The sequence below is a fragment of the Nonomuraea sp. NPDC047529 genome (genome assembly GCF_040642995.1).
Taxonomy (GTDB): domain Bacteria; phylum Actinomycetota; class Actinomycetes; order Streptosporangiales; family Streptosporangiaceae; genus Nonomuraea.
The window spans coordinates 1-49,693 of record NZ_JBEYTJ010000059.1; the positions used below are offsets into that span (position 1 = coordinate 1).

Here is a 49,693-nt window from a genome sequence, read left to right on the forward strand (position 1 = left end):
TTGTAAACCAAAAACCCCCCAAAAATAAAGCACAACAATTTGGGCAGAGAACAAACCCTAAAACCCCCCCCCACCCCCCCCCCCCACACCCCCCCCCCCCCCCCCCCCCGCGCCCCCCCCCCCCCCCCCCGCCCGGTTGACCTCAACCGCGGTTGAGAATGCACGATGTCCTGGACCCCCATGATTTCCCGACCTGGGCAGGACGTTCATGAAGCTTGAGATCTACGCCGATGTGCTGTGTCCCTGGTGCTACATCGGCAAAAGACGCCTGTCCCGCGCGCTGGCCGGGCACCCCGCCCGCGACGGCGTCGAGGTGATCTGGCGCGGCCACGAACTCGCGCCCGAGGAAGGCCGGACCCCGGGCCCGACCGCCGCCGAGGCCATGGCGGGCTGGTGGGGCGAGCAGGCCCCCGCCCGCGTCGCCCACATCCGGGCGCTGGGCGCGGCGGAGGGCCTGGAGCTGAACCTGCACCTGGCCCGCCCGGTGAACACCTTCGACGCCCACCGGCTGGTCAAGCTGGCCGCCGACCACGGCCGGGCCGACGAGGTGATGGAGGCTCTGCTGTACGCCTACCACACCGAAGGGCTCAACGTGGCCGACGAGCAGGTCCTGCGACGCCTGGGCGGCGCGGCCGGCCTGGACGACGACGAGGTGTCCGCCGTCCTGGCCGGTGACGTGTACGCCGACCAGGTGCGCGCCGACCGCCGCCGCGGGGCCGAGCACGGCGTCACCGGCGTGCCCAGCCTGGTGATCGACGGGCGCCCGCCGGTCTCCGGGGTCCAGCCGGTCGCCGACCTGCGACGACTGCTCGACTCGACCGGCTGACGCCGTCCCTGCCCTCAGCGACTGGGTTCCATGGCCGGTTCGTTCTCCTTGTGGCGATTCGCCCAGAGGAAGACCAGCGCGCCGGCGAACAGCACGATCGAGGTCCACTGGTTGATCCGCAGGCCGAGCAGGGTCACCGCGTGGTCCACCCCGCCGACCGGGTCGATCCGCAGGCCCTCGATCCAGAACCGTCCCGTGGTGTAACCGGCGACGTAGAGGGCGAACAGCCGTCCGTGGGTCAGCTTCAGCCGCCGGCCGGCCAGGATCAGGGCGAAGCCCAGAGCCACGTCCCACAGGGATTCGTACAGGAACGTCGGGTGGTAGAGCATGCCGGGCTGCCCGCCGTGCGCCTGGTCGATCTCCAGGCCCCACGGCAGGGTGGTCGGGCTGCCGTACAGCTCCTGGTTGAACCAGTTGCCCCAGCGGGCGATGGCCTGCCCGAACGCGATGCCAGGCGCGATCGTGTCGGCCACGGCGCCGAGGGGCAGCCCCCGCCGGCGGCAGGCCAGCCACACGCCGACGCCGCCCAGGGCGACCGCGCCCCAAATGCCGAGCCCGCCCTCCCAGACGAACAACGCCTGGTACGGCTCCTTGATCGCACGCGGGCCGAAGTAGGTCTGCCAGTCGACGGCGACGTGGTAAAGGCGGCCGCCGATCAGCCCGAAGATCACCGCGGGCATCGCGATGTCGCCGATCGCGCCCCGCTCGCCGCCCCGGGCGCGCCAGCGGCGCTCGCTCAGCCAGATGCCGAACCCGATGGCGACGATGAAGCACAACGCGTAGGCCCGGATCGGGACGAATCCGAGATACCAGACTCCTTGGGAAGGGCTGGGAATCGAGGCGAGGGGCATGGCGGTGAGGCTAGCCAACGCAAAGCCGCCCGGCGGGCATCGTGACCTGATCGCGAGACTCCGGCCGAATTCGTGATCCGATCGCCTCGACGTCCGCGGCGGCCAGAACCATCTGCCTCGTCGGACCGTGAGGCCGGCGCCAGGGTGTGGCGAAGAATTCGTGTCACGATTAAGCCTGTTCGCCTGGCTGGCCTCGCTCACCGCCGCCGCGTATCCCACCTGGGACATGCACCAGGCCGAGGGCGGGGCCTCCGCCGTTCTCGGCTGTATCGGCATGCCCCTCTGGTTCCGCTTCGAGCTCATCGACCTGGTCTCGCCTCCGCTCCCACCCGTTCGGCCCTCCAATGGGGGGTGCCCGCGATCATCGTCCTCACCGGGCTGCTCGCGTCGGTCGGGACCGGCAACGGGGGCGTGATCGGCCGCCGCGTGGCCGGGCTGCTCACCCTGCTCGCGGTCGCGGGGCCGCTCACCCCGTTGTACATGTCCGACGACGGATGCTCGATGATCCCCGTCCTCAGCAACAGATGGTTCGCGAGCGTGCTGAACGCCTACGGACCGTACGAATCGGCCCTTCCGCTCTCCGCGCTGCTGGTCCTGCTGGCCACCAGGACCGGTGGGCATCCCGCTCCCGGCGGGTTCACCGGTCGCCGGGCGGCGGCCTTCGCGATCGACTACCTGTTCCTCGTGACCTTCCTGGCCGCCTTCGAGCCCGGGCTGAGCCGCCTGGACTTCGGGCTGCTGAACTGGCTCCGCCTCGACGAGCCGACACCCCTGCTCGCCGTCGTGGTCATGTTCCTGTACGTCCTGCCCGGGCGGACGTTCGGTAAGCAGTTGATGCGCCTCCGCGTCGTCTCCGACGTCACGGGGCACTGGCCGGGCGGCCGCGGGGCCGCCGTCCGGGCACTCGTGTTCCCCGTGCTCGTCTGTCTGCCGGAGTTCGGGCTGATCGTCCTGCTGGTGGACGGTCTGTGGGCGGTGTGCGATCCGGCCGCCCGCACCCTGCGCGACCGCCTGGCGGGCACCAGGGTCGCCCTCGATCTCGTCCGAATGAATGAATCTACACTGTAAAGGCGTCGGGTCGTATCAAGCACCGTCCGGCGCGTCTCCAGGACAGGGCAGGGCACCCGAGCAGGGTGCGGGCACCAGGAGGAGAAGCCCCATGCCGATCGACTACACGTTCGTGAGACTGCAGGGACTGCGACTGCCGCAGCCCCTGAACGCCGACGTCGCCGCGTCCATGGTCAAGACGAGCGGCCTCGCCTCGACGGACGTCACCTTCCCGGACGGCGCCCTGACCGAACCGGAACGGCACGCCCTGACGTGGCTGCTCGCCGCGTACGCCCCACAGCCGTACAGCAAGCAGACCAATCACCAGATCATGCCCCTCACGGCCACCACCGTCGGACAGGTGATCCTCACCTACGGCGACAACGGCCACGCGACCGCGACCCTGGCCGGGCGCGGCATGCCGGCCGGTGTCGAGCCGCCGAGCCGCGATCCGGCCCAGTTGAAGCAGTCGCTCAAGGACACCTACGGCCTCGCCGCGATCACCGGCGTCTGGACCGCCGAACAGCTGGTCAGGCTGCACGACGCGCTGCGGCTCGTCCCCGTCGCCGACCGTCCGGCGCTGCAGGGCGTCGAGATCCAGCGAGTGGGGACGCTCACGGGCCCGGACGGTCACAACAAGGGCAGGTTCTCCTACGAAAGAGGCCCGTGGACCGGGTCGCTCGGCACGCTCAAGCTGGCGGACGCGATCTTCCAGGAGGACGAGATCGGCTTCTACGGCGGTGTCACCTCGCGCGCCTGCCCGCCGAGCGTGCGCGACATCCTGCACGAGGTCGGTCACGCCGTGGAGAGCGCCCCGTGCCGGACCGACTCCCGGAACAACGCGGCCTGGGCCGTCGAGAGCACCGGCGGGCAGCGGTACCGCTCGCCCGAACGCGTCCCGCAGGATTTGGTGACGGAGGCCGTCCAGCTCCGCACGGACAACGACGCGCTGAACCGGCTCGGCACCCAGCTCCCGAACTCCGCCGCCACGGCCGAGTACAACGCCCTGTGCGATGCGATCGAGAAGGTCCAGGAGTGGATCGTGGACGGTGAGAAGGGGACGTACCAGCAGGAGGACGCGCTCGTCCGGTTCAAGAACGACGTGACGAGCAAGGTGACCCAGGCGACCTGGCGGAGCTTCCGGGAGGAGGTCGTCCGGTGGTGCGACGCGCAGATCCTGGAGGTCCGCTGGCGGGCGAAGTACAAGACGCCGCAGGGGCGCGACATCACGCCGTGCCTGCGGAACTTCGTCACGTTCGTGAGCAAGGAGAACGTGGGCACGGACCTCACCCCGTACTCGCGGACGTCGTACGGGGAGCTGTTCGCGGAGGCGTACGCGTTCTGGATCGTCGATCCGGGTGCCGTGGAGAAGCACGATCCGCGGCTTCGTGCCTTCTTCGACGATTCCCGATACCGCCGCGGAGACTGACTCCGCCCGCCGCCGGCCTCCTTCCTCGACCTGGGACGACCCGGCGGACTCGCAGCCGCCGGCCGCGCCGATGCCTGTCTGCCCGTGACGTTTACCCGTGGCAAGGGCGCCGCCGAGCGACCAGCGGCGGGCGACCGAGATCCTCACCCGACAAGGACGCTCACCGTCGAGCAACGCGCGGTCTTCTCGAAGGGGGCGGCACCAGCCCCCTTCGAAAAGACCGCGTAGCCATGGAGGGGCGCCGCGCCGGCAGGGACACTTCCTCCACCCGCGGTTCGTCGTGTCGCGCCAGGTGCCGCGTTCGCGGCGGACCTTCGCGAGGGACGCGCATGGGGACACTGACATCATGGGGATCATTTCCCGAAATATCACCCACTCGGAGACAAAAGCTGTGCGTATCGCGCTCGCCGGGCTCGCCACCAGCCATCCGTACACCGACGCCCGCACCCTGACCCGCCACGCCGAGCTGGCCGTCTGGGAGCCGGACCCCGATCGGTTGCGCCGCTTCACCGACGAGCACCCCGACGCGAAGGTGGCGAACGACCTCGACGAGCTCCTGGCGGCCGAGCCCGACGGAGTCGTGCTGACAGTGCCCAACCCGCAGGTGCCCGCCGTCCTCGAACGCGTGCTGGAGACCGGCGCGCCCTGTTTCGTCAACAAGCCCGCCGCCGCGACGAGGGAGCAGCTCGACGCCCTGCGCCGATTGCCGGTGCACGAGCGGGTGATGTCGGGTTCCGTACTGCGCTTCGCACCCGCCTTCGCCGCGCTCCGCCCCGACACGCAGGACGTGCTGTCGGTACGCGCGACGATCCGGCACGACGTGGGCCAGTGGGCCGACGGCTACAACGCCTGGCAGGACACGCCCGGCGAGGGCGGCGGCACGATGGTGACCATAGGCATCCACGGCGTGGAGTTGCTGGTCGCCCTGCTGGGCCCGGACGTCCGCCTGGTGGGTGCCGCCGGAACCAGAAGGCACTACCGGACGTTGCGCTCGGAGGACACCGGCGTGCTGGCGCTGCAGTGGGCGAACGGGATCGTCGGCACGGTCGAGATCCTGGGAGTGTCGGAGGACGACGCGTACACGGTGACGCTGCACAGGCGGCACGGCAGCGAGTCAGTGGTGATCCAAGGCGGCCCCGACCCGGCCCAGACCCTCGGGTACACCGGCACGATCGAGGCATTCCTCAACATGGTGCACGGCGGCCCCAACCCAGTGCCATGGGCCCAAACCCTGGCAATCCTGGAAATCCTGGTCTCCGCGCGCGAACACACCACCACCAACTGACCCCCGCCCAACAGCCCCGCCCCAGAGCGACGCGACAGCCAAGGCCACACCCCCGGCTGAGAACGGGTGCGGTGGCTGTAGCAAGGCCATCCGGCTCAAGGCGATGCGACAGCCGAGGTAACGCCACCGGCTGGGAGCTGCGCGGCCAGCCGAGGCGACGTCGGCGCGGCGTACGTCACCGCCGCAGCGGCTCCGCGCCGCCGCCCCTACACAAGCCGCGAGGACGGACGGCGGGAGAGGCGGTGGTGTGTCACCCACGCCGAGGAGCGCCCGCACCCCACCCGCATCTCCACCACCGCCATCACCTAGCCCCCCGAGCAGGTCAGGCCACCGGAGCAGGATCAGCCAGCCTCCCGGACGGCCGCCGCAGCCGGCTTCCCGGACAGCCGTCCGAGCAGCCTCCCCAGCAGAATCAAACCGCCATCCCGACAACCGCCCCCAGCGGGTTCAAGCTGCCATCCCGACAGATACCCCAGCGGGTTCAGGCCGCCATCCAAACAGCCGCCAGCGGGTTCAGGCCGCCTCCCGACAGCCGCCCGGCCGGGTTCAGGGCGCCACCCAGCAGACCCCTGGGCCAGTCGAGGCGGCCACTCGGCACGAATCCGCCAGCACCGCCACGACCGCTTCCCTCCACCATCGGCTCCAGGTATCAGCAGTCCCGGAACGTCGGTACCGACACCCCCAAGACGTGGCTCTGTCGTGGTTTGTCGGCGAACACCCACCGGTTGGTGGCCAAGGCGTCGTCCGGTTCGGGGAGGGGGCCTCGGCCGTGCCGGCGGGCGAAGTCGTAGGGAGTGTGCACGGTGGCGGACCACCCCCGTGCCCTCAGCAGCCCGATGGAGTCAGGCCGCGGATTCCCGTCGAACAACGCGAGCAGATCCACGCCGATCTGCGCCTTGGCCGCCGCATAGATCGGGCCGACGCGCACCGCCGGTGTCCCCAGCCCGAGCTTGGCCTCGAAGGCCAGGACGCTGCCTTCGGCGCTCAGGACGTCGATGGTCCGCAGGAGCCGCCGTTCGACCTCCGGGTGCAGGTAGAGCAGAAGCCCCTCGGCCAGCCAGGCGGCCGGGACGGTCGGGTCGAAGCCCGCGGCCACCAGCGACCTGGCCCAGTCGTCGCCCACGTCGGCCGCGACCACCCGGCGCCGGGCCGCCGGGACGACCGGAACCGGGGGAGACGGCTCCATGGCGAGGCAGGTGAGCACGTCCTCCTTGAACGCCAGGACGCCCGCCCGGTCGATCTCGTGCACGACCTGTCCCGGCGGCCACCCGAGCCGGAAGGCCCGCGTGTCGAGCCCCGCGCCGAGCAGGACCACCTGCCGGATGCCCGCCTTGGCCGCGCGCGACAGGAAGTCGTCGAGCACCCGGGTACGCAGACCGAAGTAGCGCCCCAGCCTTCCCCAAAGGGGGTTGGCGTCACCATCGGGCACGTCCTGCGGACGGGTCGGCCAGGCGGCCGACGACGCGGCGGCGCGTACGAAGTGCTCGGCGTAGGGATCGGCGGCCAGGGAGTCGGGACGATGGGTCTCGATCGCGCGCGCGGCGGCGACCATGAGAGCGGTCAGGCCGACGCCGTGCTCGATTTCGAGCTGTCGGTTGTCCGGCACGTGCTCTCCTCTCGGGCCGTTCGACCGGCGGCTGGCACCGCGGCGGTCTCCTGTTCCGGGATCCACGAGCCGGGGGCGTCGTGGGAGGTGAGGTGGGCGCCGTAGAGGGCCGCCATGAAGCGCAGGATCTCCGCGTCGGGTAGGTAGCGGCCGGTGGTGCAGTCGGTCAGCACCGTGATGTGGAAGCCCTTCTGGAAGGCGGTGCGGGCGGTGGTGTCCACGCAGACGTCGGTGTAGAGACCGGCGAACACCAGGCGGGCGATGCCGCGCCCGCGCAGGTGCCGTTCGAAGCCCTCGCTGAGGAAGGCGTCGAAGCAGGCCCACTTGGTGAAGACCGGCTCCCCGGGCGCGGGCGCGACCTTGTGGAACTGCGCGCCCCAGGTGCCCTCCAGGCATTTGAGGGCCTTGCCCTGCTCAAGGTCGCGCCGCCGCCAGCTCGGCCCCTGATGCTCGACGTCACCGACGAACCGGACGAAGACCACGTCCATGCCGCAGGCTCGGGCCGATTCGAGGGCTTTGGCGGTGTTCGTCACGGCGGCTTCCAGGGTCGCCAGGTCACCGGCGTACCGGGCGCGGGCGGTCGGGCCGGTGCAGAAGTCGTTCTGCAGGTCGACGACGACCAGGGCCGCGCGCTCGGGGGCGCCGCGGTGCTCGTCGGCCACCGGGGCGGGTAGATGCTCGTCGGCCACCGGGGTGGGCCGGTGCTGCCCGACGGTCATGAGTCCGCCATCAGGACCGGCCGGGCCACCGGCTCCAGCGCGTCGAGCAGGGCGTCGACCACGGCGGTGGTGGAGTGTCGTCCACCGGCGTCGGGGGTGGCGATGCCGTGGTGGTCGAGCGTCGTCAGGCCGCGTTCGACCATCCGGACCGCTCCGGCGCACCCCGCGTGCCGCTCGGCGATGGCCGCCGCGGCACGGATGGTGGCCGTCGGGTTGACCCTGCCGGTGCCCGCCAGGTCGTCGGCGGAGCCGTGCACGGTCTGGTACTCGACCAGGCCGCACGCGTCGGGATGCAGGTAGACGTTCTCGGTGCAGCGGTTCTCCTGCCGCTCGGAGCCGAAGCGGTCGAGCAGCACCACGTGCATGATGTCGGCCCACTCGTTGCCCGCGATGATCACCGTGCGGGGGCGGGGGCCGCGTTCGATGAGGTTGCGGTTGACCGTGTCCGGCTGGAACAGGCCGATCTGCACGCCGTGCCGCGCGGCGCTCTCGGCCACCCACTCGTCGAGCGCCCCGTCGAGCAGGTGGAACTTGTAGGCCATGACGATCTCGTCGATGTGGCCGTCGGGCCACTCCTGCCGCGCCCGCCGCACGGCCAGGGCGATGACCTTCTCGGTGATCTCCTTGCTGAAGGTCATCGTACGGACGAGCGCGCCGGGAAGATGCACGTTCTCGCCCGTGTAGAAGCCCTGGGCCTGGTCCCTGACCATCAGCAGCGACGCCCCGGGCGCGGTGATGGCGTCGATCTTCACGGCCTGGAGGCGCTGGCGGACCAGGTAGAGCGACTGGGCGTTGATCGCCGTGCGGAAGACGGCGCGGACGCCGGAGGCCGCCATTGTGCGGCAGAACTGCGTGTAGTGGTCGGCGTCCTCGCGCGTGCTCTCGCGGATCCTCTCGGCCTCGGCACCGGCCTTCAGGGACACGTAGGAGTGATAGATCCGCTCCGAGCGCGTGAGGGCGACCTTCGCCCCGCAGACGTCGGCGATGCCGCCCAGCACCCGCTCGAAGACGTCTGCGAGCTCGGGGCCCGTTCCCAGGCCGATGGCAAGTCCGATGACTGGTTCCACTACTGCTCCCTTTTCGTCGTCGAAGGCCGGACGCATCGGCTCGTGTCGGTCGTCAGCTCGACTCGCCGAGCAGGAGGTCGCCCGCGATGTCCGCCTTCTCGGGGCTGTAGTACTCCTTGATGCCCTCGGCCCAGACCGGGACCTTGACCTGGTCGTCCTGTGACGGGCCGAACGCGTCGAAGAGGGTGTCGACGTTGCGCCGCTTGAAGCCGATGGCGGTCATGAGCGCCATGAAGTCGGTGCGGTGGATGAGGCCGTCGCCGTCGGGGTCACCCAGCTCGGCCAGCGCGTCGGCGAAGTCGGTCAGCGCGTCGTCGAAACGCTCGGGGGACAGCACGCACGCGCAGTACTCCTCGAAACTGATGCGCCCGTCCTTGTCCTGGTCCAGCTCCTCGACAAGGGTCGTCCAGTAACGGCGGAAAGCATCACTGATTGCGCTTTTGGCGGCTTCGGTGGAACGTGGGGAAGCCGCCAATACGCGGTTGGCCATACGATCGAAGTCTTCGACCTCAAGGTAACCGGTGCCGTCGGCGTCGAACAGGGTGAAGATCAGTTTTACTCGGTCGAGGGCCGCGTCTTGCATGCCTGTCACCTTTCTTCCGGGGGTACGGGTGCAGACTCTATAACGGAACCTGACCGGCGAGTGACCAGGTCCTGGGCGACCAGAGAAACGCAAAAACCATCATCTGGAATAAGTCGCCGGAAAGCCTCGTTGGGCGACAAAGGCGGAGAAGTCAGGTGATTTCTACGCCCGTCGCCCTCGAAGAGTGTCGGTAAGTTGGGGATATTTCCGGTTATGTGGGGATTTGTGACTCCCGATTCGGGGGCGCCAGCTTTTCCTATCTCGGCGGCTACTTTTTCATTGCTTGGCGTGATGGCGGGGGGAGGAGCGTCCCGATTGGGGGTAACCTTTGCGCCTTTGTGATCGTCAGGCGCCGGGACGTCGTCGTCAGCGTCGCGTCGAGGGGTTGGCACGTTCCCGCTCAGCGGACATCGTCGAGCGACCGCTTCTCGCCGAGCGGGGCCCGACGGCTCGTCCCGGGCCTCCGCGGTGGCCTCGCACGTGGTCCAGGACGAAGTCCGCGGTGCGCAGGCCGCCCGGCGCCTCGACGGGACGGGCGGCGACGTGCCGCCTCAGCCGGCTCCGAACAGCTTGGCCGCCTCCCGCCCGTGCCGCTGGTTGGCGGTGACGTACGGACGGACCTGGCGCTCGTAGGCGGCGAAGGCGGCGGCGTGGTCGCCGTCCGACTCGGCCAGCCGCGGGGCGAGCGTGCGGGCGCCGATGAGGGCCTGGGAGGTGCCCATGCCGGCGTCGGCGCGGCGCAGTGGCCGGCGTCGCCGACCAGCACGACGCGGCCCGCGGACCAGTGGTCCATCTCGACCTGGCAGGACGACGAGAACAGCGGGTCCGGCGCGGCCGACATCTTCTACGGGCGTCGCCCGGCGGCGGCACCGAGGAGGGGCCGGTCGAGGCCGAGCGACGGGCGCGGCGGGCTCTGACGGATGCCCAGGTGGTACGGCTGGTGCGGTTGGGTCGCCGGATCGAGGCGCACCGCACGCCCCTCAAGGCCGTCCCGTGCCTCGCGGCCCGCGTGAAGGAGGGGCCGACCCCTGAAGAGAACGTTCGCCGGGGGACCCCCTCAGTTTCACTTTATATCTGATCCGCGCGCCTCATGAGACCTCGGAAAGTCCTTCATACTGCCCGGTGCGAACCAACTCCGACGAAGGATGGAGCGACGGAAATTGGGCTACGTCATGGGCTTCGGGCAGATCGACTCGACGAATCTCGCGGACGTCGGCGGCAAGGGGGTGGCTCTGGGCGAGCTCGCGCGGATCGACGGCGTCCGCGTCCCGGACGGCTTCTGCGTCACGACGGACGCCTTCCAGCGGGTCGTGTCCGCGGCGCCGTCGTTCGACGCCGAACTCGACCTGCTGTCCCGGGTGGACCCGGACGACCACGCGGCGGTCCGTGCGCTGAGCGCGGACATCCGTGCCGTCATCGAGGGCGCGGCGGTGCCCGACGAACTGGTGGCGGCGATCGGGGAGGCGCTGGGCCGGCTCGGGGAGCAGGCTGCCTGCGCGGTGCGGTCCAGCGCGACGGCCGAGGACCTGCCGACCGCGTCCTTCGCCGGTCAGCAGGACTCGTACCTGAACGTCGTGGGCCTGGCGGAGGTGGTCAGGCATGTGCGGCGGTGCTGGGCCTCGCTGTTCACCGAGCGGGCGGTGGTCTACCGGCGCCGTAACGGGTTCGATCACCGCAGGGTGCGCATGGCCGTGGTCGTGCAGCGGATGGTGTTCCCGGACGCGGCGGGGATCCTGTTCACGGCCGATCCGGTGACGTCGAACCGGAAGCTCGCCGCCGTGGAGGCGGGCTGGGGGCTGGGGGAGGCGCTGGTCTCGGGCGTGGTGTCGGGGGACGTCTACACGGTCCGTGACGACCAGGTCGTGAGCGTGTCGGTGGGGTCCAAGGCGCGGTGGGTACGGGCGTCGCCCGGCGGCGGCACGGAGGAGGGGCCGGTCGAGGTCGAGCGGCGGGCGCGGCGGGCTCTGACGGATGCCCAGGTGGTTCGGCTGGTGCGGTTGGGCCGCCGGATCGAGGCGCATTTCGGCCGGCCGCAGGACATCGAGTGGTGTCTGACGGGCGAGGACTTCCACATCGTCCAGAGCCGGCCGATCACCACGCTGTTCCCGGTTCCGGTGGCCGGCGACGAGGAGAACCACGTCTACGTCTCCGTCGGCCATCAGCAGATGATGACGGACGCGATGAAGCCGCTGGGACTGTCCATGTGGCAGTTGACGACGCCGCGGCCGATGGCGGAGGCGGGCGGGCGGTTGTTCGTGGACGTGGCTCCGGTCCTGGCGACGTCGGCCGGCCGGGCGAACCTCATCGGGACCCTGGGGAAGTCCGATCCGCTCATCCGGGACGCGCTGCAGACGGTGGTGGACCGCGGTGACTTCCTGCGCCTAGTTCCGGAGGAGGAGTCCGGTGTCGCGCCCGCCGGCGCCGCGCGGGTGCCGATCGAGACCGATCCGGAGGTGGTCGCCGAGCTCGTCCGGGACGGTCAGGCGTCCGTGGCCACTCTGCGGCGCACGATCGAGGGTTTGTCCGGGCCCGCGTTGTTCGAGTTCATTCTCGCCGACATCGAGGAGCTGAGGCGGCTGCTGTTCGGTCCGCGCAGCTTCCAGGCGATCATGGCGGGGATGGAGGCGGCCTGGTGGCTGAACGATCACCTGGAGACGTGGCTGGGGGAGAAGAACGCGGCCGACGTGCTCACGCAGTCCGTCCCGGACAATGTCACGTCGGAGATGGGGCTGGCGCTCCTGGACGTGGCCGACGCGATCCGTCCGCACGCGGAGGTGGTGGCGTTCCTGCGCCGGGTGGCGGAGGAGGGCCGCGAGGGCGACGGCTTCCTGGAGGAGCTGGGCGAGCTGCCCGGCGGGCGGGAGGCGGGCGAGGCCGTCCGGGGCTACCTCGATCGGTACGGCATGCGTTGCGCGGGGGAGATCGACATCACCAGGACGCGGTGGAGCGAGCGGCCCGCCATGCTCGTGCCCGCCATTCTCGGAAATGTCAGAAACTTCGAGCCGGGGGCCGGTGAGCGGCGCTTCGAGCAGGGGCGTCAGGAGTCGCTGCGCAAGGAGCGGGAGCTGCTGACGCGCCTGCGTGCCCTGCCCGACGGGGAGAGCAAGGCCGAGGAGACCCGGCGGATGATCGAGCGGGTGCGGACTTTCGCGGGATATCGGGAGTATCCCAAGTACGGCATGGTCTGCCGCTATTTCGCGTACAAGCAGGCGTTGTTGCGGGAGGCCGACCGGCTCGTCAGGTCGGGCACGTTGCGGGACAGGGAGGACGTCTTCTTCCTGCGGTTCGAGGAGCTGCGGGAGGTCGTGCGCACGGGCGAGGCGGACGGCGAGCTCGTTCTACGAAGACGGGAGGCTTTCCGGACTTATGAGACGCTCACGCCGCCGCGGGTGCTGACGTCGGACGGCGAGGTGCTCGCCGGCCAGTACCGGAACGCGGACGCGCCGCCCGGCGCGCTGGCCGGTCTGGCGGTCTCGGCCGGGACGGTCGAGGGCCGTGCCCGGGTGGTGACGGACATGGCGCGGGCCGACCTGGAGGCGGGAGACGTCCTGGTCACGGCTTACACGGACCCGAGCTGGACCCCCTTGTTCGTGGGCATCGCCGGACTGGTGACGGAGGTGGGCGGCCTGATGACGCACGGAGCGGTGATCGCGCGTGAGTACGGGCTGCCGGCGGTGGTGGGGGTGGAGGGGGCCACCCGGCTGATCCGGGACGGGCAGCGGATCCGCGTTCACGGGACCGACGGGTACGTGGAGATCCTCGGCTGAACGACCGGCCGTCCGACCTCGACGCGGCCTCGGCGCTCCGGGGTCAGAGTGCCGGTACGCTCTCGGGCTGCCGTACGCCCCCGGCCTGTTCGGCGGGAACCTGGATGCGGGGCGGCGGTGCGGGGGCGGGGCAGCGGCCCTGGCAGTAGCCGTTGACGACGACGAGGCGGCCGCGGGCGGCCGTGTAGTCGCTGCGCTGCCGTCCGGGGAGGACCCCCTTGCAGGTGGGGCAGCAGATGGGCTGGTCGGCTGTCATCAGGGCCTTCCGACGTCGTGGATGTCGTGGCGCTGGTGCTCCGGGCCGATGGCGGTGCCGGAGCATCAGGCCGGCGCGGGTGCCGGGTGAATCTTCATCTCTTCACCGCGCGCCTCCTGCAGTATGGCGAGCGTGCGTGGCGAGCGGTGCACCGGGGCGGCGGGACGGGCTGAGGATCGTTCCTCGCGGGGTTGTTTCCTTCATCCTGCTTGGAAGGGGGTTCGCCCGTGGCGTAGGTGTTCACGCGGTCGGCTCTCCGCAGACGGTGGACGAGAGAGGCAGCAATGGAACAAGGCACCCGTGGCGAGCTCATCAGCCGGCTGGCCGAGGCGGTCAGGTCCGTCACGATCGCGCACCCGCTGCGGGTCGCCATCGACGGGCCGCCGGCCGCCGGCAAGACCACCCTGGCCGACGAGCTCGCCGTCGTCCTGCGTGCGCAGGACCGCGACGTCGTCCGCGCGTGCATCGACGACTTCCTCTTCCCCAGTGCACAGCGTTACCGGCGCGGCCGGTACTCGGCCGAAGCCTGCTACTTCGACGCCCATGACAACGCCGCGCTGTGCCGGGTCCTGCTCGATCCGCTGGGCCCGGGCGGAGACCGGAGGTTCCGGCACGCGGTCTACGACAGGGACAGCGACACTCAGTCGCTACCGCCGGCCATGACCGCCGCCGCGGACGCCGTACTGCTCTTCGACGGCGTCTTCCTCCTGCGTCCGGAACTCGTCGACCGGTGGGACCTGCGCATCTTCGTGTCCGTCCCCTTCGAGCAGACGGTGGATCGTGCCCGGGACCGAGCCGCGGCGCTGACCGGCTCCTCCGCCGACACCGCCGAGATCGAACGGTCCTGGCACAACCGGTACATCCCCTCCCAGCAGCTCTACTTCGCCACAGCCCGCCCGACCGACCACGCCGACATCATCGTGTACAACGATCAGATCCAACGGCCGGCCTGGGACGTCCGACCACACTGAGATCGGCCTGGAGGGCGCTGCGATGGCGTCCTGAGAGCCTACGATCAGCGCCCTGGGTCCGGCGTGCCTTGGACGGCCTGATGTGATGTCGAGCGGCGGTGTGTGATCCGCTCATGACCGTCCTGGCCGTGTCCGTGTGCCAGGAGGCTTCAGGTCGTCGGGGTCACGGGGATGCATACGGCGTACACCGTGTAGGTGCCCGCGGTGCTCGCCGAGTTGTTGAAGGACACCGTCCACGTGTTCTCGGCGGAGGGGAAGGACTCGTACACCTGGACGGTGAGGTTGTTGCCGCCGAGGGGCGTCACCAGTCCGCCGCCTGTGATGACGGTTCCCGCCGGGCAGGTCGAGGTGCCGGTGTTGAGGCCGGACGTCAGCGTGTGCGGGGTCCGGATGATCTGGGTCGGCTCGGTCGGTCCGGGAGGTCCGGGCGGTCCGGGAGGGCCGGGGCGTCCCGGTGGGCAGGCGTGCGGGCAGGGGCCCTTTCCGCCGCCGTCGCCGTCACCGCCGGTCGCCGCCTGGGCCGCCGAAGCGGCTCCCATCAGCAGTGCCGTGGCCAGCATCGGTATGGCGGCACCTCGTAGAAGGGCTGCGCGTCTCATGGTGTCCTCCGTGAACTGTTCGCCTCCTGGCGCCTGCTGCACGTCAAAGGCCAGGAAGGGTGCGGCAGCGTCGACCGCAAAGACTTGAACATGGCGAATCGCTCAAGGGCTGGGATGGCTCGGCGGACGGCGCTTCGCGAAGCACCGTCCAGCGAAAGTGGCCCGATCGGCTGATCCATACCGTATGGCGCAGACTGCACGATTGTCACGGAGAGTAATGAATTGTTTACGCATGTGACGTGGTGCAGGTCGGCGAATCCGATGGCATCGCCGCCGGCGGTCGGATGATCACGAGTCGTGACTTATTGTGAGATCTTTCATAACTACCGCATAACAGAGATCATTTCTGACTAGGGTGATCTTGTGATTCTGACTAGATCAACAAGTCGTCCGAGGCGAGTCCTGTCCGGGCTCGCCGCCACAGCCGTGCTCCTGGGCGGCCTTGTCGTGTCGAACCCTGCGAATGCGGAGGAGGACAACAGCTCAGGAAGCGTGCTGGCGCACTTCCTGCAACAGGCGCTCGGCCGTCAGCAGTTCGAGCAGGTCCTGGATACCAGCCCGCCGACGAGTGCGACGGACCTGAACACGCTGCGGCGGGAGGGTGCCGCCAAGGAGGCGAAGCAGGTCCCGCAGAAGGCGGACCTGCGCGCGGCCGCCGCGGCCGCCGCGCCGATCACGCAGCAGCCGCAGATCGACCTGACCGTCATCGAGCTGGACAGGCTCGGCCGCCCCCTGTCCTCCGGCACCGTGCTGATGAGCCCGCAGTACCCGGACGGCAAGATCGTCCCGATGGACGACAAGTTGCGTACTTCGGCGGTCCGCTGGAGGCAGTGGGACGACGCCGGCTGGTACACCAACCGCGGCCAAGGCAGCATCGACATCGTGCCGGGCCGCGAGAACGCCGCCATCGACTTCATGAGCCCCTACCCAGCCTCCGTCCTGAAGCTGATGGTGGGCTTCGGGGTGCTGCGACTGGTGGACGCGGGCCAGATCTCGCTCGACGACACCTACGCCTACCAGCCGGTCACGGTCAGCTCGTTGTGCGGCCCCGCCCGCAGCGACACGGTCCGTAACTTCCTGGACGCCGCGCTCACCTGGTCGTCCAACGCCTCCGCCTGCGCCATGGTCAAGCTGCTGCACGACAAGGGCGCGGTGAACGGCCTCAACCAGACCTTCCAGGACCTCGGCCTGGAGACGCTCCAGCTCAAGAACACCAACCCCGACAACGGCGCGCGATGGGGCAACCCCGTCACCATGACGTCGCTCGACACGGCGAAGCTGCTGACGCTGGTCAACGGCGGGGCGGGCACCTTGTGGAAGACCCCGGGCGGCACCGCGGTCACGGCCGACGTCCTGAGCGACGCCTCCCGCACGTTCTTCAGGAGCAGGCTGGCCGAGCAGGGCATGAACGTCACCCTCTCCACCACGAACTGGTGCGGCGCGGACTATCCCGCCCCCGGCATCCCGCAGCTCACGCCCTCGCGGTGGCTCGGCGCCGACGGCACCGTGACGATTCCCGGCCAGGGCATCTCCTACGGCCGCGACGTGCGACCGTGCGACCAGAAGGCCGAGGTGACCTACGCCCACAAGAACGGCTGGGTGAACAACTCCGGCGCCGACGCGGGGATCGTCAAGGCCCTGCCCGGCAAGGGCGGCCGCACGTACGTCGTCGCCCTGTTCTCCAACCTCGGCTACCAGTACGTCGACCCGAACCGTCCCGCGACAGGCGCGGAGAACGTCTGGTTCACTGAGCGCCTGGCGAAGCTGGGCAAGGCCATCGACGAGTACGAGAAGCGCCGCTTCGGCTGACCCCGCCGTCAAGCCGAGCCGGTCAGGGCGCCGTGGTGCCCGGCAGCCTGACCGGCGACGACCTCTGATCACACGCCCGTCCCGGCCGGGCCCCCGCGCGGCGGCTGTCAGCTCGCCGCCCACCGCCCGCTTCGCAGAGCGGCCGCGACCGAGCGCTCATGTTCGTCGGTCCATTCCACCTCGGGGTCGGCTTCCAGCAGGCCGAGCACCACGGACGTGATCGCCAGCGCGGGCTCCGACCATTCGGCGGGCTCGGGCGCCCCGAACGGATTGGCCTGGAACCGCCGGGTGACGATCTCCGGATTGCCGGGGGCCATCAGGATCAGCCCGCGCAATGTGGCGACGGCCAGGCGGGCCACCGTCTCGAACGTGACGCCGGCACACGGACGCAGGCCGATCAGTCTCGCCCCCCAGGAGTAGGCGGTCGCTACGCCTGCGACCATCGAGCGTTCCGACTCGGTGAGGGCCTGCTGGACCTCGGCGCGCAGGTCACCGTCCGGCAGGCTGCGGAAGGTGGCCTGCAACGCGAGATAGGTACGCCAGGCCGATGACCGGTGGAAGATCCCGAACTCGCCGAGCGCGCCCTCCCGCAGCACCTCCGCGGCCAGCGCGCGGCGCAGACCCGGCGTGCGGGCCCAGCCGAGATGGGCGAGCGCGGTGCGGGCCGCCGCCTGCGACGCGCCGGGGTTGGCCTCGGTGATGGCCGGGCTGGCGCCTTTGGCCAGCTCGCGCAGCAGGTCGCTGAAGAACAGATCCTTGTACGGCCAGCGGCGGTAGACGGCGCTGCGGGCGACGCCGGCGTCCCGGATGATCTCTTCGAAGCTGATGTGCTCCAGGCTCACCGTCAGCCCGGCCTCTTCGACCGTGGCGGTCGCGGCGTCGAGCATCCGCCGTGCGGTCTCTTCGTCGGACAGTCGCTTGCGGCGTCGCACCAGGCCGCTCTCCGGGGTCTCTCGTGTCACCATCGTAGTCTATGGTACTTGGGATATCGTGTCTCAACTTGTGATGGTGAATCCATGAGAATGTCGGCGACCAGCAGTCCACCGCGCGACCGGACCGGACACCCGGTGCGGTTCTTCGTCCTCGTCACCGTGTTGTCGGTGCCGTTCTACGTCCTGGGGGCGGTGTCGCCCGCCGTCCGCATCGGAGCCCTCGACCTGCCCGCGAGCGCGACCATGTTCGTGCTGCCGGTGCTGGCCGCCGCGATCCTGGCCCGCCGTGACGGCGGCCGGGGCGCCGTCACGGCGCTGCTGGCCCGCGTCGTCGACCGGCCCGCGGGACGAACCCGCTGGTATGCCGCCGCGGCATCGCTGCCCGCCGCGATCGGCGCCCTCTCGTGGATCTTCGGGTGGCTCGGCGGCCAAGCGGGCTCGACCCTTCCTACGTCGCCGGCGGCCTTGCCGCTGCTGCTCGCCGCGGCGCTGGCGGCGGCCGCGTGCGAGGAGCTGGGCTGGACCGGTTACGCCTCCGACCCGCTGCAACGCCGGTTCGGCACGGCCGGAGCCGGGCTGCTCCTCGGGCTCTTCTGCGGTGCGTGGCACGTGATCCCGCTTGTGCAGGCCGGTCATGGTGCGGCTTGGATCGGAGGCTGGTTCCTCGGTACGGTCGCGGGCCGCGTGGTCATCCTCGGCCTGCGCAACGCCTCCGGAGGTGTGTCGGCGGCGATCCTGGCGCACGCGATGGTCAATGTCACCGCCGCCTACGTCCCCGACTACGACGACCCCGTCGTCTCGACGGCGTCCGGCCTGCTCACCGCCGCGGCCGCCGCGGGCATCCTGTTCATCGCATCATGCCGGGCCACCGCGACTCAGCCCGAGGGCCGGCGAGGTTGAGCCTCACGTACGCGACGCACCGTCGTCGAGCGGCTCGCTCCGGGAACAGGCCGTTCACGAGAAGGCCCTTCGGCCGGAACCCTCAAGGCGGTCGGCCGCGACGTGCCCGAGCGCGTCTGCCGGACCCGGCTCGTCCAGGACCGGGGCCGCTCCGTCCGAGGGACGCCGCAGGGTACGGACCCGGGCGTCCCGTCCGCGCCGTCGAGCAACCGGCTCACGGCGTGCCGGAGCAGCGCGGGACACGTTCGGCTTGGATCTACGGACCTGCGGCCTGGTCGGGACGCTGAGCCGCCGCCCGTTCACCAGCGGTCGCCAAGTCGGGCGCGAGTGGGTGTTAAGAGCGGCCCAAGTGGTGGCCTGTTTCATCAGCGGCATGAGAAACCTTTTCGCGGCCCGGGGCATGCGCCGGGCGATGGCCCTGGTCCTGCTGTCCGTCTCCACCGTGTTCACGATCAGCATGACGAGCACTCCCGCCTACGCGTGGAATCCTGCGAACGACGGCTGGTACAAGTGCTACATCGAAGGCAAGTGGATGTGGTGCAAGGACCTGTAGACCAAGCAGAAAGCCGCCCCCTCTGTGCGAGGAGGGCGGCTTCATCGTGTGGCTGTGATCGTCACGAGTGGAGGAGGGGGGCGGTGAGGGTGGAGGCGAGCCATTCTTCGTATTCGGTCTCGGTCCACTCACAGACCTCGGTCAGCTTCTCGAAGTTCTCCGTCGAGGTGAGGACGTAGATCTGGTCGGCCGCTCTGGCCGGAGTGAGGTCCGGACGCAGGGCCCTGAGCGCGTGCAGGCGGTGGGCCGGCCCGTGGCTGCCCTTCGGCCTTTCACGTTCGATGTCGGCCAGAACCTCCTGGAGCCCCGCGTCGGTCGGAGAGGCGGCGGCCGCGCGCAGGACGCGGTGCACGGGCCGGGCGTCGCCGGCCGCCTCGGCCTGCTCCTGGCGGAGAACGCTGGAGTAGGGGCGGCGCCAGATGCTGCTCGCCGGAGGAGGTGCGGTGTCCTCGGCGCCTCCAGGATGGTCGCGACGCTGCTGATCGGCCTGTACGCCGGTGGCGTCGCCTTCGTGGTGCTCGCCCCGTCCGTGGCTCGCCTGCCGGGCCCCGCGTACGTCCGCTACTGGCGGGCGCTCAACGTCGACCACGGCCGCGCCATGCCTCCGCTGCTGCCGGCCGGGATCGCGGCTCTGATCGTCGTGACCGCCCTGTCGTGGCGCCGCGGCTGGTTCGCCTTCGGCGCCGGCGCGGTCGCCCTGATCCTGGTGATCCTCACCGTCGTCCTCACGCTGGCGGGCCTGGGGCCCCTCAACCGGATGGCGGACGCCTGGGATCCCGACCTCCTGCCCGCCGACTGGCAGGAGATCCGTGGTCGATGGCAGAACCTGCACCTGGTCCGGACCGGGCTCGCGCTCGCGGCGTTCGTCTGCCTGCTCACCGTCCAGACCTTCGACCGCGTCTGAACCACGGCCGTTCGGGAGCGGCCCGATTCCTTTGCGCGGTGGCCGGGGTCTACATGAGAGATCGGCCCGTACGCCGGGCCGGTCTCTCATGTACGCCGACGAAGAAGAGCCGATCGCCAATGAGCATCCCCGCGACCATGCGCGCGCTGCAGCAGACCTCACTCAACGGACCGCAGGACATGCGCCTGATCACCGACGCGCCGGTGCCGAGCCCTGGCCAGGGCGAGGTCCTGGTCCGTGTCGCCGCCGCCGGGGTCAACTTCGCCGACGTCTCCAAGGCGCACGGCACGTTCGCGGGCGGCCCCCGACCGCCGTACCTGGCGGGTTTCGAGGCCGCCGGTGAGGTCGTCGCGGTGGGCGAGGGGGTGACCGACCGCCGGCCGGGAGACCGGGTCGTCGGCATCGGGGACGGCGCTTTCGCCGAGTACATGGTGCTGCCTGCCGCTGCCGCGGCGCCGGTGCCTTCGGGCTGGACGGAGCGGCAGGCGCTGGGGCTGGTCGTGAACTGGCCCACCGCGCTGGCCGCGCTCAGGCCTCTGGGTGGCGTAGCCGTCGGGCACGTCGTGCTGATCCAGGCCGCGGCGGGTGCGACCGGCCAGGCCGCGGTGAGGATGGCCAAGCACTACGGCGCGACGGTCATCGCCACCGCATCGCCGGGCAAGCACGAGACGGTGCTGGCACTGGGAGCCGACCACGTCCTGGACTCCCGCGGCGGGAACCTCGCCGCCGAGGTGCTGCGGCTGACCAGTGGTTCCGGCGCCGACCTCGTGCTGGAGTCGGCCGGCGGCGCCGCCTTCGAGGACGGCCTGGCCGCGGCCAAGCGGGTCACCGGCCGGGTCGTCGTCTACGGCGTCGCGGGCGGCGAGGCTCCGATCACGAACTGGGACCTGGTGTACAGGCACCAGGTCCACGTCGTCGGCCTCAATGTCGGGGTGCTGATCCAGGCGGCACCGCAGATCTTCGGCGAGATCATGGGGGAGCTGTCCGCGCTGATCGCGGCCGGCGTGCTCGTCCCCGGCCTGCCCACCGCGTACGAACTGGCCGACGGCCCCAAGGCGCTCACGGAACTGGAGGCCAGGGCCACCGTCGGCAAACTGGCCCTGCTGCCCTGAATCGGCATGATCCTGCGACTGGACGAGGTGTGATCATGGGAGCGTGCCCGCGCCGCCCCTGGAACGTGGGCCATGACACCCGTAGGCTCGCGGCGTGACGGCGCATCCGCGGGCCGCGCCGGATCAGGACCGGTTCACCGCCGAGACCGGGCGGTTCCGCCGGGAGCTGCTGGCACACTGCTACCGCATGGCCGGCTCGGCGCACGACGCCGAGGACCTGGTGCAGGAGACGTACCTGCGGGCGTGGCGGTCCTACTCCGGATTCCAGGGCCGGGCGTCGATCCGGTCGTGGCTGTACACGATCGCCACCAACGTCTGCCTGACCGCGTTGAAGTCGCGCCCGATCAGGGTGCTGCCCTCAGGTCTGACGGGTCCGTACGACGGAGCCGACCGCCCGCCGAGCCCCCTCGCGCCGGGCGAGGTCTCGTGGCTGGAACCGCTGCCGGACGCCTGGATAGCCCCGCCCGCCGACGATCCGGCCGCGGTGGCGGTCGAACGCGAGTCGCTGCGGCTGGCGCTCATCGCCAGCCTCCAGCACCTGCCCGCCCGCCAGCGCGCGATCCTCATCCTGCGCGAGGTGCTGGCGTTCTCGGCGGCCGAGACCGCGGAGATCCTCGACACCACCACCGCGGCGGTCAAGAGCGGACTCCAGCGCGCCCGCGCCCGGCTCGACGAGCTGGAACCCGAGCCTGCGGAACTGCTCGAACCGACCGACCGGCGGGCCCGCGCGCTGCTCGACGGCTACATCGCGGCCTTCGAACGCTCCGACGTCGGCCTGCTGGAACAGGTGCTGCGCGCGGACGCCACGCTGGAGGCGACGCCGTTCCGCGACTGGCGGTCGGGCCGGAGGAGGTGCCTCCACCTGCTCGACGCGTACGTGCTGGGCTCGCCGGGCGACTGGCGGATGATCGCGACCACCGCCAACGGCCAGCCCTCCGCCGTCGTCTACCACCGGGACGCGGACGGCGCGCTGCGGGCCGACGGCGTCGTGGTGCTGGCCTCCACCGCCACCGGCGTCTCCCGCGTGATCAAGTTCCACGATCCCGCCCTGGTCACGACGTTCGGATACCCGGACGTGCTCACGCACTGACCCGCCGGCGGCGGACGCGTGGTCAGCCGGCGGCTGGACGGTCGGCGGACTCGCGGGCGAGGGCGACGATCCGCTCCAGGGCCGCCGCGTGCCGCTGGAAGGCCAGCCGTCCCTGCGGGGTGAGCTGCACGTACGTCCGCCGCGCCCGCTTGTCCTGGTCCTTGCGGACGGTGACGTACCCGGCGGCGGCCAGCGCCGAGACCTGCTTGGACAGCGCCGAGTCGCTGGTGCCGACCGAGTCCCTGAGAAAGCCGAAGTCCACCCATTCGGCCGGAGCCAGCAGCGCCACGATCGACAGCCGCGCCGGGACGTGCAGGAACTCGTCGAAGAGCGGATCCATCAGGCGGCCCCGCCGCTCCGCCGGACGATCGACGTCAGGACGGAGCGGTTCACGGGCGTGGCCGCGACGTACGCCACGGCCGCCACGACCGCGCCCACGACGGACTGTGACAGCAGCCCGTGAGACGGCAGGTCGAACAGTGTGAACGCGACGATCCGGCCGATGGTGAAGGCCACCATGACGTAGGCCAGCAGCCCGCCGTGGAACAGGACCTCCATGCTGGTGGCCTTCCGGCGGACCGAGGCCCGGTGCTCGTAGACGATGCCCACGCCCACGTACACGAGCATCCCGAGCGCCGCGACGACGAAGTGCCAGGGGCTGGGGAGATCGATGGCCGCCAGGGTGCCGAAGAGGCCGAGCGCGGAGACGGCCACGCGCGGAGGCGCGAAGCTCTGCTGGACGATCTGCTTCCGGGTCCTGTCCTGGAGGCGGTGGATGTCGTCGAGTGAGAACTGGGCGTCGTGCTGGTTCATGGGGTCTTCCCGGAGGTCGATTACTGCTTTCCTGTAAGGAAAGTACCATCTGTTTTCCTCGCGGGAAAGTGGTAGCTGCGTCACATGCCGGCCGGACCGCACAGGCCGGGAGGCGCGCGATCGCCTGCAGGTGGACATGCGTCCCTGGGGTACCGGGGGCACGAACCTCGACTTCGCCGTGGCGGTCAGGAGGCCGGGTCGCCCAGTGGCCTCGCGTCCTGGTTCGCCTGCGCGTTGGACTGCCGCATCAGCAGATCGGTCGCCAGCTCCACCTCCACCTCGACCTGCCGCAACGCGCGCAGCGCGGCGCCCAGGTCGGGGAAGTCCGCTCCCAGGGCCGCGGCGGCGTCCCTGACGGGCCGGAGAACGTCGGGGATGCTCTGGCGGTGCTCGTCCATGATGTGACGGTATGACACCCGCGGCCGGGCCGTCACCAGGGACCCTGGCCCAGCCCGGCGCGCCGGGGTCAGGGCATCGCCTTCAGGGCGCGTTCGATCTTCTCGCCCGGGTACGCCGTCGTCCGGCTGGTGCCGTAGAAGTCCCAGTGGAAGTCGTTCATGGCCGTCGCCACGGGGGCGTACCGGCGGATCATCGTGGCCACCGCCGGCGGCGCACCGGTGGGGTCGGCGCCCTCCGCGCACGCGCGGATGTACGCGTTGCGCTCCTCCGGCACGCCGTCCGGCGGCACCTTCACCCCGCAGATGTCGGTGACGAGCCAGTTGACCAGCCGTGCCATCGCGTACGCGGTGTCGTGGGTCCGGTTGTGCTCCAGGAACTCGATCTCCGGCCCGGACAGGTCGAACCGGGAGGAGGTCGCCAGCCCGAGGTCGGCGATGTACAGGCGTTCGCCGTCGGTGAGCATGTTGCCGAAGTGCCCGTCGAAGTGCGTCAGGTGGCGGCTGTTCATGAAGGCCACGGCGGGGAGCAGGCGCGATTCGAGCAGGACGGCCGCCGCCGTCGCGGCGTCCTGACCGGCGGCGACCTGGGCGGCCAGCCAGTGGTCGAGGTCGTGCGGGATGTACTCCTGGAACAGCACGACGGAGACCGAGGCGCGGGCCAGGGCGCGCAGCCGCTCGCCCACCGCCGGGGAGCCCTCCCAGTACTCCACGGCCGCCTCGACGTCGGCGTGCTCGTCGGCGGGCGGCGGCGCGCCCGGCAGCACCCGCCAGTGGTAGAGCAGCGGGAAGGCCGCGCTGTGCCCGGCCAGCACCCAGTTGGTCGTCATGACGGCGGCCGCGAGCTCGCGCCACGCGCCGAAGCCGGGGGCGCCGATGGCGGCGATCCCGTACTGGCAGAACGGCGGCAGCTCGAACAGGTTCGCGGTGGACAGCACGTTGGCCGGGCCGCGTTCCAGATCGGTCAGCGGGATGCGCTTGGCGAAGACCGGCACGCCGTCGACGTCCAGCAGCGCCGAGGTGCCGCCGATGCCGGAGCCCAGCACCCGGGCCTGCTCCAGCGCCTGGCCGAGCCGCCTGTCGCTGTGCAACGCCAGCGCGGTCGCGACGTCGCCGTACCTGCCGGCCCGCGCGTTCCTGGACATGTCCGACCGTTCCGCCACCGGGCCCCCTTGATCGACTTCGTGGGTCAGACGCTACCCCGCCGCGTCGGTTCCGGGGCGTCGGTTTCGGGGCGTCGCTCCCGGTAGCCGGCCAGCATCCGGCCTCCGACGTCGACATAGCCGGCGAACAACCCGATCACCTCCTGGAGCCGCTCCTGCGCCGGGCCGGGGTTCACCAGGGTCTCGCCCTCGCGCAGGGCGGCGATCAGGGTTCTGGCCCGCGCCTGGCTCGCCTCCAGCAGCGACTCGATCCCCCCGGTGGCCTCGACCAGCAGCCGCCGGCTGCCGGGCTGCGGGATCACCCTGGCCAGTCCCCATGAATCGAGCTGCCGTACCGCGGTGCTCACCGCGCCCTTGCTCAGTTCGAGCTCGGCGGCGATGGTGTCGAGCGAGATCGGCTCCTCGGTGAGGAGCAGCAGCCCGTAGGTGCGCCCGGTCGCGTGCGGGAGGTTCCAGGATGCCAGCAGGTCACCCACGGAGGTGACGAACGCGTGCCGCTCGCTCATCGCCGTGCCTGCCTCGGCGCCGGGATCGTCCGCAGGAACGTGTCGATCGCCTCGCTGACCGCCTGCGGGGCGTCCTGGTTGGCGATGTGGCCCGCGCCGGGGACGACGATCTCATCGACGCCTTCGAGCCGGGCCCAGCCGGGCATGGCCGAGGCGATGTTGCCGGTGGTGTCCCGCTCGCCGCGGATCAGGAGCAGGGGGACCGGCGTGCGGTAGCCGGGGTCGGGGGAGAGGAACCCGACGGTCGCCCGCCACACCTGCACGAACTCCTTCTTCGGCACCTGGCCGAAGGCCCGCCGGGCGTCGTCCCTGGCGGCCTCGGTGGTCGCGGAGGCGTCGGCCATCAGGCGCGGAAGCCTTCTGGCCGGGATCGTCCGCAGCATCGGCGCGGCCGCCCGCAGCAGCAGGCGGTCCCGCCAGGACAGCGGCGCCGTGTTCGGCGTGGCGCCGATGACGACCAGCGCGCGGGCCAGGCCGGGATGCCGCCGGACGACGGCCTGGCCGAGGTTGCCGCCGAGGGACTGGCCCACGAGCACCGGCCGTTCCAGCGCCAGGTGCTCGATCAGCGCGCACAGGTCGGCGATCGCGCGCTCGGCGGTGAAGCGGACGCCGGACGGGCGCGAGAGGCCGTGGCCGCGCAGGTCCCAGGTGACGACCCGGTACCCCCGGGCCCGCAGGTACCGGGACTGGGCGTCGAACATCACGTGGTCGGCCCCCGCGCCGTGCGAGAACACCACCGGCACGCCGTCACCACCGCTGTCGGCGTAACGCAGGTCGCAACCGTGGAGGGACAGGACCGACGGTAGATTCACCATATTCTGAATATAGCGAACATCAGGGCGTACGAGTGACGTACAGGATGCGGTCGTGGGCGTCCTCGTCGGCCACGTCGTGCACCGACGTCCCCACCAGCCCGTGAGCGGCCACCACGCGCAGCCCGGCCTGCTCGGCGGCCAGGCGCACCGTACGGTCGGAGTGATGGCGCTGCACGTGCCGCATCGACAGCCGCTCCCAGCCCGCGCCCGCGCGCTCGAACAGGTCGAACTGCGTGATCACCACCTCGTCCGCCTCGATCCGCGGCGAGTGGGCGAACCAGGCCACGTACCGGTCACCGCGGTCGGCGACGACCGGGACGCCGAACGTGCGCCGGTAGTAACCGATGGTGTTCAGGTCGAAGAGCAGCACCCCGCCGGCGGCGAGCTGGGCGCGCGCGGCCGACAGCGCCTGGCGCAGCTCGTCGGCCGTCGTCAGGTACGTCAGCGGCACATCCACGCAGGCGACCACGTCGAAACCGGCCAGCCCGGACGGGGGCCGCAGAAGTGAGCCCACCAGGAACGGGATGCCCTCGGCGGACGTCCGCCGCCGCGCGGCCGCCACCATCGCGGGCGACAGGTCGTAGCCGGTCACCTCGTAGCCCAGCGCCTTGAAGGCCGCGCTGCTGCCGCCCGTGCCGCAACCGGCGTCCAGCAGCCGCTTCCCCCGGCTCCCGTGCCGCTGCGCCGCCTCGGCGAACCGGCCCACCAGGGCCGCGGTGTCCGTCTGCGCGTTCAGCTCGTCGTAGCGGGCGGCGACGCCTTCGTAGGCGGCCAGCGTCTCCTGGACGTGCGACATGCGATGCCTCCGGGCGCCGCGCGGGCCCCGGGGCCCGGCGCGGCCGGTCGAGCGGGTTACCAGATGAACCAGGCCTGCCGGTTGACCCGGCGGCCGGTGACGCGGCGCAGCAGCTTCCTCATGGTGAATCACCTCCCTCCTCGACGAACCGACGAACCGATGAACCGGTGGTGGTCAGGTCCGGCGTGCCGTGCGGCGCACCAGGAAGGGCGGAGGCGTGATGATGCCCTCGACGTGGGGACGCCCGGGGCCGGCACGCACCTCCAGGCGGGCGCCGTCGGTGAGGGCGGCGAGCAGGTCGGTGGCCAGCGTCTGGGCGACGGCCGCCCCGGCGCAGGTGAACGGGCCGCCGCCGAAGGGCAGGTAGGGGCCGCGCGGCTCGGAGCCGTCCCAGCGCTCCGGCCGGAACGCGGCGGCCTGGGGCCAGTGCCGTTCGTCGCGGTGCAGCAGGTAGGGGCAGACGGACACGCTCTCGCCCGGCTCCAGCGGCACGCCGCCGACCTGGTGGGCCCGGCGTACCGGGCGGCCGAGCAGCCAGGCCACCGGCCAGAGCCGCAGCGACTCGCGTACGGCCGACCCGGCGGGCACGGCGGCCAGGTCGACGTCGTCGGCCGCCGCCGACAGCAGCGCCCAGGCCACCACGTGGCCCACCGGCGCGATCGAGGTGCGGAACAGCAGCAGGTACACCTGCGCGACGTGCTCGGCGGGCGTCTCGGGCGGGGTGGCGCCGATGACGGCGTCCAGCAGGTCGCCGGGGCCGGGCGGGGAGGCGTCCGGGAGGGCGCCGGGTCGTGGTCGGGGTCGCCGGTGGCGGACCTCGGCGGCGATCGTCCGTACCACGCGGGCCCACAGGGCGCGCCGCGACACCCGCGCCAGCCGGCCGCTGGGGCGGATCAGCACCTCGCGCCGCACGACGTGCGCCATCAGCTCCCGCAGGGCGGGCGGGCTGTCCGGCCGCAGCAGGGCGCCGGCCAGGAACCGGTGCACGGCGTCCCGTCCGGCCGAGGGCCACTGGCTGACCTCGCCCAGCTCCGCCACGACGGCGGGCAGCCGCTCGCGATGGGCGGCCACATGGGCGCGCAACGTCGTACGGGCCGCCCGGCCGATCGCCGCCTGCGTCGCCCGCGGCCCCAGCAGCCCGCCGCCGACATGGAAGAACCCGGACACCTCGTCGTAGTCGCCCGCCTCGTCGTGCAGAATCCGCAGGGCCTCCACGGGGTCGGCCACGCACAGCGACCCGTCGTCGGGCAGGCGGAACACCGGTCCGCGCGCGCGAGCCGCCTGTTCCACGAACCCCAGCGGGTCACGCCGGTAGTGCCGCGCCGCGCCGCGCGGCCACGGCCGCGCCTCGTCGGGCACCACCTGATCCGGTTCCCCAACCGTCGTCATCCCACCTGCCCCATGCCATCCGTGAATCGGGTGTACACGCAGGCGGCGCAGGTGCGCCCCGCCAGGAGAACGGTGTCGCACGGCCTCAGCGGCTCGGCGCCACAAAACCAGGAACAGCGGCAGCATACAAGGCGTGCCGCCGCCCGCTGGGTGTCAAGTGATCAGTGTGATCAGCGTGATCATTCAGCACCAATGTCACCGAGGTGCCGGGCCCGTCGTGGTGAGGGGGCCGGGCTCAGATCCAGCCGAGCTTGGCGGCGCGGACGCCCGCCTGGAAGCGGCTGTCGGCGCCGAGCTGGGCGGTCAGTTCCCCCACGACCCTGGTCACCGTACGGTTCGAGACGCCCAGGGCGCGGGCGATGGCGTCGTCCTTGGCGCCCGTGGCCAGCAGGCGCAGCACGGCGCGCTGCTGCTCGCCCAGGTCCTCGCCGTCGGCCGCCCTGGGCACCTCGCCCGGTTCGGAGGCCGTCATCCAGCAGTAGTCGAACAGCGCGGCGTAGGAGGCGACCAGTCCGCGGCCCTCGATGATCATCGCGCCCGCCATGAGGTCGCCGGGCGTCACCTCGACCACGGCCAGCTCCCGGTCCAGCATGATCAGCCGTACCGGGACGAACGGCATGGTCCGCACCTCGACGCCGCCCTCCAGCATGCCCTGGACGTGGTCACGCAGGGCAGGCTGGGCCAGCTGGCTCTGGGCGTGCATGATGCGCACCCGCACCCCGCGCGCCACCGCGCCCACGTCCTCGGCGCGGGAGGCCCTCAGCCGGTCCGGCTCCCAGGCGTGCGGCATGTGCATGCCCATGATCTCCTCGCGCGCCCGCGCCGTCGCCGCCCGCAGCCTCTCGCGCAGGAGCTCCACCTGCGACCGGGGGAAGAACTCGACATGGGCGTCCTGGGGGTCGCCGTCCAGCCGCAGGTAGTGCTCGGTGAGCTCCTTGGACGCCGCCCGCTGCTCGGCGAGCATCCCGAGCAGCTCCTCGCCGCCCACCAGCATGCGGCTGAGCGCGGCCATCGCGTCGACGGCGATCTCGGCGCCGGGGTTGAGCAGGCCCAGCCTGGTCAGCCGCTCCCGTGCGCGCTGGAGCTCGGTGCCGCGCAGCCCCAGCCCGGTGGCGGCCTCGCCGAACGACTCCCGGTGCCGGCGCATGCGTGTGTACACCCGCCTGGCGGTGGCCTCCTCGCTCACATCCCTCTCCTGTCCGCTTTCCGCCATGGCGGGAAGCGGAAGCCGTATCCGCTGTCGTCGTGGCCCGCCGTACGGCAAGCTCAGAAAAGGGTACGGCGTGGTGAAACAGACCCCATACCCAACCCCTGTACCGCACTTCGGAGGACCTTATGATCACGCTTGTCCACAGTCTCGTCACGTACGGCATCCCCGACCTGAACAGCGGAAGCTGCGTCAAGTGCGTGGAGGCGGTGAAGCGGGAGCTGGCCCTGATCCCGGGGGTGGTGGGCGTGGACGTGAGCCTGGAGTCCGGCCGGGTGAGCGTGCTCACCGAGGGGCCGGTCGAGGAGAGCTTCATCGTGGCGGCGATCGAGGACGCCGGTTGCGAGTCCGACCGGCTGCCGGACTGGCGTTCCTAGATCGGCCGGCCTCTTGACCCCGCGGAAACGCGGCGGACAGGGTGATCGGGCGAGACCGGCGACGCGGCTCGCCCGACCCGCCGCGGCAGGAGGCTCATGAGCGCCGACGTCATGTGGAAGGACTTCTCCCTGGGCCCGCACGGCACCCCTTCTCCCGACCTGGCCCGCCGCCTGGCGTCCGACCCGGTCGGGACGGTGGTCCTGCCCAGCGGCGACATCGTGCCGATGGCCGTCCGGTACGACGACGTGCGGGCCGTCCTGTCCTGCCCGCACAGCAGCCGCACCGGACTGGCCGAGCCCGGACGGCCCCGCCCGACCTGGTCGCCGACTACGCCTCACCGCTGTCGGCCCGCCTCAGCTGCACGGTGATCGGCCTGCCCGGCACCGACCACGAACGTTTCAAGCAGTGGTCCGAGGCGTTCCTGGGGGCGTCGGCGGCCGGCGCGGAGGCGCGCATGGCGGCCTTCACCGAGCTGGTGCGGTGGCTGCCCTGGACGGGGGAAGACCTGGCCTACCGGCCGCGCCGGCTCCCGGTGCTGCTCAGGTAGCGGGCCGCCGCCCGGGCCCGAGCGCCCTGGGCTCGGGCGGCCGTCTGTGGCCGTCCGGTCAGGGGGCGGCGACGACGGACTGGGTCTGGCGGCCCAGGCCGTCGATGCCGAGCTCCATCCGGTCGCCCGGCCGCAGGTAGACCGGCGGGTCGAAGCCCATGCCGACGCCCGCGGGCGTGCCGGTGTTGATCAGGTCGCCGGGTTCGAGTGCCATGAACCGGCTCAGGTAGCGGACGACGAAGACCGGGTCGAACAGCATGTCGGCGGTCGAGCCGGTCTGGCGGCGCTGCCCGTTGACGTCGAGCCACATGCCCAGGCCGTTCACCTCGCCCAGCTCGTCCGGGGTGACCAGCCAGGGCCCGCACGGGTTGAACGTCGGGGCCGACTTGCCCTTGACCCACTGGCCGCCGTGGCGCAGCTGGAAGTCGCGCTCGCTGACGTCGTTGACGAGCACGTACCCCGCGATCGCGGCGCGCGCCTCGTCGTCGCTCTGCAGGTAGTGGGCCCGGGCGCCGATCACGACGCCGAGCTCCACCTCCCAGTCGGTGGCCGAGGACCCGCGCGGGATGTGCACGTCGTCGTCGGGGCCGACCAGCGTGTTCGGCGCCTTGGTGAAGATGATCGGCTCGGCCGGCGGTTCCGCGCCCGACTCGGCGGCGTGGTCGGCGTAGTTGAGGCCGACGCACAGGATCTGGTGGGGACGGGCGATCGGCGCGCCGACGCGCTCACCGGCGAAGCGGGCGACCGCGCCCGCGGCCACCCGGTCGGCGACGGTCGCGGCCAGCGCGTCCAGGCCGCCGGCGAAGAAGGAGCCGTCGAAGTCGGTGACCACGTCGGAGACGTCGACGTAGGTCTCGTCGTCGATCGCGACGATCGGACGTTCGGCGCCCGCGGCGCCGATCCGCATGAGTCTCATGGAGAAGTCCAGCTTCCGGTGTCGGGGTGGATCAGAGCTGCGCGCCGGCCGGGACGGTGACGGTCTTCCCGGACTGGATCGATTCGTAGGCGGCCTCGACGACGCGCATGGCGTACACGGTGTCGCCGGAGTCGATCAGCGGAGGGCGTCCCTCCACCAGGGAGCGCACGTAGTCGGTGACCTCGGTGATCACGGACTCGTAGTGCCAGCCCCCGGGATGCCAGGCGTCGGGGCCGAAGGGGACGTCGGCGACGGCCTCGCCGCGGTAGTCGTGCTGGCCGCGGAAGATCTTGACCACCGGGTCGGACATCTGGTCCACCAGGATGCCGCCCTCGGTGCCGTACAGCTCAAGGCGCTCGCTGTGGGGGACCTCCGACACGGAGGTGAAGCCGCAGGAGAAGTGGGCGCCGCTGCGCATGCGGCCGTACACCTCGGCGGTGTCCTCGATCTCGTTGTCGAGCGGGAACACCTTCCTGGAGACGCCGGTCAGCTCCTCGAACTCGCCGAGCAGCCACTTGAGCAGGTAGAAGGAGTGGGCGCCGGTGTCCATGACCAGGCCGCCGCCGAGCTTGTACTGGGTCCGCCAGTAGCCCGGCATCGACAGGTGGGCCTTCTCGTTGGAGCGCAGGTACGTCCTGGCGTGGATGACCTCGCCGATGGCGCCCTCGCGCACCAGCCGGTGCACGGCCTGGTAGGCGGCGATGTAGCGGCTGTTCTCGGCGACCATGAAGTGCACGCCGGCCTCGGCCGCCCGGCGCTGGATGGCCACCGACTGCTCGTACGTCGGCGCGACCGGCTTCTCCAGGATCAGGTGCTTGCCGGCGTCCAGCACCGCCATCGCGGCGTCGTAGTGCAGGTGGTGCGGCAGGATCAGGTCCACCACGTCGACCCGCGGGTCGTCGATCAGGTCCTGGAGGTTCGCATAGGTCTGGGCGCCGAACTCGCCGGTGAAGGCCGCCGCCGCCTCGGGGTCGACGTCGCAGCCGGCCACGAGGTCGACCACGTCGGACATGCGCTTGTAGGCCGCCGCGTGCGTCTTCGAGATCAGCCCGAGACCCGCGATGCCGATCCCCGGCTTCGACACTGACATGTGATTCTCCTGTACAGGATGTGACGAATGGATGGTTGGTGGGCGCCGGGCCTCAGCCCTTGAGCGAACCGGCGAGCACGTCGGCGCCGTACCGGCGCTGGAGGAGGTAGTAGACGATCATCACCGGCAGCGCGACCATGATCGCGGCCGCGCAGGTGATCTGGTAGTTGCTGCCGTACTGCAGCCCGACGAAGAAGTTGAGCGCGGCGGGCACCATCCGCAGCTCCGGCTGAGAGATCATCACGACCGCGAGCAGCAGGTTGTTCCAGGTCCAGATGAACAGGATGGTGGCCAGGGCGAAGATCGGCGAACTGGCCGTGGGCACGACCACCCGCCACAGCGTCTGCCACCGGTTCGACCCGTCCGTCCGCGCCGCCTCCAGCAGCTCGCGGGGGAAGGACTTGAAGAACGACGTCATCCAGTACGTGCCGAAGGCCATCGAGCCGCCGATGCACGGCAGCATCATCGACCAGTAGGTGTCGATGAGGTCGAAGGCCCGGAACTGGTAGTAGAGCGGGATGACGGTCGCCTCGTACGGCACGATCAGCCCGAGGACGAACAGCGGGAACAGCAGCGACGAGCCGCGGAACCGCATCGTCCCGAACGCGTAGCCGGTCAGGATCGAGAAGAAGACCGACACGCTCACCACCACCCCGGACAGCAGGACGCTGTTGAGCAGCGAGCGTCCGATGCCCGCGTCCGGGTTCTCCCAGGCGCTGACGAAGCTGTCCAGCGACCACTGGCTCGGCCAGGCCAGCCCGCTCACGGACGCGTCCGGCGGGTTGAAGGCGACGAGCGTCGTGGAGATGAAGGGATAGATCGCGAAGGCCGCGAACAGGAGCAGGACCACGTACGACATGGTGTTGCTGCGGCGTGAGATCATCGTGTTATTCCGATCTGACGAGCCGGTTGACCAGGCCGACGCCGATGAAGATGACCAGGGTGAGGAGCACGGCGATGGCCGCTCCCGGCCCGATCTGCCCGTTGACGAAGACGTCGCGGTACATCATCAGCGACGGCGTGGTGGTGGCGTAGCCGGGGCCGCCCTGCGTCGCCATCAGGGGCAGGTCGAAGATGCGCAGGGACAGGGTGAGGGTCATCACCAGCGACACGCGCAGCTCGTGGCGGATGCCCGGCAGGGTCACGGTGAAGAACTCGCGCACCGGTCCGGCGCCGTCGATGCGCGCGGCCTCGTACAGCTCCTTGGGGATGTGCTGGGTGCCGGACAGCAGCATGACCACGACGAAGCCGAACGTCGCCCACAGTGCCACGACGCCCAGGGCGGGCAGCGCCAGACCGGCGTCGCCGAGGAACGGCCGCACCAGGTCGGAGCCGAGGACGGCCTCGATGATCGCGTTGAGCGAGCCGTCCAGCGAGTAGAGCCAGCGCCAGGCGATCGCGACGACCGCCAGGGCGATCGTGTACGGCAGGAAGAACACGAACCGGAAGAAGCTCAGCCCGCGGATCCTGGTGCGCGCGATGATGCCCACGAGCAGCAGGGCGAGCGTCACCGGCAGCACGCAGCCGAAGACGACGAAGACGAGCGAGACCCGCAACGAGGTCCAGGTGTTCGGATCGGTCAGCACCTGGAGGTAGTTGTCGAGCCCGACCCACGTCTGCGGGGAGAGCCCGTCCCATTCGAGGAACGACAGGCGGACCGTGTCGGCGATGGGGACGAGGACGAACAGCGCGTAGAAGATGAATCCGGGCAGGATGAGCAGGTACGGCATCCCGCGGACCTCGCCCCGCCGGACTCCCCGGCGGGGGCGCCTGCCGGCCGGCGTCGCCGGGCCGGCGTCTGTGGTGACCGTGACGGCCATGGTGCGATCAACTTCCCTACGTGGCGCGACCGGTGCGGTGCGGTCCCCCGCACCGCACCCGCCGGCGTGTCCTGACGGATTCCTAGGCGCTCTGGCCGGCGGCCGCGGCCTCCGGCCGGGCCCCGCCCGGCGCGGCGGGCAGGCCGATGATCTTGCGGGCCTCCTCGGGGCTCGCGACCTCGCGGCCCATGAGGTGCGCGATCTTGACGATCTCGTCCACGAGCTCGGCGTTGGAGCGCGACGGCGACCCGTCCGGCAGGTACGGGTTGTCCTCCCAGCCGACCCGCACGTGGCCGCCCAGGCTCATGGCCATGGCCAGCAGGCGCCACTGCATCTTCGGGTTCATCACGCTGACGTTCCAGTTGACCCGGGGCGGCAGGTGCCTGACCAGGTACAGCAGGGAGTCCTCGGTGGGAGGCGTCCACGCGCCGCCGGGCCAGCCCAGGAACAGGGTCGTCCAGACCGGGTCGTCGAGCAGGCCCTGGTCGCGGATGAACTCCAGGTTCCAGAACGCGCCGGTGTAGAAGGACTCGACCTCGGGCTTGACGCCGTGCTCCTTGGCCGCCTTGCAGAAGGCCTCCAGCTCGGGGCGGGTGTGGATGGCGTACTGCTCGTTGGCCGGGTAGGCGGGGTCGGGCCGGAAGTACTCGTCGTGCACGTTGAAGGCGTAGGACATCATGTCCGGGCGCAGCTTCATCAGCGCGACCTTCTCCTCCAGCCGGGCGCTGGCGATGCCGAACTGGATGATCGAGTCGCGCTCGGCGCGGATGCGGTCGGTGAGGTCGGCCCAGCCGTCGAAGTCGGTGCGGGAGAGCTGGCGGCCGTCCTCCTGGATCGAGTCCTCCAGGTAGTGCACGCCGTGGTGGTGGACGAGCGACGCGCCGGAGTCGATCGCCCGTACGTACTCGGCGGCGACGGCGGGCACGTCGTCGATCCGCGGCATGCCCTTGAAGCCGGGATACGACATGGAACAGTCGACGGTTACGGTGATGACTACCTTGTCCACGAATGGCCTTTCTCGCATGGGGGTCGGGGCAGGCGCCTCGTGCGCCGCCCCGCGGATCAGGAACGGGTCTTCATGTAGTCGGCCCAGTTCTTCTGGACCGACTCGTTGAACTGCTTGGGTGTGACCTCGCCGGACAGCAGCCGCTGCGCCTCGGCGCCCTGGAACGTCAGCATCGTCGGGGTGGGCCAGTCCTCCCACGTGAACAGGCCGTTCTCCGACGACAGCCGCTCGTAGGCGGTGACCATCTGCTTGAGCAGCGGGTCGTCGATCTTGGCGTTGACGCCCGCCTTGGTCGCGGAGGGGCGGCCGGCCGCGATCTGCGCCGCGACGGCCTCGTCGCCGGCGGTCACGTAGTCGATGAACGCCGCCGCGCAGTCGGGGTACTTGGTCTTGGCGGAGATGCTGAAGGGGAGGCTGTAGCCGCCGACGGCCGCGTGCTTGCCGCTGTCGCCGGCGGGGAAGAGCATGAAGCCGGCGTCGTCGCCCAGGGCCTTGCCGACGTCGCCGAGGGCCCAGGAGCCGGTGACGAAGAAGGCGGACTGTCCCTTGCCGAAGCGGTTGGTGGCGTCGGTGAAGCTGGTCGCCAGCGCGTCGGAGTTGAAGTAGCCCTTCTCCATCCAGGAGCGGAAGTCGGTCGAGCCCTTCAGGTGGCCGTCGTCGTCGTAGGTGCTGCCGGGCTTGTTGTAGACCCAGTTGTTGATCGTGTCCGGGGCCACGTACCAGCCGTTGAACAGCGACAGGTTGTGCAGCGCCGGCCACTTCTCCGAGTCGCCGAGCATGACGGGGGTGACGCCGGCCGCCTTGGCCTTGTCCAGCGCCTGGACGAAGGCTGCCTTGTCGTCGAGGGTGGCGGGGTCGACGCCCAGTTTGCTCAGGACGGCCTTGTTGTAGAACACGCCGACGTACTGGATGGCCGGCGGCACGGCGACCAGGTTGCCCTCGCCCAGCGCCTTGCCGTCGGCGGTGAACCGGTTGACCGTCAGCGCGGACTCGGGGAACTTCTCGGTCCACCCGAACGCCTTGGCGTACGGGTCCAGGTTCAGCAGCAGGCCCGCCTTCCACAGGGCGCCGTTGATGGCCCAGCCGGAGTTGCCCTGCATGACGTCGGGCGGGTTGTTGCCGGACATCACCAGCTTGATGGTGCTGGCCGAGGAGGCCCAGTCCTTGATCTGCAGGTCGACGGTGACGTTCTTGTTGGCCGCCTGGAAGGACTTCACCTGCTCCTTGAATCCGTTGGCGATGGCCTCGCCCGCCTCGGACATGCCGACGGTCAGCTTGACGGTGCCGTACTTGGCGCACGACGTGCCCACGTCGGTCGGCGCGGCGGCCGGCTTCGTGGTGATCGAGGAGCCCGCGCAACCTGTGGCGCCGATGGCGGCGGCGGTGGCGACAGCGGTCAGAGCTCGTGCGGAGCGATGGTGTCGGAGCATCCTGTCCTCCTTGAAATGAGCCATGAAGCCTCCGCAAAAGGGGGATGTCGGAGGGATTTCGATGGCGGTGACTCCTCGCGTCCTGAAGTCTCATCCACAAGGTCGGCGACGAAGAGCACTTGCGGGCGGCCGTGGGGGGCTCGACCTCTCGCTGTGATCAGTAGCGAGGTGTTGCGTCAGACGAACTGTGTTGCACCAAGGGACGTTAGTGGTGCCCGACGCTATGGCGGACAATCAGGGCATGTCAACCCCTGTGATCGGGGTGTTTCCTGTGAAATCTCCACCCTCTCCCGGAAAGTCATGTGTTGCGTGTGGCGTCAAGGGGTTGCATCTGCCGCAACACTTGTGGATGCTGTGTGCACACCGAACCTGCCCCCCGGAAGAAGGCGACCAGTGGGAGCAACGTCAGCCACGGACACCATGCAGGCCGCCGTGGCCCCCTCGATCCCGAGCGAACGGCTCGACGTCACCCGCGTGCCGCGTCCGGTGCCCGAGGCCGACGACCACGTCGTCCTGCGTGTGCACGCCTGCGGCATCTGCGGCACCGACCTGCACGTCCTGGCCGGGCACTCCTACCGGCCCGAGACGCCCTTCGTGCTCGGCCACGAGCCGGCCGGGGTCGTCGTGGACGCCGGAGCCGGAGCGCGGCAGTGGATGGGCCGCCGGGCCGTCATCACCCTGTTCACCGGCGAGGGCTCGTGCGCGGCGTGCCGGGCCGGCGACGAGCGGCTGTGCCCGGAGCTGGTGTCGATCACCGGCGTGCTCGGCGCCTGGGGCGGCTACGCCGACTACCTGCGCGTACGGGCGGGTCAGCTCGTCGAGGTGCCGCCGCCGCTGTCGTGGGAGGACGCCGCCTCGCTGGTCGACGGCGGGGCGACCGCCGCCAACAGCGTCCGGGTCGCCCTGGAACGCCGTCCGCGCCGCGTGCTCGTCCTCGGGGCGGGGCCCATCGGTCACCTGTGCGCCGAGTTGCTGCGCGTGCACGGCGTGCCCGTCCAGGCGGTCGAGCCCAACCCGGTACGCCGCCGCGCGCTGCGGGCCGTCGGGCACGACGTCGTCGCCTCGGTCGAGGCGGCCGCCACGCCCGTCGACGTCGTCATCGACTGCACGGGGGCGCCCGCCGTCCTGGCGCCGGGCCTGGACGCGCTCGACCCGCACGGCACATACCTGCTCGCCGGGTACGCTCGCGTCCCGGACGTGGACTTCGCGGTCGTCGCGCGCAAGGAGGCCGACATCCGCGGCATCCGATCGGGCCGTCGCGAGGACCTGGAGTCGATCCTCGCGCTGGCCGCCGACGGGAAACTCCGACTTCCCCCGACCGCCCGCTGGCGGCTCTCCGCGGTGAACGACGCGCTCGACGCGCTTCGCGCCCAGCGGGTCCCCGGCAAGGCGGTCATCGTCCCTGACAGCGTTTGGAAGGATGAAGTGGCATGAAGATCGCTCTGGACCCGGCGATGCTCCAGGGGAAACCGGTCGAGCACGCCGCCCGCGCCACCGCCGAGGCCGGCTACCGCTACCTGGAGATGGGCAACCGCGACGACTTCATCCCGGCGTTCGGCCCCATGCACGCCTCGCCGGCCGATCTGCGCGGCTTCCGCGACGCGGCGGACGGCTCAGGCGTCGAGATCGCCTCGGTCGCCGTGATCCAGGCGTGGTCCAGCCCCGACGAGGACGTCCGCAAGCAGGCCGTCGCGTGGTGGCGGGACGGCATCGCCGCCGCCGTGGAGCTCGGCTGCCGGCGCGTCAACACCGAGCTGTCCGGCCACCCCGACCAGCCAGACGCCTGCCGGGAGGCGTTCCTGCGCTCGATCGACGACCTCCTGCCCGTGCTCGAACGCGAGGACGTCGAGCTCGTCGTCGAGCCGCATCCCTGGGACTTCATCGAGACGACCACCGGGGCCGTCGACCTGATCAAGGAGATCGACAGCCCGCGGCTGCGCTACCTGCACTGCGTGCCCCACGCCTACCACCTCCAGGGCGGCGTCACCGAGCAGGTCGAGTACGCCCGCGGCTGGTTCGACCACGTCCACGTCGCCGACACCTTCCGGCCCGGTCGCACCATCGTCAACCCGCCCGGCGTCTCGTGCCGCATCCACCAGCACTTCGACCTCGGCCGCGGCGAGATCGACTGGGCCGAGGTGCGCACGGCACTGGAGGCGGTCGGGTTCGACGGCATCCTCACCGTGCAGGTCTTCGGCTGGGAGGACCAGGCCGAGAAGTCCTTCAGGACGAACCGCGAAGCAGTTGATCACCTCTTCGGCCTGAACGGCGGACAATCCTTGTCATGACCACGAACCAGAGCCCCGGTGCGAACGAACCCTCCGACGGCCGCACCGCCTCTCCCATCCAGCGCGCGCTGCGCGCGCTGGAGCTTCTCTCCACCGAACCGCTCACCGCCGCCGAGCTCGCCCGCGAGCTGGACGTCAACCGCAGCACCGCCCTGCGGCTGCTCGCGGAGCTGGTCGCCACGGGCTACGTGGCCCGCAACGAGGCGACGAAGCGCTACACGATCGTCCCGGCCAAGTTCTACGGCCTCATCCAGGCGCCGGAGACCGACTGGAGCCAGATCATCGACCCCGTGCTCGCCTCGATCCGCGACGAGTGCGGCGACGCCACGATCCTCGCGGTGCCGGCCAAGGACACGATGGTCTACCTTGCGTTCTTCCCCACCCGGCACGTCGTGGCCGTCTCCGAGCAGTTAGGGACGATCCGGCCGATGCACTGCTCGGCGCTGGGGAAGGCCTACCTGTCGGCCCTCGATCCCGAGGCCCTCGACACGCACCTGGCCCGCCTGTCCTACGCGGGCGGCACGGAGAACGCCGCCAAGGGGCCCATCGAGTTGCGGCGCCGGGTGGAGGAGTCGCGCGAGGTCCGCTACGCGGTCGACAGGGACGAGACCTTCGACGGCGTCAGGTGCGTCGCGGTGCCGGTGCGGATCCGCGGCTCCCTGATCGGCGCGGCCGGCATCTCCGGCCCGTCCAGCCGCCTGTCCGACGCGCGTATCCCGCAGCTCGGGCAGTACCTGGCGGCGTCCATGTCGGGCTTGTGACACCTGGTCAGGCCGCGGCGCGCAGCACGGCCGTCGCGGCCTCGAAGGCGAACCCCGCTCCCCATGCGCCGCGCCGCAGGACGTGGCCCAGCTCCAGTTCCCCTCCGTCCTCGGTGGAGCGGCGGGCGAGCATCAACGTCCCGATGAGCCGGTCCGTCGCGTGGTCGGCGACGACGTAGTCGCCGAGGCCCGACGTCGCAAGCGTGGGCAGGTGGCTCATGAGCGCCTGATCCTGGGACACGGCCGCCGGCATCGCGGGAACCGCAGCCTGGAAGGCCGTAAACGATATTTCTCACTACGATGTCCGGATGCTTCCTGCTTCCCCCTCGGTCGTGGAGCCGGTCTCGCCGCGTGCCGGGCGGTTGGCCTGGCTGGACGCGTTACGCGGACTGGCCGCGATGGTGGTGGTCTTCGAGCACGCGCTCGAACCGCTGTGGCCGGAGGCGCGAACGTCGATCAAGGCCGTCTTCGATCCCGGCTGGTACGGCGTGCTGGTGTTCTTCCTGGTCAGCGGCTACATCGTGCCCGCGTCCCTGGAGCGCCGGGGCAGCGTGCGGGCCTTCTGGATCTCGCGGTTCTTCCGGCTGTGGCCGCTGTTCACCGTGTGCGTGGCCGGGATGCTGCTGCTGGCGGCGCTCGGCTGGGACGACCTGCACATCTGGTGGGACACCCGCCCGGCGGCCATGGCCCTGGCCCACGCCGGCATGCTCCAGAACCTGCTGTACGTGCCGAACGTGGCCAACGTGCTGTGGACGCTGTCGTACGAGATGGCCTTCTACCTGCTGCTGACGGCGATGTTCACCCTCGGGGTGCACCGGCGCGGCACCGCGACCGCGCTGGCGTTCACGGCGGCCGCCGTGCTCGGCGCGGGGCTGCTGCCGGTGACGCTCCTGTCGGCCGGCGGCGCGAGCCGGATGCTCACGGTGGTGGTCGTGGTGACCGCCGTGGTGGCCGCCGGGCTGGCCGCGATGCTGCGCGGCGGCAGGCGCGTACGGCAGGCGGGCGCCGTGGCCGTCGCGGGCACGATCCTGCTGCTGCTGGCGGTCAACCAGAGCTATCCCGGGCCGTGGCAGGGACTGTTCATCCTGGCGACCATGTTCGCCGGCACCGCGCTCCACCGGGTGGAGGCCGGGGAACTCGGTCGCGGGCACCTCGTGTGGGTGGCGCTGATACCGCTGGCGGGGTTGTGGCCGGCGCGTGACGAACCCGGCGTGCAGGTGGCGATCGTGGCGGCCTGGCTGACCTTCGCCGCCGGGACGGCCCTGCGCCACCGGACGATGCCCTCGTGGCTCACCTGGCTGGGCCTGGTGTCGTACTCGATCTACCTGCTGCACCCGCTGCTGCTGGAGAGCGTCGAGTTCTTCCTGCCCGAGCCGTCGGACGTGCCGCTGCCGGCGCGCCTGGCGCTCCTGGCCGCGGTGTGCGCGGCGCTGCTCGGCCTGTGCGCGCTGACCTGGCGATGGGTGGAGATGCCCGCGCAACGGCTGGGCAGACGCCTGATCCGCCGGACCGAGCCTTCCTGACCTCGAAGCGCCTCGGAGCACGTCGGAGCGCCCGTCGGTCAGCGGCTCACGGCGGTCTCCTGCTCTATCCGCGAGAGCTTCTCCGGATTACGCACGTGGTAGGCGCCGGTCACGTAGCCGTTCTCCATGCGTACCGCCACCACTCCGTCGACCTCGCCGCCGATCCGGACGAGCAGCCCCGGCCCGCCGTTGATCTGCACCATCTCCACCGACCTGCCCCCTCGCGCCCCCTCGCGCCTCCACCAGCCGACGGCCAGCAGGCGGGCGACGTTGCCGGCCCCCACGAGCGGCCGCAGCAGGGCGTGCCGGACACCGCCGCCGTCGCTCAGGGCGACGACGTCCGGCGCGAGGATGTCGAGCAGGCCCTGCAACTCGCCGGTCTCGACCGCCCGCTGGAAGGCCTCCAGCGCGGCCCGCGTCTCGGCCGGGGACGCGGTGCCGCGCGGCCGGCGCGCGGCGACGTGCGCGCGCGCCCGGTGGGCGATCTGGCGCACGGTGGCCGGGCTCTTGCCGACCGCCCCGGCGATCTCGTCGTAGTCCAGGACGAACACCTCCCGCAGCACGAACACCGCCCGCTCGGTCGGCCCGAGCGTCTCCAGCACCAGCAGCATGGCCATCGAGACGCTGTCGGCCAGTTCGACGTCGTCGGCCACGTCGGGCGCGGTCAGCAGCGGCTCGGGCAGCCACGGCCCGACGTAGGACTCTCTGCGCCGGCCCAGCGTGCGCAGCCGCTTCAGCGCCTGCCTGGTGGCGATCCTGATCAGGTACGCGCGCCGGTCCAGGACCGTCCCGAGGTCGACGCCCGCCCACAGCAGCCACGTCTCCTGCAGGACGTCCTCGGCGTCGGTGGCCGAGCCGAGGATCTCGTAGACGAGGGTGAACAGCAGGTTGCGGTGGGCGACGAACGCCTCGGTGGCCGCGTCCAGGCGGCCGTCGTCCGCCGGGGACGTCGGTCGTTCGGTTCGTCCGCTCATCGGTGGTTCCTGCCTGTTCGCTGGTGACCGGGCCATGGTCATACGATCCCGGGCCCCGCCGCCGCGTGACATCGGCGGGCGGTGGTCTATGTCACACGGGCGCTCCTGTCACAAGGGACGGGCCACCGGGATCTCTTGCGCGTCACGACGCCACACCACGGATAAGGAAGCCCGACATGAACAACACCACCACGGTCGCGGTGGCCGGAGCGACCGGCCGCCTGGGACGCCACGTCGTCGACGTCCTCACCGAACGGGGACACCGGGTCGTGCCGATGTCCCGGGCCACCGGCGTGGACGTCATCACCGGGGAGGGCCTGGCCGAGGCGCTCACCGGGGCCGAGATCGTCATCGACGTCGCCTCGTGGCACGCCTCCGAGCAGCGGGCCGCGACGGAGTTCTTCCGCACGTCGGCCCGCAACCTGCACGACCACGGTCGTAAGGCCGGGGTCGCCCGGATCGCCGTCGCCTCGATCATCGGCGTCGACCGGGCCACCGCCGGGTTCCTCGCCGCCAAGAAGGCGCACGAGGAACTGCTCCGGTCCGGCCCGCTGCCCGTGCGGGTCCTGCGGGCCGCGCAGTTCCACGAGTTCGTCGGGCAGCTCGTGGACTGGCGGCAGGGCGACGTCGCCCACGTCCCGGCGCTGCCCTCCCAGCTCGTGGCCTGCCGTACCGTCGCCGAGGAACTGGCCGACCTGGCCCTCGGCGAAGCCGTTCCGGGGACGCCGGTCCCCGAGATCGCCGGCCCCCGGAAGGAGATCCTGGCGGAGGCGGCCGCACTGCTCGGCGCCCGCCGGGGCGTCCAGGTCGTGGGCGTGGACGGCTCGGGCATGCCCGACGCCGCGCTCGCCGCCGAGGGGGCGTTCCTGCCCGGCCCGCACGCTGTGCTGGCCGGGCCCACCTTCCAGGAATGGCTCGACGCCCAACCCTGAGCGAGGGCGGGGGCGGCCGCCCCGGCCCTCGCTCATCGTCCGGCGGCCTTCAGGTCGATCACCACCTGGGTGCCCTTGCCGGTCCGGTACCAGATCACTCCCTCGTGGGTGTACAAAGTGGGCGGCGCCTTGTCGCCCCTGCGCGTCGGCACGGGGAAGAGCAGGCCCGTGCGCTTCGTGGCGACGTCGTGCACGGCCAGGCTCTGCCCGCCGCCGGGGTCCCTCTGGTTGAGCAGGACGAATCGGCCGGACAGGAGGGTTCCCCTGGCCGTGCCGGGCAGGTCGCGGCGGTGCGATCCGTCGCGCTGCCAGGCTGCGGTCCCGTTGAAGCACCACATCGGGCCGCAGTCGCTCCACGACGAGCGCCCCTTCTGCGCGACCGCCTTCCTGGACCTGCCGGTCAGCACGTCCTTCAACTGCTGAAAAGGACGGGTGATGGGATGGTCGACGGTCGTGTCGTGCGCCGGCCAGCCGGCCCAGGGCCATTCGAGCAGGTAGAAGCCCTTCGTCCCCGGGATCAGGGACACGTTCCCGCCCTTGAGCGGCACCCGGTAGACGCCGCCGTCGGGGGGCGACCACACGGCCATGCCGCCGGCGATGGCCAGCTTCTTGATCCCGGAGTAGGCGTTGTCGCTGGACAACACGGCCGTCAGCGTCGCGATCGCCCGCGGGACGCCCCCGGTGACGGGAACCGCCCAGATCTCCGACTTGCCGTCCCGGTACGCCGACCACGCGACGTACCCGTCGCCGACGACCACCGCGTCGTTCGCCACCTCGAGGTCCGTCAGCGGCGCGACCTGGGTGAACAGCCGCTTGTCGAGCTCGTACGACCAGATGCCGTCGAGCCGGTTCGCGGTGAGCGTCCGGCCCACCAGCACGCGGTCGGTGACGAAGGCGTCCGGCTTGAAGACCCGGCCGCCGGGGCCCGTCGCCGGGATCTCGTGCACCGCCCCCGGCCACACCTGCCCGACCGGCGGCGACAGGCGGCCGGAGTACGGCGCCGGCCGGGCCGCGGGGGAGGGCGGCGCGGAGCCGATCGTCCGGGTTCCCAGGACGGTGACGCCCACCACGGCGGCGGTCGCGGCGGCCACCGCCACCGGCGTCCACCACCACCGCGCGGCGACCCTCGCCCGGCGCGGCGACGGCACGACCGGGGGCCGCCCGTCGTCGCCGACCGTCCCGGCCCTGGCCGCCAGCGCGTCCCTGAGCCGATCCTCGATCGTGGTCATGCTCCGCCTCCCAGCTCGCGCTCAAGCCGCTCCAGAGCTCTGGAAGCGGTGGACCGTACCGTGCTCTGCCGCAGGCGCGTGGCCTGGGCGATGTCGGCGTCGGACAGGTCGAGGTAGTAACGCAGGACGAGAACTTCGCGCTGCCGCCGGGGCAACCGGCCGAGCGCCGTCAGCATCTCCTGCCGCGACTCGCCCAGGAGTGCGATCGTCTCCGCCGAGTCCACCGGCTCGTCCCGCCGCCGCACCATCGCCCTGACGGCGACGGCACGCCTGCGCAGGAGCGAGCGCGAGGCGTTCAGCACGCAGACGCGCACGTACGACAGCGTGAGGACGTCAGGACTCTTCCCGTGCAACCGGGAGAAGACGTCCTGGACGATGTCCTCCGCGCTCTCCCGATCGCCGACGAGCAGCACGGCCAGGCGTACGAGGGCGAGCCGATGCTCGCGATACAGGCCGGTCACCACCGCGTCGCCGGCGGTGACCGGCGGTGACGCGCGAGCGACAATCTCAGCGTTCATGACCTAGGAACGCGCGCCTGCCGCGATCCGCTGCTTCGGCGCCGGGGGCATGTCACGCCGCCGGGCCGTGCGCGCGGCCGCTCCCCGCCGCGACGGGGGCCGCCACGGCCTCCGCGGGCAGGCGGAGCGACAGCCGCAGCAGCCCCGCGCAGGCCACGGCCAGCAGGGCGGCCGGCGCGGCCCACATCAGCGGCGGGGCCGCGCCGGCGAGGGCCGAGAACGCGACCGGCGCCACGACCTGGCCCACCGACCAGGTCATCTGGTGGACCGCCAGGTAGCGGCCGCGCAGCGCCGGAGGGGCCGTCCCGGCGGCCAGTGCGGCGGCCGGGGCGGTGTGCAGGAGTTCGGCGAGGGTGAAGACGAGGGTGGCGGCCAGCAGGCCGCCGATCCGCGGCGGGCCGGCGGGCAGCAGCGCCGTCGCGGCGTACAGGCCGCAGGCCAGCACGAACACGGCTCCGGCCAGCGCCATCGCGTGCGTACGCCGGGCGCGCCGCTGCCACCGGCGTACGGGAAGCTGCCCCGCGGCGACGAGCAGCGTGTTGACGGTGTAGAGCAGGCCCAGCAGGGCGGGCGAGGCGCCGAGCACCGGGACGACGTACAGCGGCAGGCCCACCGGCAGCAGCAGGTGCGTCAGCGTGAACGCCCCCTCGGCCGTCACCAGCCCCATGAACGGCCGATCGGCCAGCACCCGCCGGTAGCCGCCCCGTTCGCGCGGCTTGCCGGGTTCCAGCGCGCCCGTCCCGCGCGGATTCTCGGTGCGGCGGGGCAACAGCAGGCAGGCGGCGGCCGTCGCGAAGCTGACCGCGTTGAGCCCCGCGATCAGCGCGAAACCGGTCTGACCGGCCAGCGACACGGCGGCCGCGGACAGCAGACCGCCCAGCCCGAAGGCGACGTTGCGGGCCGTGGCCTGCATCGCGTACAGCCGGTCCCTGCCCTCGCCCCTGGCGAGCACGGCCACGTGGCTGCTCGCGGCCGGGTAGTACGCGCGGTCGGCGGCCGCGATGACGGCGGCGACCGCGACCAGCGGGCCGAAGCCGTCCACGAGCGGGTAGAGCGCGAAGCCCAGCGCGCGGACCACGTACGTGCCCACCAGCACCGTACGGGTGCCGAACCGGTCGATGAGCACCCCGGCGACCGGGTTCGCGGCCAGCGCGACCGTGGCCGCCAGCGTCATGCCCAGACCGACCACGGGCATGGGCAGGCCGGTGACCCGCTGGATGAACAGCAGGGTCAGCGGCACGTACAGGCCGTTGCCGAGGGCGTCGACGAACATGCCCACGAGGAAGAGACGTACGGCGCGATCGCGCGGTGGGGAGACGAGCACGCGTCACAGTGTGACCTTCGGCCCGCGGACGGCGGATCGGGCGATGGTCCTAGGACTTGAGACGGTCGGCCGCGCGCTCAGACCGGGCCGGAACGGCCTCCCGCCAGGTACGGCCTGATCCGGTCGGCGAGGCCGGCGGACTGGCGGAGCCCGGACTCGTACACCTGACCCCACCGGCTCCGGTCACCGACGTCCGGCCCGAACGCCTCCAGCGCCGCCTCGTCCGGCACGATCCGCACCCCCGCCTCGATCCGGGGACCCGGGAACATGTGCCCGAGCGGTTCGACCAGGACCGTCGTGCCCGCGCCGTCGGCCAGGTGGACGTTGGATCCGCCGCCCAGCGCGCCGTCCATGTACCGGTGCGCGCCGATGGTGACGGGGGCGGCGTGGCCGGGCGCGGCGCTGCTGGCGGCGACGGCGAGGTGCAGCGGCACGCCGCTGTCGCGGGTCCAGACCACGTGCTCGCCGCTCCCGGCATCCACGGCGGTGATCAGCAGCGGCCGGTCGGGCCAGGTGGTGGCGCCCACGAGCCGTTCCATGGCGGCCACATGCCGTTCCTCAGGCAGCGCGTCCGCCCGCAGGGCGAGCTCGCCGACCTGGCGCAGCGCCTCGTGCGGGTCGGCGCCGGGCGTGTTGAGCATCCGAAGGACGCGCGGCATCACGGTCGGGTCCCCGATCCGGCCTTCCGGCGGCGCGGGTGGCAGCTCGGCGAGCTCGTCCAGGTCGCGCCCGACGGCCAGGGCGGCTCCGGCGATCGCGCCCGCCGAGGTTCCGACGAGCAGATCGGCCTCCGACAGCTCCACGCCCGCCTCGCGCAGGCCCGCCGCCAGGCCGAGGAGCCAGGCGGTGCCCACAGGGCCGCCCGGACCCAGGACGACGGCGACGCCGGCCTCTCCCGCAGTGAAGATCATGTTGCGATGCTACGCCCATCGGGACGCCCGGTCATGGACCGGGCCGCCGACATGAGCGGCCTGTCCGGGACGCCGCCCAGCTCCGCGCGGCCGGCTTCCACTCCCGGACGAGGAGCCCGAGCCCAGTTGGAGGAGCGCAGCACCCCCTCGCGGGCGAAGCCGTTGCGCGGCAGCAGCCCCGGCCCGATGTGCGGGGACCGGTGGTGGGTGTCGATGCCCCACAGTGTCGCGGTGCCGACCAGCGTGCCGCCGTCCAGTTCCACCACCGAGAACGGGACGTTCCTCTCGACGGTGTCGTGCCGCCTCTTGGCACCCGAGCTTCCTGTCCGTCCGAACCGGTCAGCCGCAAGTGGATGTGCGCGGGGTCAGGCGTCCGCGTCCCACCAGCCGCGGCGCGCCGCGAGCAGGCCGGCCTGGAAGCGGGTACGGGCGCCGAGCCGGTCCATCAGCTCGCTGACCCGGCGGTGCACGGTGCGCAGGCTCACCCCCAGCTGGCGGGCGACGGCCTCGTCCTTGAGCCCGGCGGCGAGCAGCGCGAACAGCTCGGGGTCCGGCAGGTCGACCGGGCGGGAGTGCGCGTCGAAGAGCGGCAGCGGCAGCGCCGACCGCCACAGCACCTCGAACAGGGTGACCAGCGCGTCGAGCAGCGACGAGGAGTGCACGATGACCGCGCTGTCGGAGTGGGCGGACGCGTGGGTGCTCAGCGGCAGGATGGCGGTCCGCCGGTCGGCGATGGCCAGCTTCATGGGCACCTCGGGGCTGACCCTGGCCTGCTCGCCGGCCGCCGCCGACTCCTGGGCCAGCCGCAGCTTGCCGGGGATCTCCAGGGCCGAGGCGTCGTAGATACCGCGTACCAGGACGCCGTGCGCGAGACGTTCCATCTCGGGCGCGTTCTGCTGGGACGGGTCCTGCGCGTACGGCGGCCGGTCGAGCACCAGAAGCTCCTCGGTCGCAGTCTGCTGCAACTGGGTGAACCGCTGCACCACGGCCGCCTGCCCCTGCACCACCTCGACCAGTTCCTCGGGGGCCAGGTTCTCCGTGCGCGGCGTCTCGGCCAGCAGCGCGAGCGCGGCCAGCCTGGCCTGGGCCAGCCCCTCCTCGCGGCGGGAGATGAGGGCGGCGACGGCCACGTCCGGCCTGGTCGGCACATACCGGACCGGGCGGCCCGCCATGCGGCTGACCAGGCCGAGCGCTTCGAGCCGCGAGCACGCGCGGCGCAGGGCCACCGTGGTGCGGCCGGTGTGCGCGGCCAGCTCGGGCAGCGTGGCGCGCGGCCGGTGCAGCAGGGCTCGGTAGATCAGCTCGTCCTCGGCGTCCACTCCGACGGCCGCTAGGGCGTTGTCGTGCGCGTTCATGATCAAACAGTGTGTCAGATACCTGCCATGGCGTGAACCTGCCTCCGTCAGGGCTGGCCTGAGCGCCGTGTTCACCGATAGAACCGGACATCTAAGACATTCCTGTCGGGGAGGCAGTGTTGAAGAAGGCGTTCACCATCGGAATCGCGACCGCGCTGACGGTCCTGTCGGCCGCCGCGCCGGCCATGGCGAGCAACTCAGGCGATGGCTTCGACGGCGCGGGCTGGAGCCGGCCGTCCTGTCAGACGGTCGCCGGTGACGGTTCCGTGACGTACGCGTGGAACGACGGAAAGAAGATCGCGTCCACCAGCAAGGTGCTGGGGCCGATCGTCTACACCACGGGACTCGTCGCGCTCGACAACCCGAACCAGTTGCTGGCCATGTCCAACAGGCAGCTGCTGGCCTCGAAGGACGCGGGCTGCACCTGGAACGTGGCCGGCGAGATGAAGGGCTGGTACATCGAGCTGGTCGCGGCCCGCGGCGGCCGGGCCTACGCCTGGGACCGCGACGGCAACGTCGCGCTCGCCACGCCCGAGGGCGTCACGCCGCTCACCGCGCCCGGCGGCGACCTGATCGGGCTCGGCGTGGACCGGGGCAACGGCGACCGCCTGCGGACGTCCGACCTCGAAGGCCAGCTGCGCGAGTCGCTGGACGGCGGGCGCACGTGGCAGCCCGTCGGGGTGCCGGCCTGGACGCCGAGCAATACCCGCATGTCCTACACGGCGGTGTTCGACCCGCGCGACCTGGACCACGTGGTGCTGGGCGCCTCGGACCTCGGCGCCCGCGTCACCTTCGACGGCGGCCGCACCTGGACCTCGGCCGAGGGGCTGACCGAGCGCGGCGGCCGGGTCAACGTGTTCAGCGCCGCGATCTCCCCGGCCGCCGGGAACGTCGTCTGGGCGATGGGGCTCGACATGGCGGAGACGGAGGGCGGCGCGCCGTCGGACGGCCGGCACATCTACCGCTCCGACGACGGAGGCAGGAACTTCACCTCCGTCGTGGACCAGAGCGCCACGGTGACCATTCCCAACGGGCCCCTGCTCGCCCCGCACCCGAAGGACGCCGACGTCCTCTACTTCGACTTCGGCACCGGCTGGTCCGGGATCGGCACCGACATCTACAAGTACGAGACCCGTAAGAACCGCGTCACCATCAACCACAACCCGTACGACCGGGTCACCTCCATCGCCTTCAACCCGGCGCACCCGAACGTGATGTACCTGGGCGTGTCCGAAGAGGCGTAACCCCCGCCGCCGCGGGGGCCCCCCGGCATGCGCACACCGGGGGGGGCGCCGGCGCGG

At 71.4% G+C, this 49,693-nt stretch carries 54 protein-coding genes; 21 read left to right on the forward strand and 33 right to left on the reverse strand.

Annotated features, from left to right (window positions below):
• Nucleotides 1–208: 208 nt before the first annotated feature.
• Complete coding sequence (locus ABZ815_RS48480) at nucleotides 209–826, forward strand: DsbA family oxidoreductase (RefSeq protein WP_357709008.1); 618 nt, start codon at nucleotides 209–211, stop codon at nucleotides 824–826.
• Nucleotides 827–840: 14 nt separating this feature from the next.
• Here ABZ815_RS48480 and lgt read toward each other — a convergent pair whose 3' ends face one another.
• Nucleotides 841–1,677 carry a prolipoprotein diacylglyceryl transferase gene (gene lgt, locus ABZ815_RS48485; RefSeq protein WP_357709011.1) on the reverse strand — a complete coding sequence of 279 codons (837 nt, stop codon included), beginning with the start codon at nucleotides 1,675–1,677 and terminating at the stop codon, nucleotides 841–843.
• A 351-nt stretch (nucleotides 1,678–2,028) separates the two neighbouring features.
• On the opposite strand from lgt, the gene ABZ815_RS48490 reads away from it, so the two are divergent.
• From ABZ815_RS48490 to ABZ815_RS48500, 3 genes are all read left to right on the forward strand, one after another.
• Entirely contained in the window at nucleotides 2,029–2,745 is a 717-nt protein-coding gene (locus ABZ815_RS48490; RefSeq protein ID WP_357709014.1) for an RDD family protein, read from the forward strand.
• 91 nt (nucleotides 2,746–2,836) lie between these two features.
• Entirely contained in the window at nucleotides 2,837–4,153 is a 1,317-nt protein-coding gene (locus ABZ815_RS48495; RefSeq protein ID WP_357709016.1) for a hypothetical protein, read from the forward strand.
• 391 nt (nucleotides 4,154–4,544) lie between these two features.
• Entirely contained in the window at nucleotides 4,545–5,438 is an 894-nt protein-coding gene (locus ABZ815_RS48500; protein WP_357709019.1) for a Gfo/Idh/MocA family oxidoreductase, read from the forward strand.
• A gap of 649 nt (nucleotides 5,439–6,087) precedes the next feature.
• Here the strand turns inward: ABZ815_RS48500 and ABZ815_RS48505 are convergent.
• From ABZ815_RS48505 to ABZ815_RS48525, 5 genes are all read right to left on the reverse strand, one after another.
• The gene (locus ABZ815_RS48505; protein WP_357709021.1) at nucleotides 6,088–7,044 is read right to left on the reverse strand and encodes an SAM-dependent methyltransferase; all 957 of its coding nucleotides are present in this window, start codon (nucleotides 7,042–7,044) and stop codon (nucleotides 6,088–6,090) included.
• Entirely contained in the window at nucleotides 6,999–7,763 is a 765-nt protein-coding gene (locus ABZ815_RS48510) for an isochorismatase family cysteine hydrolase (protein WP_357709023.1), read from the reverse strand. Before ABZ815_RS48510 ends, ABZ815_RS48505 begins: the two co-directional genes overlap by 46 nt.
• Entirely contained in the window at nucleotides 7,760–8,830 is a 1,071-nt protein-coding gene (locus ABZ815_RS48515) for an isocitrate/isopropylmalate family dehydrogenase (protein ID WP_357709025.1), read from the reverse strand. Before ABZ815_RS48515 ends, ABZ815_RS48510 begins: the two co-directional genes overlap by 4 nt.
• 52 nt (nucleotides 8,831–8,882) lie before the next feature.
• The gene (locus tag ABZ815_RS48520) at nucleotides 8,883–9,413 is read right to left on the reverse strand and encodes an EF-hand domain-containing protein (protein WP_357709027.1); all 531 of its coding nucleotides are present in this window, start codon (nucleotides 9,411–9,413) and stop codon (nucleotides 8,883–8,885) included.
• Between the two features lie 551 nt (nucleotides 9,414–9,964).
• On the reverse strand, nucleotides 9,965–10,135 hold the full coding sequence (locus tag ABZ815_RS48525) for a hypothetical protein (protein ID WP_357709029.1): 171 nt from the start codon (nucleotides 10,133–10,135) through the stop codon (nucleotides 9,965–9,967).
• Between the two features lie 438 nt (nucleotides 10,136–10,573).
• Between ABZ815_RS48525 and rph the strand changes: the two genes are divergently transcribed.
• Nucleotides 10,574–13,180 carry a rifamycin-inactivating phosphotransferase gene (rph, locus tag ABZ815_RS48530; RefSeq protein ID WP_357709031.1) on the forward strand — a complete coding sequence of 869 codons (2,607 nt, stop codon included), beginning with the start codon at nucleotides 10,574–10,576 and terminating at the stop codon, nucleotides 13,178–13,180.
• 43 nt (nucleotides 13,181–13,223) lie between these two features.
• Here the strand turns inward: rph and ABZ815_RS48535 are convergent, their stop codons facing one another.
• A complete protein-coding gene (locus ABZ815_RS48535; RefSeq protein ID WP_357709033.1) occupies nucleotides 13,224–13,436 on the reverse strand; it encodes a hypothetical protein in 213 nt (70 codons plus the stop codon).
• Nucleotides 13,437–13,720: 284 nt separating this feature from the next.
• On the opposite strand from ABZ815_RS48535, the gene ABZ815_RS48540 reads away from it, so the two are divergent.
• On the forward strand, nucleotides 13,721–14,407 hold the full coding sequence (locus tag ABZ815_RS48540) for a cytidylate kinase family protein (protein ID WP_357709036.1): 687 nt from the start codon (nucleotides 13,721–13,723) through the stop codon (nucleotides 14,405–14,407).
• 149 nt (nucleotides 14,408–14,556) lie between these two features.
• On the opposite strand, the gene ABZ815_RS48545 is transcribed toward ABZ815_RS48540, so the two are convergent.
• On the reverse strand, nucleotides 14,557–14,967 hold the full coding sequence (locus ABZ815_RS48545) for a hypothetical protein (RefSeq protein WP_357709039.1): 411 nt from the start codon (nucleotides 14,965–14,967) through the stop codon (nucleotides 14,557–14,559).
• Nucleotides 14,968–15,453: 486 nt separating this feature from the next.
• Between ABZ815_RS48545 and ABZ815_RS48550 the strand changes: the two genes are divergently transcribed.
• A complete protein-coding gene (locus tag ABZ815_RS48550) occupies nucleotides 15,454–16,815 on the forward strand; it encodes a serine hydrolase (protein WP_357709042.1) in 1,362 nt (453 codons plus the stop codon).
• 107 nt (nucleotides 16,816–16,922) lie between these two features.
• Here ABZ815_RS48550 and ABZ815_RS48555 read toward each other — a convergent pair whose 3' ends face one another.
• The gene (locus ABZ815_RS48555) at nucleotides 16,923–17,780 is read right to left on the reverse strand and encodes a TetR/AcrR family transcriptional regulator (protein WP_357709045.1); all 858 of its coding nucleotides are present in this window, start codon (nucleotides 17,778–17,780) and stop codon (nucleotides 16,923–16,925) included.
• 51 nt (nucleotides 17,781–17,831) lie between these two features.
• Between ABZ815_RS48555 and ABZ815_RS48560 the strand changes: the two genes are divergently transcribed.
• Nucleotides 17,832–18,647 (forward strand): CPBP family intramembrane glutamic endopeptidase, encoded by an 816-nt coding sequence (locus ABZ815_RS48560; RefSeq protein WP_357709048.1) that lies wholly within the window; start codon nucleotides 17,832–17,834, stop codon nucleotides 18,645–18,647.
• Nucleotides 18,648–19,020: 373 nt separating this feature from the next.
• A complete protein-coding gene (locus tag ABZ815_RS48565) occupies nucleotides 19,021–19,200 on the forward strand; it encodes a hypothetical protein (protein WP_357709051.1) in 180 nt (59 codons plus the stop codon).
• 61 nt (nucleotides 19,201–19,261) lie between these two features.
• On the opposite strand, the gene ABZ815_RS48570 is transcribed toward ABZ815_RS48565, so the two are convergent.
• Nucleotides 19,262–19,552: a hypothetical protein gene (locus ABZ815_RS48570; protein WP_357709054.1), complete on the reverse strand. Its 291-nt coding sequence runs from the start codon at nucleotides 19,550–19,552 to the stop codon at nucleotides 19,262–19,264.
• 111 nt (nucleotides 19,553–19,663) lie between these two features.
• On the opposite strand from ABZ815_RS48570, the gene ABZ815_RS48575 reads away from it, so the two are divergent.
• From ABZ815_RS48575 to ABZ815_RS48585, 3 genes are all read left to right on the forward strand, one after another.
• A complete protein-coding gene (locus ABZ815_RS48575) occupies nucleotides 19,664–20,104 on the forward strand; it encodes a DUF1772 domain-containing protein (protein ID WP_357709057.1) in 441 nt (146 codons plus the stop codon).
• Between the two features lie 119 nt (nucleotides 20,105–20,223).
• Complete coding sequence (locus tag ABZ815_RS48580) at nucleotides 20,224–21,216, forward strand: zinc-binding dehydrogenase (protein WP_357709060.1); 993 nt, start codon at nucleotides 20,224–20,226, stop codon at nucleotides 21,214–21,216.
• A gap of 94 nt (nucleotides 21,217–21,310) precedes the next feature.
• A complete protein-coding gene (locus ABZ815_RS48585; RefSeq protein ID WP_357709062.1) occupies nucleotides 21,311–22,306 on the forward strand; it encodes an RNA polymerase subunit sigma-70 in 996 nt (331 codons plus the stop codon).
• 22 nt (nucleotides 22,307–22,328) lie between these two features.
• Here ABZ815_RS48585 and ABZ815_RS48590 read toward each other — a convergent pair whose 3' ends face one another.
• The 9 genes from ABZ815_RS48590 to ABZ815_RS48630 form a co-directional block, all read right to left on the reverse strand.
• Nucleotides 22,329–22,646, reverse strand: coding sequence for a transcriptional regulator (locus tag ABZ815_RS48590; protein ID WP_357709065.1), 318 nt, complete (start codon nucleotides 22,644–22,646; stop codon nucleotides 22,329–22,331).
• A complete protein-coding gene (locus ABZ815_RS48595; RefSeq protein ID WP_357709068.1) occupies nucleotides 22,646–23,119 on the reverse strand; it encodes a hypothetical protein in 474 nt (157 codons plus the stop codon). The genes ABZ815_RS48590 and ABZ815_RS48595 overlap by 1 nt, the downstream gene beginning before the upstream one ends.
• Nucleotides 23,120–23,304: 185 nt before the next feature.
• A complete protein-coding gene (locus ABZ815_RS48600) occupies nucleotides 23,305–23,517 on the reverse strand; it encodes a hypothetical protein (protein WP_357709071.1) in 213 nt (70 codons plus the stop codon).
• A 68-nt stretch (nucleotides 23,518–23,585) separates the two neighbouring features.
• Nucleotides 23,586–24,677 (reverse strand): serine/threonine protein phosphatase, encoded by a 1,092-nt coding sequence (locus tag ABZ815_RS48605; protein ID WP_357709074.1) that lies wholly within the window; start codon nucleotides 24,675–24,677, stop codon nucleotides 23,586–23,588.
• 26 nt (nucleotides 24,678–24,703) lie between these two features.
• On the reverse strand, nucleotides 24,704–25,183 hold the full coding sequence (locus ABZ815_RS48610) for an HTH domain-containing protein (protein WP_357709077.1): 480 nt from the start codon (nucleotides 25,181–25,183) through the stop codon (nucleotides 24,704–24,706).
• On the reverse strand, nucleotides 25,180–25,998 hold the full coding sequence (locus ABZ815_RS48615) for an alpha/beta hydrolase (protein ID WP_357709080.1): 819 nt from the start codon (nucleotides 25,996–25,998) through the stop codon (nucleotides 25,180–25,182). The genes ABZ815_RS48610 and ABZ815_RS48615 overlap by 4 nt, the downstream gene beginning before the upstream one ends.
• 19 nt (nucleotides 25,999–26,017) lie before the next feature.
• The gene (locus ABZ815_RS48620; RefSeq protein ID WP_357709083.1) at nucleotides 26,018–26,794 is read right to left on the reverse strand and encodes a class I SAM-dependent methyltransferase; all 777 of its coding nucleotides are present in this window, start codon (nucleotides 26,792–26,794) and stop codon (nucleotides 26,018–26,020) included.
• A 174-nt stretch (nucleotides 26,795–26,968) separates the two neighbouring features.
• On the reverse strand, nucleotides 26,969–28,183 hold the full coding sequence (locus tag ABZ815_RS48625) for a cytochrome P450 (RefSeq protein ID WP_357709086.1): 1,215 nt from the start codon (nucleotides 28,181–28,183) through the stop codon (nucleotides 26,969–26,971).
• A gap of 235 nt (nucleotides 28,184–28,418) precedes the next feature.
• Complete coding sequence (locus tag ABZ815_RS48630; RefSeq protein WP_357709089.1) at nucleotides 28,419–29,369, reverse strand: helix-turn-helix transcriptional regulator; 951 nt, start codon at nucleotides 29,367–29,369, stop codon at nucleotides 28,419–28,421.
• 149 nt (nucleotides 29,370–29,518) lie between these two features.
• Here ABZ815_RS48630 and ABZ815_RS48635 point away from each other — a divergent pair, with 149 nt between their 5' ends.
• The 3 genes from ABZ815_RS48635 (at nucleotide 29,519) to ABZ815_RS48645 (ending at nucleotide 30,315) form a co-directional block, all read left to right on the forward strand.
• Nucleotides 29,519–29,767, forward strand: coding sequence for a heavy metal-associated domain-containing protein (locus tag ABZ815_RS48635; RefSeq protein WP_357709091.1), 249 nt, complete (start codon nucleotides 29,519–29,521; stop codon nucleotides 29,765–29,767).
• Between the two features lie 96 nt (nucleotides 29,768–29,863).
• Nucleotides 29,864–30,136 (forward strand): hypothetical protein, encoded by a 273-nt coding sequence (locus ABZ815_RS48640; RefSeq protein ID WP_357709093.1) that lies wholly within the window; start codon nucleotides 29,864–29,866, stop codon nucleotides 30,134–30,136.
• A complete protein-coding gene (locus tag ABZ815_RS48645; RefSeq protein WP_357709096.1) occupies nucleotides 30,133–30,315 on the forward strand; it encodes a hypothetical protein in 183 nt (60 codons plus the stop codon). The genes ABZ815_RS48640 and ABZ815_RS48645 overlap by 4 nt, the downstream gene beginning before the upstream one ends.
• Before the next feature lie 58 nt (nucleotides 30,316–30,373).
• Here ABZ815_RS48645 and ABZ815_RS48650 read toward each other — a convergent pair whose 3' ends face one another.
• From ABZ815_RS48650 to ABZ815_RS48675, 6 genes are all read right to left on the reverse strand, one after another.
• Complete coding sequence (locus tag ABZ815_RS48650; RefSeq protein WP_357709099.1) at nucleotides 30,374–31,231, reverse strand: fumarylacetoacetate hydrolase family protein; 858 nt, start codon at nucleotides 31,229–31,231, stop codon at nucleotides 30,374–30,376.
• Nucleotides 31,232–31,262: 31 nt separating this feature from the next.
• Nucleotides 31,263–32,321, reverse strand: coding sequence for a Gfo/Idh/MocA family oxidoreductase (locus tag ABZ815_RS48655; RefSeq protein WP_357709102.1), 1,059 nt, complete (start codon nucleotides 32,319–32,321; stop codon nucleotides 31,263–31,265).
• Nucleotides 32,322–32,373: 52 nt separating this feature from the next.
• Complete coding sequence (locus ABZ815_RS48660; RefSeq protein ID WP_357709104.1) at nucleotides 32,374–33,204, reverse strand: carbohydrate ABC transporter permease; 831 nt, start codon at nucleotides 33,202–33,204, stop codon at nucleotides 32,374–32,376.
• A gap of 4 nt (nucleotides 33,205–33,208) precedes the next feature.
• Nucleotides 33,209–34,051 carry a sugar ABC transporter permease gene (locus tag ABZ815_RS48665; RefSeq protein WP_357709107.1) on the reverse strand — a complete coding sequence of 281 codons (843 nt, stop codon included), beginning with the start codon at nucleotides 34,049–34,051 and terminating at the stop codon, nucleotides 33,209–33,211.
• 172 nt (nucleotides 34,052–34,223) lie between these two features.
• Nucleotides 34,224–35,147 carry a 3-keto-5-aminohexanoate cleavage protein gene (locus ABZ815_RS48670; protein ID WP_357709110.1) on the reverse strand — a complete coding sequence of 308 codons (924 nt, stop codon included), beginning with the start codon at nucleotides 35,145–35,147 and terminating at the stop codon, nucleotides 34,224–34,226.
• Between the two features lie 56 nt (nucleotides 35,148–35,203).
• Nucleotides 35,204–36,577 (reverse strand): extracellular solute-binding protein, encoded by a 1,374-nt coding sequence (locus ABZ815_RS48675; RefSeq protein ID WP_357709113.1) that lies wholly within the window; start codon nucleotides 36,575–36,577, stop codon nucleotides 35,204–35,206.
• Nucleotides 36,578–36,970: 393 nt separating this feature from the next.
• Between ABZ815_RS48675 and ABZ815_RS48680 the strand changes: the two genes are divergently transcribed.
• The 3 genes from ABZ815_RS48680 to ABZ815_RS48690 are packed head-to-tail and all read left to right on the forward strand — an operon-like array spanning nucleotide 36,971 to nucleotide 39,626.
• Entirely contained in the window at nucleotides 36,971–38,011 is a 1,041-nt protein-coding gene (locus ABZ815_RS48680) for an alcohol dehydrogenase catalytic domain-containing protein (RefSeq protein WP_357709116.1), read from the forward strand.
• Nucleotides 38,008–38,865 carry a sugar phosphate isomerase/epimerase gene (locus ABZ815_RS48685; RefSeq protein WP_357709119.1) on the forward strand — a complete coding sequence of 286 codons (858 nt, stop codon included), beginning with the start codon at nucleotides 38,008–38,010 and terminating at the stop codon, nucleotides 38,863–38,865. The genes ABZ815_RS48680 and ABZ815_RS48685 overlap by 4 nt, the downstream gene beginning before the upstream one ends.
• Complete coding sequence (locus ABZ815_RS48690) at nucleotides 38,862–39,626, forward strand: IclR family transcriptional regulator (protein WP_357709122.1); 765 nt, start codon at nucleotides 38,862–38,864, stop codon at nucleotides 39,624–39,626. The genes ABZ815_RS48685 and ABZ815_RS48690 overlap by 4 nt, the downstream gene beginning before the upstream one ends.
• Nucleotides 39,627–39,633: 7 nt before the next feature.
• Here ABZ815_RS48690 and ABZ815_RS48695 read toward each other — a convergent pair whose 3' ends face one another.
• The gene (locus ABZ815_RS48695; protein ID WP_357709125.1) at nucleotides 39,634–39,879 is read right to left on the reverse strand and encodes a GNAT family N-acetyltransferase; all 246 of its coding nucleotides are present in this window, start codon (nucleotides 39,877–39,879) and stop codon (nucleotides 39,634–39,636) included.
• Between the two features lie 55 nt (nucleotides 39,880–39,934).
• On the opposite strand from ABZ815_RS48695, the gene ABZ815_RS48700 reads away from it, so the two are divergent.
• Nucleotides 39,935–41,149, forward strand: coding sequence for an acyltransferase (locus ABZ815_RS48700; RefSeq protein ID WP_357709128.1), 1,215 nt, complete (start codon nucleotides 39,935–39,937; stop codon nucleotides 41,147–41,149).
• 38 nt (nucleotides 41,150–41,187) lie between these two features.
• Here ABZ815_RS48700 and ABZ815_RS48705 read toward each other — a convergent pair whose 3' ends face one another.
• On the reverse strand, nucleotides 41,188–42,123 hold the full coding sequence (locus ABZ815_RS48705) for an RNA polymerase sigma-70 factor (RefSeq protein ID WP_357709131.1): 936 nt from the start codon (nucleotides 42,121–42,123) through the stop codon (nucleotides 41,188–41,190).
• Between the two features lie 176 nt (nucleotides 42,124–42,299).
• Between ABZ815_RS48705 and ABZ815_RS48710 the strand changes: the two genes are divergently transcribed.
• Entirely contained in the window at nucleotides 42,300–43,055 is a 756-nt protein-coding gene (locus tag ABZ815_RS48710) for an NAD(P)H-binding protein (RefSeq protein ID WP_357709134.1), read from the forward strand.
• Between the two features lie 32 nt (nucleotides 43,056–43,087).
• On the opposite strand, the gene ABZ815_RS48715 is transcribed toward ABZ815_RS48710, so the two are convergent.
• The 6 genes from ABZ815_RS48715 to ABZ815_RS48740 form a co-directional block, all read right to left on the reverse strand.
• On the reverse strand, nucleotides 43,088–44,284 hold the full coding sequence (locus ABZ815_RS48715) for a hypothetical protein (RefSeq protein ID WP_357709137.1): 1,197 nt from the start codon (nucleotides 44,282–44,284) through the stop codon (nucleotides 43,088–43,090).
• On the reverse strand, nucleotides 44,281–44,802 hold the full coding sequence (locus tag ABZ815_RS48720; protein WP_357709140.1) for a sigma-70 family RNA polymerase sigma factor: 522 nt from the start codon (nucleotides 44,800–44,802) through the stop codon (nucleotides 44,281–44,283). The genes ABZ815_RS48715 and ABZ815_RS48720 overlap by 4 nt, the downstream gene beginning before the upstream one ends.
• Nucleotides 44,803–44,854: 52 nt before the next feature.
• Nucleotides 44,855–46,126, reverse strand: a complete 1,272-nt coding sequence (locus tag ABZ815_RS48725; RefSeq protein ID WP_357709143.1) for an MFS transporter — start codon at nucleotides 46,124–46,126, stop codon at nucleotides 44,855–44,857.
• Between the two features lie 77 nt (nucleotides 46,127–46,203).
• Entirely contained in the window at nucleotides 46,204–47,037 is an 834-nt protein-coding gene (locus ABZ815_RS48730; RefSeq protein WP_357709146.1) for a patatin-like phospholipase family protein, read from the reverse strand.
• Nucleotides 47,034–47,303 carry a hypothetical protein gene (locus ABZ815_RS48735; RefSeq protein WP_357709149.1) on the reverse strand — a complete coding sequence of 90 codons (270 nt, stop codon included), beginning with the start codon at nucleotides 47,301–47,303 and terminating at the stop codon, nucleotides 47,034–47,036. Before ABZ815_RS48735 ends, ABZ815_RS48730 begins: the two co-directional genes overlap by 4 nt.
• 99 nt (nucleotides 47,304–47,402) lie before the next feature.
• Nucleotides 47,403–48,392: a helix-turn-helix transcriptional regulator gene (locus tag ABZ815_RS48740; protein WP_357709152.1), complete on the reverse strand. Its 990-nt coding sequence runs from the start codon at nucleotides 48,390–48,392 to the stop codon at nucleotides 47,403–47,405.
• 119 nt (nucleotides 48,393–48,511) lie between these two features.
• Between ABZ815_RS48740 and ABZ815_RS48745 the strand changes: the two genes are divergently transcribed.
• Complete coding sequence (locus ABZ815_RS48745; RefSeq protein ID WP_357709155.1) at nucleotides 48,512–49,636, forward strand: hypothetical protein; 1,125 nt, start codon at nucleotides 48,512–48,514, stop codon at nucleotides 49,634–49,636.
• Nucleotides 49,637–49,693 lie beyond the last annotated feature (57 nt).

What these genes read in the sequence shown, in the direction of transcription:
- ABZ815_RS48540 (WP_357709036.1), top strand. Translation starts at nt 13,721, where the DNA reads ATGGAACAAGGCACCCGTGGCGAGCTCATCAGCCGGCTGGCCGAGGCG.
- ABZ815_RS48595 (WP_357709068.1), bottom strand. Translation starts at nt 23,119, where the DNA reads ATGAACCAGCACGACGCCCAGTTCTCACTCGACGACATCCACCGCCTC.
- ABZ815_RS48730 (WP_357709146.1), bottom strand. Translation starts at nt 47,037, where the DNA reads ATGATCTTCACTGCGGGAGAGGCCGGCGTCGCCGTCGTCCTGGGTCCG.
- ABZ815_RS48710 (WP_357709134.1), top strand. Translation starts at nt 42,300, where the DNA reads ATGAACAACACCACCACGGTCGCGGTGGCCGGAGCGACCGGCCGCCTG.
- ABZ815_RS48580 (WP_357709060.1), top strand. Translation starts at nt 20,224, where the DNA reads ATGAGCATCCCCGCGACCATGCGCGCGCTGCAGCAGACCTCACTCAAC.
- ABZ815_RS48695 (WP_357709125.1), bottom strand. Translation starts at nt 39,879, where the DNA reads ATGCCGGCGGCCGTGTCCCAGGATCAGGCGCTCATGAGCCACCTGCCC.
- ABZ815_RS48535 (WP_357709033.1), bottom strand. Translation starts at nt 13,436, where the DNA reads ATGACAGCCGACCAGCCCATCTGCTGCCCCACCTGCAAGGGGGTCCTC.
- ABZ815_RS48480 (WP_357709008.1), top strand. Translation starts at nt 209, where the DNA reads ATGAAGCTTGAGATCTACGCCGATGTGCTGTGTCCCTGGTGCTACATC.
- ABZ815_RS48655 (WP_357709102.1), bottom strand. Translation starts at nt 32,321, where the DNA reads ATGTCAGTGTCGAAGCCGGGGATCGGCATCGCGGGTCTCGGGCTGATC.
- ABZ815_RS48610 (WP_357709077.1), bottom strand. Translation starts at nt 25,183, where the DNA reads ATGAGCGAGCGGCACGCGTTCGTCACCTCCGTGGGTGACCTGCTGGCA.
- ABZ815_RS48565 (WP_357709051.1), top strand. Translation starts at nt 19,021, where the DNA reads ATGAGAAACCTTTTCGCGGCCCGGGGCATGCGCCGGGCGATGGCCCTG.
- ABZ815_RS48625 (WP_357709086.1), bottom strand. Translation starts at nt 28,183, where the DNA reads ATGACGACGGTTGGGGAACCGGATCAGGTGGTGCCCGACGAGGCGCGG.
- ABZ815_RS48510 (WP_357709023.1), bottom strand. Translation starts at nt 7,763, where the DNA reads ATGACCGTCGGGCAGCACCGGCCCACCCCGGTGGCCGACGAGCATCTA.
- ABZ815_RS48675 (WP_357709113.1), bottom strand. Translation starts at nt 36,577, where the DNA reads ATGCTCCGACACCATCGCTCCGCACGAGCTCTGACCGCTGTCGCCACC.
- ABZ815_RS48720 (WP_357709140.1), bottom strand. Translation starts at nt 44,802, where the DNA reads ATGAACGCTGAGATTGTCGCTCGCGCGTCACCGCCGGTCACCGCCGGC.
- ABZ815_RS48620 (WP_357709083.1), bottom strand. Translation starts at nt 26,794, where the DNA reads ATGTCGCACGTCCAGGAGACGCTGGCCGCCTACGAAGGCGTCGCCGCC.
- ABZ815_RS48705 (WP_357709131.1), bottom strand. Translation starts at nt 42,123, where the DNA reads ATGAGCGGACGAACCGAACGACCGACGTCCCCGGCGGACGACGGCCGC.
- ABZ815_RS48545 (WP_357709039.1), bottom strand. Translation starts at nt 14,967, where the DNA reads ATGCTGGCCACGGCACTGCTGATGGGAGCCGCTTCGGCGGCCCAGGCG.
- ABZ815_RS48650 (WP_357709099.1), bottom strand. Translation starts at nt 31,231, where the DNA reads ATGAGACTCATGCGGATCGGCGCCGCGGGCGCCGAACGTCCGATCGTC.
- ABZ815_RS48640 (WP_357709093.1), top strand. Translation starts at nt 29,864, where the DNA reads ATGAGCGCCGACGTCATGTGGAAGGACTTCTCCCTGGGCCCGCACGGC.
- ABZ815_RS48600 (WP_357709071.1), bottom strand. Translation starts at nt 23,517, where the DNA reads ATGGACGAGCACCGCCAGAGCATCCCCGACGTTCTCCGGCCCGTCAGG.
- lgt (WP_357709011.1), bottom strand. Translation starts at nt 1,677, where the DNA reads ATGCCCCTCGCCTCGATTCCCAGCCCTTCCCAAGGAGTCTGGTATCTC.
- ABZ815_RS48590 (WP_357709065.1), bottom strand. Translation starts at nt 22,646, where the DNA reads ATGGATCCGCTCTTCGACGAGTTCCTGCACGTCCCGGCGCGGCTGTCG.
- ABZ815_RS48740 (WP_357709152.1), bottom strand. Translation starts at nt 48,392, where the DNA reads ATGAACGCGCACGACAACGCCCTAGCGGCCGTCGGAGTGGACGCCGAG.
- ABZ815_RS48615 (WP_357709080.1), bottom strand. Translation starts at nt 25,998, where the DNA reads ATGGTGAATCTACCGTCGGTCCTGTCCCTCCACGGTTGCGACCTGCGT.
- ABZ815_RS48660 (WP_357709104.1), bottom strand. Translation starts at nt 33,204, where the DNA reads ATGATCTCACGCCGCAGCAACACCATGTCGTACGTGGTCCTGCTCCTG.
- ABZ815_RS48690 (WP_357709122.1), top strand. Translation starts at nt 38,862, where the DNA reads ATGACCACGAACCAGAGCCCCGGTGCGAACGAACCCTCCGACGGCCGC.
- ABZ815_RS48635 (WP_357709091.1), top strand. Translation starts at nt 29,519, where the DNA reads ATGATCACGCTTGTCCACAGTCTCGTCACGTACGGCATCCCCGACCTG.
- ABZ815_RS48700 (WP_357709128.1), top strand. Translation starts at nt 39,935, where the DNA reads ATGCTTCCTGCTTCCCCCTCGGTCGTGGAGCCGGTCTCGCCGCGTGCC.
- ABZ815_RS48575 (WP_357709057.1), top strand. Translation starts at nt 19,664, where the DNA reads ATGGTCGCGACGCTGCTGATCGGCCTGTACGCCGGTGGCGTCGCCTTC.
- ABZ815_RS48685 (WP_357709119.1), top strand. Translation starts at nt 38,008, where the DNA reads ATGAAGATCGCTCTGGACCCGGCGATGCTCCAGGGGAAACCGGTCGAG.
- ABZ815_RS48525 (WP_357709029.1), bottom strand. Translation starts at nt 10,135, where the DNA reads ATGGGCACCTCCCAGGCCCTCATCGGCGCCCGCACGCTCGCCCCGCGG.
- ABZ815_RS48495 (WP_357709016.1), top strand. Translation starts at nt 2,837, where the DNA reads ATGCCGATCGACTACACGTTCGTGAGACTGCAGGGACTGCGACTGCCG.
- ABZ815_RS48555 (WP_357709045.1), bottom strand. Translation starts at nt 17,780, where the DNA reads ATGGTGACACGAGAGACCCCGGAGAGCGGCCTGGTGCGACGCCGCAAG.
- ABZ815_RS48715 (WP_357709137.1), bottom strand. Translation starts at nt 44,284, where the DNA reads ATGACCACGATCGAGGATCGGCTCAGGGACGCGCTGGCGGCCAGGGCC.
- ABZ815_RS48560 (WP_357709048.1), top strand. Translation starts at nt 17,832, where the DNA reads ATGAGAATGTCGGCGACCAGCAGTCCACCGCGCGACCGGACCGGACAC.
- ABZ815_RS48665 (WP_357709107.1), bottom strand. Translation starts at nt 34,051, where the DNA reads ATGCCGTACCTGCTCATCCTGCCCGGATTCATCTTCTACGCGCTGTTC.
- ABZ815_RS48520 (WP_357709027.1), bottom strand. Translation starts at nt 9,413, where the DNA reads ATGCAAGACGCGGCCCTCGACCGAGTAAAACTGATCTTCACCCTGTTC.